Source organism: Sphaerochaeta sp. UBA5849 (assembly GCA_002432715.1).
GTDB lineage: Bacteria > Spirochaetota > Spirochaetia > Sphaerochaetales > Sphaerochaetaceae > Sphaerochaeta.
In genome coordinates this window covers 38330-96000 of record DJGJ01000055.1, presented here as the reverse complement: position 1 = coordinate 96000, position 57671 = coordinate 38330, and the positions used below count along the sequence as shown (strand labels likewise).

The following is a 57671-nucleotide window of genomic DNA, read 5'->3' as shown; positions in this document are numbered from 1 at the left end:
CGGCGGCAATGACGATAGTCACAACCATAACGATACAGGCAGCTTCACCCTCTTTAAGAACAGCCAGCCGATTCTTGTCGATGTAGGGGTGGAAACATATACCAAGCAGACCTTTTCCAAGGACCGGTATTCGATTTGGACAATGCGGTCGGTCTACCACAACATAACCAATTTCCCTCCGTATGAGCAGCTTGCAGGCAAGGAGTACCAAAGTAAAATACTCAAGCTCGAACAAGGGGAAACTTCAACCATCACCCTCGAGCTTGCAGCTGCCTATGACCGAAACTGTCCGCTTCAGTCCTATCAGCGAAGTGTGACCCACACCAAAGGAAAAGAGATCGTCCTCAGAGAATCGGTCGAGGGGGAGGTACAACCCGTCTTGACGTTGATGTGCATGGTGAGGCCGACAGTAACAGAGAACATCATAACCTTGGGAGAAGCAGCAACGCTCGAAATCCAAACGCCGTTCCTCTCAATTACAGTAGAAGAGATTCCCATCACCGATGCAAGGCTGAGAAGTGTCTGGCCTGAGACGCTGTATAGGATTTTGATTGACTATGAAACAAATTTGGCTATTCGAATACAATAATTTCCTAACGATTGTCTTTTATGATATCTTGGCTTATATATTTCTTTTCTTTATTTATAGTTATCAAATCAAACAAAAACTATTCCCATTTTTTGTTTGACAGCGGACATCCCGTGGGGTAAAGTGAACGTTAGATAAAATAAATTGGAGGCATTATGGCCACAGTACAACTCAAAAACGTTTGCAAAGTGTACGAAGGTGGAGTAAAGGCCGTCGACAATGTCAACATTGACATTCAGGACAGACAGTTTGTCGTCCTCGTCGGACCTTCCGGTTGTGGTAAGTCCACAACTCTCCGCATGGTAGCAGGTTTGGAAGACATCACCAGTGGTGAGATCTACATCGATGGGAATCTCGTCAACGATGTTCCCCCGAAAGACAGAGACATCGCCATGGTATTCCAGAACTACGCCCTGTATCCCCACATGACCGTGTATGACAACATGGCATTCGGTCTGAAAATCCGCAAGTTCCCCAAGGAAGAGATCGACCAGCGTGTTCGTGAAGCAGCCAAGATCCTCGAGATTGAAGAACTGCTTGATCGAAAGCCCAAGGCTCTTTCCGGTGGACAGAGACAGCGTGTTGCAGTAGGCCGCGCCATCGTCCGCAAGCCCAAGGTATTCCTCTTTGACGAACCGCTCTCAAACCTCGACGCAAAACTTCGTGTCCAGATGCGCGCAGAGATCTCCTCTTTGCACAACCGCCTCAAGGCAACGATGATTTACGTAACCCACGACCAGGTTGAAGCCCTGACCATGGCAGACGTAATCGTCGTCATGAAGTTCGGTGTCATCCAGCAGATCGGTGGACCGCTCGACCTGTACAACAATCCCCAGAACAAGTTTGTTGCCGGGTTCATCGGCTCCCCTCCCATGAACTTCCTCGAAGCTGCAGTTGAAGCTGATGGTTCCAACATTTATGTAAATGAAGGTTCCTTCCGTCTCAAGGTTACCGCCGAGCAGAAAAAGATGTTGACCCCGTATGTCGGCAAGTCTGTCACCTTCGGTATCCGCCCTGAGGACGTTACGTTCAGCAACACCCCCAAGGATGGTGAAACCATCGATGGTACCGTCAGCGTCGTAGAACCCCTCGGAAGCGAGACCCACGTGTTCGTGTCTACTTCCAGAAGCCAGGTTGTCGGCAAGATTGAACCCACCCTTGTTCCTGCTCCGGACACCAAGATTTCCTTGATTCCCGACATGGTCAAGGCAAAGTTCTTTGATCTTGAGACCGAACAGGTAATCAAATAAGCAATGCATTTTGAATCACCGGCTCATTTCTGAGCCGGTTTTTTAATGACCCCTGCGAATCACATAATTCACAGGGGTCATGCATTTTCAATGAAATAATCTTTTACGCTATCTTCGATGATTGTGATTTTGAATACAAGTCAAAGGCAACGGCTGCAAGCAGGACAAATCCCTTGATGGCCTGTTGCCAGTCCGTACTGATGCCGATGATGGACATACCGTTGTTCAGTACGCCGATGAACAGTCCACCGACAACCGCCCCGATTACCGTTCCGATACCGCCGGAGACTGCAGACCCACCGACATAACATGCGGCAATCGCATCCATCTCGAAGTTCTGCCCGGCCTTGGGGGTGGCGGAGTTCAGACGTGCTGTAAAGACCATCGCTGCCACTGCTGCCAGGACCGCCATATTGGTATAAATCCAAAACATCACCCATTTTACCTTGACACCTGACAGTTCCGCTGCTTTTCTATTTCCACCAAGAGCGTAAATATGACGACCTTGGACAGTCTTTGATGCAACGAACTGGTAGGCAACAACCAACACGCCCAGCAGGATAAGTATATTGGGAAAACCTTTGTAGAGTGCGAAAACAACAGTGAAAGCAACAAGGGCAGCAGCTATGAATATCACCTTTACAAGCCATATCCCCGATGGAAGGATATCAAAGTCATATTGCTTCTGCTTCTTTCGTTTTTTCACCTCGCCGAATATGATCAATGCGACGATGATCAAACCAATCAACAACGTGAAGAGATGCAATTGCGTATTTCCAATCGTCAGGCCTCCGAGCGGGTCAGGAATGTACCCTGATGATATCATCTGGAATTCCTTGGGGAACGGGGCTTTGGTCTGTCCTTTCATGATTACCTGCCCCAGACCACGGAACACAAGCATACCGGCCAAGGTGGCAATAAACGGTGGGACATTCACAAAGGCAATCCAGAATCCCTGCCACATGCCGATCAAGGCACCTACAAGAAGCGCAAGCAGCATTGCCATGTACGGATTCCACTGCAGATCCACCATCATGACGCCACACAGCGCACCAATGAAACAGACAATGGAACCCACGGAAAGGTCGACGTTCCCTGTCAGGGTGCACAGCAACATACCGACGGCAAGAATCAGAACATAACTGTTCTGAAGCACCAAGTTCGTCAGATTTACCGGTCTGAAAAAGATACCGTCCGTCAAGAATCCAAATGCGATCATCGCCACAACCAAGGCGATGACCATCATGTATTGCCTTACATTCTTTTTCAAAATCGTAATCAAAACACTCATCCCACACTCCTTATCGTATACCGGATTCTACGTCACAACATCGCCAAGCGATCAGTGTTACCTAATTGTTCAGGATATTTCGCATAATCTCTTCCTGGGTCGCCGTTTGTCCCGACAACTCAGCGGTAATCTTACCTTCGCTCATCACATATATTCTGTCACACATTCCGATAATCTCCGGCATTTCACTGGAAATCAACAAGCACGCCATCCCTTGGGCAGCGAGAGAATTGATAATCGTATAAATCTCATGCTTTGCCCCGACATCGATGCCGCGCGTGGGTTCATCAAGGAGCAGAACCCTTGGATCAGTGAACAACCATTTTGAGAGCACAACCTTCTGCTGATTGCCTCCCGAAAGGTTTCCCACCTTCTGAAGAATAGTTGGTGTTTTCGTATTGAGACGTTTGCAAAAATGTTCTGCCGCGACATTCTCTTCATGTTCGTTGATCACCGACATATTGGAAATTTTCTTCAACTTGGCAATCGTCGTATTTTCCTTGATGTTCTGAATCATCACCAAGCCAAGTTCCTTTCGGTCCTCGGGCACATAGGCAACACCTTGTTCAATTGCCTTGGGTATCGTACTGATATCGACTTCCTTGCCCCCGATAAATGTTTTGCCGGTGATATTCTCACCGTAAGCCCGGCCGAAAACGCTCATGGCAAGTTCCGTACGTCCGGCACCAACCAGACCAGCCAAACCGACGACCTCGCCAGCACGAACATTGATATTCACTCCATCAAGTTTCTTTCGCTCCGGATTATCAGGATTTTGAACCGTCCAATCCTTGATCTCGAACAAAACATCTCCGATGGGATTGTTTCGCTTGGGGAACATCTCGGTAATTTCCCGTCCCACCATCCCTTTGATAATTCTCTCTTCACCTATTGAAACAGCCCCTTGCTCAGATTGAACAACATCCAGCGTCTCAATCGTTTTGCCGTCCCGCAGAATCGTAATGGAATCGGCTACGGCAGCGACTTCGTTGAGCTTGTGGGAAATCAACACCGAAGAGATATTACTCTTGTCTCGGAGTTCCCTGAGGATCTCAAGCAGATGCTTGCTGTCCTTCTCATTGAGTGCGGAAGTGGGCTCGTCAAGAATCAGCAATTTGGCATGCTTCGCCAAAGCTTTTGCGATCTCAACCATTTGCTGCTTGCCCACCCCGAGCTTGTTCACAGGAAGATTGGGGTTCTCATGCAGCCCGACACGATGCATGTATTTCATTGCATCTTCACGGGTCTTGTCCCAGTTTATGATATTGAACCTTGCCCTCTCATCACCGATGAACATGTTCTCTGCAATGGAGAGATAGGGACTTAACGCCAACTCCTGATGAATGATGACGATTCCAGCCTGCTCGCTCTGCCTTATGCTGGAGAACGTGCAACGCTTGCCCTCGAAGAAAATGTCCCCATCATAGGTGCCATAAGGATATACACCCGACAGTACTTTCATCAGCGTAGATTTTCCGGCGCCGTTTTCTCCAACCAAGGCATGTATTTCACGTTCTTTGACATCAAAACTGACGTCATCAAGCGCTTTCACACCTGGAAAAATCTTGGTGATATGCTTCATCGACAGCAAAATAGAATTGTTAGGCATTCAGGTCCCCCGCTAGACAGACCGGAACCCGATTCCAATTCAGCCGCAGGCAGATGGCACCGGGTTCGCGATCATGCGATACAGTTCCGGCTTCATGGAAGAAGCCGGATACATACTCTTACAGACCAACTTCAGCAGCAGTGTGGTAGCCGGTATCGACTACTTCAGCCTTCAGGTTGTCCTTTGTGACGATGACAGACTTCAACAGAACGGAGGGAACGATATACGGCTTGCCGTTCTTGATGGAGTCGTTGTTGTAACTGGTGGTATCGAGTCCCTGGGGAACCTGTCCGCGCATGATGGTATCCACGAGCTCAACAGTGGCCTGACCAAGCACACGGGTATCCTTCAGGATGGTTGCATACTGCTCACCGGCGAGAATCGATTTGCAGGAAGCGACGATGCAGTCCTGTCCACCAACAATCGGAAGCGGCTTGCCGGCAGTGCCATATCCAACGGCCTTGCAAGCTTCAAGCGTTGAAAGACTGATCGGATCGTAGGGAGAGAGAATTCCATCGAGCGTCTGGTTGGTGTAATAGGCCGAGAGGAGGTTTTCCATTCTGGCCATTGCCAATTCATTGCTCCAGCGCAGCGTACCGACTGTATCCATGCCCTGCTGGCCTGAACCAATCTTGAGCGTACCGTTGTCAAAATAGGGCTTGAGCCTATCCATGGCACCGTCATAGAACTTATACGCGTTGTTGTCGTCAGGAGATCCACCGAAGAGTTCGATCAAAAGCGGCTTTTTCTTAGGATTGTCGAGGTTCATACCCTTGATGAGGATGTCACCCATCTGCTGGCCGACGGCGTAGTTGTCGAACGACAAATAGTAGTCGACGTTCGGGGACTTCATGATCAAGCGGTCATACGCGATTACTGGAATCTTGGCTTCTGCAGCTTTTGCCAGAACATCACTCAACGCCACTCCATCGATTGAAGCGATTACGAGCACTTTTGCATCCTTGGTAATCAAATCCTCAATCTGACGAACCTGGGTGGGAATATCGTCGTCAGAGAACTGCAGGTCAACCTTGTAACCAAGTTTTTCCAAACCGGACTTTACCGCCGCTCCGTCCTTATTCCAGCGCTCCTCGGACCTGGTCGGCATAACGACGCCGATCATCCCTTTTGAGGACGAACTCTCTGCAGCACCTGCAGCAAAAACCATGGTCATTGCGTATAACAGGACCATTCCCACTACTAGCAACTTTTTCATACACAGCCTCCTTAAAGCTTCATGCGTTAACGATAACGCATTCATGAAAACAAAACCATCCAAAAGATGTCTAACTAACTCTATCATCGGTGAAATGAGCCGTCAAGCTTTTTATAAAGGTGTTTGGCTGAGGATTATACGACGAGGCGTATGGATGGATGTTTGCGGTAACGTTACTTCTCTCATTGCATGCTTCAGCGAAGACAAGCATCAGTCAAAGGAAAAAATTGGGGCCGAAGCCCCATTGGTTGTTCACATCTCTTTTATAACAATGCGTTCTGCCGCCATCGAATATCCTCGAGGACGAGATAGCAGTTCTTATCAAACGTGCGTGCCGTCTGCAGTACTTTCTTGGCATCCCTGCGACGAACTTGCACAAACAGAAGAACGACTTGGCCATCCCGACCCCGTCCTTCGAACTCGGTTACGCGAAAACCAGCCTCCCTGAGCGCACAGGCAACTTCCTTCCCTTTGTTGGAAAAAACTTTAACCACCTGATCACCGATCTTCAAAAGGCCCTCGATGGTCATGCCTACAAAGGTCCCGGTTGCAAAGCCGAGGGCGAAAGCCAATGCCGTAATGGGTTCGGTCAGGTCGCTGAGCACTTTGGAAACCGCAAACACCCAAACCAAGGATTCGAGAAATGCAATACAAAACGTAATAAGGCGCTTTCCCCGTACTATCATTGCATGGCGGATGGTACCGAGGGAAACATCCACCACCCTGGCCGCAAAAATAACCAAGGCTAATGCAAGAGTTTCATTGGTAAACATAAGCCTACCCTCAATATGGAATGGAACTGGAACTGCCGTCCGCCCGCATACCATACGATAGAAAGAAGAAAGATGCAATGCCAATTCCTATGTAAATATACCATACCTTATTAGGAATGTTTTACATAGTATTCAAAAAGTTATCTTTGTACCAAAAGTATCCGAACCCTCCATGCAAAGGAGGGTTGTCCCAGGTGTCTCTCAGATTTTATTCAAACAATGCGTGATACAGGCATTTCACTGCATCCTGTGCCTGGGCAGCATTCACTCCCAACAAAATGGATGTATCAGAGGAGCCGTAATTGTAGAAGTTGAGCTTGATTGTGGCATCGGCCAGAGCGGTGGTGCTCTTCGCGATCAAATCCGTCTCCTGCATGACGCCTGCACCTACAATCCCAACCACAGCATGACCGTGGTCGACTTCGATGGAATCGAGGCTGAATTCGCTCTTGATGCGGATACACATTGCATTGAGTACGCTTTCGCTGGCTTGGATGGATTCAAAAAACCACACGATACTGTCAACACCGAACAGGGAGAAGGAAGGCCGGACTCCAAAGATATGCAACATGGTAAGCAAGGCATGCCGGATTCCTGTTCTCTTGAAAAGCATGAGCTTACGCAAGGTGATTCGGCTGTACCCGCTTTTTGCAGAAACACCAGCCAAAGGCCGGCCCTCAAGCTCTCGATGGTCAACAATCATTGTTCCATCGTCCAAGGGAGCATTGGTATTCTTGACATTGATGGGAATCTTTGCAGCAATCACCGGAGCGATTGCTTCTTCATGAAATACTCCAGCTCCAACCCCGGCAAGCTCGCGGACTTCACGATAGGTCATGGTCTTGATGACCTTTGCTTCCTTGACCAAACGGGGATCCACACTGAAGACACCGCTTACATCGGTCCAGTTTTCATATTTTGCAGCTTCTGAGGCACGGCTGAGGATTGCACCGGTGATATCCGAACCACCTCTGCTGAAAGTTTTCACTTTCCCTTCAGTGCTGCAGCCATAGAAACCGGGTACGATATACTTCTCTCCCTTTTTCAGGACTTTTTTCAGATTTTGATACGTATCTTCATGCACGGTGCCGTCGTCCTTGATGACGATCAGCGGATCGGTATCGAGAAACGTCCAGCCGAAATAGGTTGCAATCATCCGGGCGCACAGATATTCCCCGCGGCTTGCAGCATACTCAGCGCCATAGCCGGCATCAATCATCTGTCTCACTTCATCCAAAATCGGCAGAAAGGGTTTCTGGTCCATTCCCAATTCATTGAGGATGCTGGTATAGCGATTGGCAACTTTCTTGAAGAGTTCACGACAGGAGTGGCCTTGCTGCACCATGGAGTTGCAGTTGTAAAGCATGTCGGTAACTTTTTCATCATCCTTGTTTCGCTTGCCCGGCGCTGAAACGATTACTATCTGTCTGTCCGGGTCGGCATCAACAATTGATTTTACTTTCATTATTTGTTTGGCTTCAGCAACCGAGCTTCCGCCGAATTTACACACGATCATGGGGGTAACCTCCCACCTTGCTAGAGATGTCTAAGTGCGTATTGTATTGAAGGATAGCTTGTTGTGCAAGTGAACCCTGCCAAAGCGAAAATACATGACAGAAAGCCTGTTCACTGCTACTCTACGTACAAGAGGAAATCATGCAGGACTCAAAACGGTCGATTTTGGCTTGGGCTTGTTACGATTGGGCGAACAGCGCCTTCGCAACCACCGTCATGGCGGGCTTCTTTCCAGTCTTTTTCAGCGCATATTGGGCCGTGGGGTCCAGCAGTGAACAAGGCACCTTCTACCTGGGCGCAGCCAATTCCCTCGGCTCTCTCATCGTCGCCCTGCTGGCACCCTTTCTCGGTGCCATAGCAGATTGGGGAAGTTACAAGAAACGCTTGCTTGCATTTTTTGCACTCCTCGGTTCGGTGATGACGGCAAGCCTCTATGTCCTGCAGATGGGCAACTGGCCGATGGCGGTCCTCTTCTACTCCCTTGCCGTCGTAGGTTTCAGCGGTGCCAATACCTTCTACGATGCTCTGCTGCCCTTCGTAGCTTCCGAGAAGAAAGTCGACTATGTTTCCTCGCTTGGATACAGCCTTGGCTATATCGGAGGCGGCCTGCTCTTCTTGGTCAATGTGTTGATGTATCTCAACCCCTCTTGGTTTGGTTTCGCCAGTCAGGAAAGTGCGATAAAGGCATGCTTCGTCATAGTCGGCATCTGGTGGACGGTCTTCACCCTGCCCTTGCTTTTTTTCGTAAAGGAAGAGAAATCCAAACAGGTACTGGGGGCTCGGGAGGCGGTAAAGAAAGGACTGAACATTACCATCAATACTGTGAGAAGCTTCAGAAAATTGAAGACCATCGCACTCTTTTTGGTCGCATACTGGCTGTACATCGATGGAGTGGATACCATCATCAGGATGGCCGTCAACTATGGAACCAGCCTCAACTTCCCCAGTGAATCGCTGATCATCGCCCTCTTGATCACCCAGTTCGTCGCCTTTCCTTCCGCCCTGCTCTATTCTTCATTCGGCAACAAGATTGGCGTGAAGAAGGCCCTTCAGGTTGCAATCGGCGCCTATACCATCATTGCCATCCTCGGCTACTTCATGACCACCCCCCTTCACTTCTACCTGCTGGCAATAGTCATCGGACTTTTCCAGGGCGGCATCCAGGCCCTTTCCCGGTCGTATTACACCCGGCTCATCCCCAAGGAGCGCTCTGCAGAATTCTTCGGCTTTTTCAACATGCTCGGTAAATTTGCCGCAATCATCGGCCCGCTTCTTATGGGCATTGTCACCTTGGTCACCGGAAATGTCCGTTCAGGCATCATCAGCTTGGTTGCGCTTTTCGCACTCGGATTCATACTCCTCAAGCGGGTGGATGAGCGGAAAGGACAGGAAGAAATCAAGTCATTCATGGAAAACCAATAAGGTACAGGATACTTTACTCTATAAGGCGGCTGTGGTATTACTACACTCTCTGATACCTCGGAGCATAAGGAAAACCCATGCAAGCCTTGCAAGAAAATAAAATGGGGGTGAAACCAATCCCCTCACTCGTTCTGTCCATGTCCTTTCCCATCATGCTTTCCATGCTGGTCCAGGCGTTTTACAACATCGTGGACAGCATGTTTGTCTCACACTACAGCCAAACAGCTTTGACAGCAGTCACCCTGGCGTTTCCGCTTCAAAACCTCCTGATAGCAGTCAGCGTTGGAACCTCGATCGGGGTGAATTCACTCTTGTCCAGAAAACTCGGTGCCAAAGACTTGGCTGCAGCCAAGAAGGCTGCCGGCAACGGCCTGACTCTCTCGGCGATCAGCTGGATATTTTTTGCCATAGTCGGACTCTTTTTCACCAAATCCTTCATCAGCTTTTTCTCCAGCGATCCTGAACTGATTGCAATGGGCACCCAATACAGTTCGGTCTGTCTCTTCTTCTCCCTGGCACTTTTCATCGATATCACCTGCGAACGCATCCTGCAGGGAACCGGAGACACATTTCACCCGATGATCATCCAAGGCACCGGAGCGATAGTGAACATCATCCTCGACCCGATCCTCATCTTCGGCCTTTTCGGCTTTCCCCGCATGGGTGTGCCGGGAGCAGCGATTGCGACCGTATTCGCCCAACATGTTTCGGCCGTCCTGGCCATATATTATGTAAAGAGAAACAAGGAAATCATTCTTGACCGTCCTTCGTTCCGTCTTGAGAAAAAAACGGTAAAGGACATCTACGCTGTAGGCATCCCCTCTATCATCATGCAGGCGATTGGAACCATTCTGAACACCAGCCTGAACAAGATTCTTATTGGTTTCGGAACTTCCGCCGTTGCAGTCTTCGGCATCTACTTCAGACTGCAGTCATTCATCTTCATGCCGGTGTTCGGTCTCAACAGCGGGATGATTCCTGTCATCGGCTACAACTATGGGGCGAAACGGCCCAAGCGCATCATCAGTGCCGTCAAGGTGGGCCTTATTGTTTCGCTGTCAATCATGAGCGCCGGCTTTGCCGTCTTCACCTTCCTGCCCCACATCCTGCTCGGGCTTTTCAACGCCACCGATGAGATGATGGCCATCGGGGTGATTGCCATGCAGCGCATCAGCCTTTGCTTCATCTCTGCAGGTTTCTGCATTGTCCTCGGCGCCCTTTTCCAAGGAACCGGCGACGGATACATCTCCATGATCATCAGTGTCACCCGACAGCTCATATTCCTGCTGCCATCCGCCTATCTGCTTGGTCGTTTCGTCGGATTGGATGCTCTGTGGTACTCGTTCATCATCGCAGAAACATCTTCCCTTTTGCTGACCATCATCTTCTTCAGAAGGGTGTATGTGAGAAAGATCAAGACGCTGGCAGCGTAAAGCTGCAGACAGAAAAAAGCCCAACCAACCAATACGGCACGTTGGGCTTTTTCAGCTTACTCCCACTCAATCGTTCCGGGGGGTTTGCTGGTAATATCGTAGAGCACCCTGTTGACTTTGGCCACCTCGTTGCAGATTCTGCTTGCAGCACGCTGAAGCACATCCGGAGGGAACCGGAACCAGTCGGCTGTCATGGCATCCTCACTGGTCACCGCCCGAAGCGAGCAGACCTCCTCGTACGTACGCTCATCGCCCTGCACTCCCACGCTCTTGACAGGCAACAAGCATGCAAGAGCTTGCCAAATATCGTGATAGAGGCCGGCCTTGCGAATCTCGTCGATGAAGATGGCATCGACATCCCGAAGGGTATCAAGGCGCTCCTTGGTGACCTCGCCGACGCATCGGACACCCAAGCCCGGGCCCGGGAACGGATGCCTGGTGACCAACACCTCGGGCAGGCCAAGCTCGCGACCCAATGCCCGCACCTCATCCTTGAACAACTCTCGAAGCGGTTCAAGCAAATCCCACTTCAGGTCTTCAGGCAGGCCGCCGACATTGTGGTGGCTCTTGATGGTGGCAGAAGGCCCGCCGGAGGGGCTCTTGCTCTCAATCACATCCGGATAGAGCGTACCCTGGGCAAGGAAGGATATTTCTCCGGCCTTGCGGGCTTCACTATAGAAGGTATCGACAAAAACCTTGCCGATGATCTTGCGCTTGGCCTCCGGATCTGTCACTCCTTTCAATGCAGAGAGGAAAGCCTCTTGTGCATCTGCATACTGCAGCCTGATCTTGTAGTTGTCCCGAAAGAGCTTGAGAACCATCTCAGCCTCGCCCTTGCGAAGCAGGCCGTTGTTCACAAAGACGCACACCAATTGATCACCGATGGCCTTGTGGATCAAGACAGCAGCAACAGCGGAGTCGACTCCGCCGGAAAGACCGCACAGTACCTGCTTGTCCCCGACCTTGGCACGGATCTCCTCAATAGCACTAGTGATGAATGAACCCATGTCCCAATTGGGCTCTGCCTTGCAAATTCCAAGCACAAAGTTCTCCAAAAAGGTTTTTCCTTCAGCGGTATGCACCACCTCAGGGTGGAATTGAACGCCGTAGAACTGCTTCTCCTTGTTCTCAATGACCGTATACGAACAGTTCTCAGTGCTGCCGGTATGCTCGAATCCCGCAGGAAGGGTGCAAACGGCATCACCATGGCTCATCCAAAGCCTGGAATTCTGTCCAATGCCTTTCAGAAGAGCCGACTCATGGTTCAGAATCCTCAAATCGGCAAACCCGTATTCGCGTTTGTCCGGCCGTTCGACACTGCCGCCGTTTTGGATGCACATGACCTGAAGGCCGTAGCAAATACCCAGAATTGGAATACCCAGCGAGTAGATAGCCAGGTCGGGACGAGGCGATCCTTCGGTTCTCACCGAAGCCGGACCACCGGAAAATATGATGCCTTTGGGTTGCATGGCCCCAAGCTGTGCCGCGCTGATGGTATAGGGGACTATCTGGCTGTAGACGTGCATCTCCCTCACCCTGCGTGCTATCAACTGGCTGTATTGGGCACCAAAGTCGAGCACTACGATGGTGTCATGGGGGAATTGTTGCATGCTGTATTCCTTTTATCTGAGATTTGTTGCGAGTATAGCGAAAAAGGAGGCAAATTGCTACCAAGCAAGCGAACGTACCGGCGGATATGCGCGTTTTACAGCACTGGCTACACCCAAACCGAGCACAAACCCAACCGCACTCTGGGCAATATTGCCGGGAATCTCGGCTGCTGCAACACTGACGGTGCTGATAAACAGCGAAGAGAGTGCAAAATACCCAAGCGATACGGTTGCAATGCAAACCAGGCCGGCGAGAAGCTTGCGGATCAGGGAAGCTTCCTTGTCATTTTTTTGCCGCACGATAAGGGCGATCAAAAGCCCCTCCACCCCGTGCACTACAAAGGAGATGGGAGCCCATTGGGCGTAACCGCTGATCAAATCGGCAATTGCTGTTCCCAAACCGGCTGCAATGAAAGCAGACCAAGGGCCGAAAGTGAAAGCGATGAAGCAGATGGCCACGTCGCAAAGATTGAGATATCCCTTCGCCGTAGGGATACGAACGACCATGGTAAACACGACAACCACTGCAGTTAGGACGGCGACGACAGCTACCTTCAAGGCATTCCTGTTTTGTTGCATCCTGATTCCCTCCTCAAGCTTTGCAAAGCAACCAAAGCCCTATCGGGATAATAGCCGAAAGCAGAAAGTGGGTAAAGGGATGCCGGTAGGATTCCAGATTGTGATATTGGCTTCTCTTGTTCTGCAGACCCAATCCCCTCATCTCCAGGCTCATCGCCAAATTGGGAATGGAGCGAAGTGCAACCACCAAGGCGCTGGTCAAAGTCGGCACCAAATCCCTCAGCCGTTGCAGAAATTTCCTCCCCTGCTCGCGATCGGCTTCCCGAAGCCGGTGTGACTCTGCAATCTGATTGAAACTGTCGGCGATGAAGGGAATGTAGGTGAATGCAAGGGTCACCACCAAACCTGCCTTGTAGGGCAGCCGGTACCATCTGAGGGCGAGCATAACCTCGTTCATGATGGTAGTGGCGAAGAGCAGTGTACACACATACGAGATGCCGATGAACCTTCCTGCAAGCCTGGCAGCCTGCAACAGACCCTCCTCAGTGACAATCGTCAACGAACCAAGGGTGAAAAGCGGCCGGCCGGTTCGGACGTTGAACGGCATGAACAGCACCATGAACAACAACATCGGAAGAATTGAGCGAAACGTCTTGTAGACATGAGAGAAACCGGTATTCAATCCACCGGCAAGCATGACAAGTGCAACCACACAGTAGAGCCCGACAAGATGGACAGGAAGGAAGAACCATACACACAAGAGCACCATCAACAGGATTTTCGCCCTTGGATCAAAGCGGTACAACCATCCATTTCCAGCTACAAAGGTACTGGTTGTCATAGGCTTTCCATCCTTCCATCCACGATGGAATATCCGCGTTGGGCTATGCGCCCGGCAAAGTGACGGTCGTGGGTGATAATAAGCAAGCCGGCCCCTCGTTGGCGCAGGCGGGCAATAATGGAGAGAGCACTGTGGTAGGTAAGGGAACTGTCCAGCTCGTCCAGAATATAGAACGGGCGGTCAAGCAGGAAATACACAGCCGCCTGCAAAGCTTTCCTCAGTGGATAGCTCATGGTGGAGGGAGTATCGGACAGGGTAAGTCCGAACAAATCGGCACACTCGGCCACCCTGCTCTTCACCTGCTCGTACTCTAAGTCTTTACGACGTTTCAATGACCAGGAGAGTTCCTCCTCGACCGTGGGAAGAAATATCTGCAGATCAGGATTCTGGAAGAGGTAGCCTGCCTTTCTGGAAAGCTCCTTGGCTGAAAATGGTTGTCCATCGATGGTGACGGCCCCGCCCTTCGGTTCATCCAAGCCGCATAGAAGTCGTGAAAACGAACTCTTTCCACTGCCATTGGGGCCTACCAACGTGACCAGCTCGCCGCTCTCCAGGTGAAAATCCGGGACGTTCAGGGAAAAGGATCGGCCGAGCAACGTACTTTGACGTTTCCGTTCGGCCTGGAGATTTGTACAGCAGAGCTTGTGCTTTTCTGCAATCTCCAGTACCTGAGCCTCCAATGGATTGGGCTGGTCGTCACCGCAGAGCCGGGAAAACCGGGGAAGCAGCTCATCGAATGCAGGAGTATGGATCGTTTTTTGGTCGAGCAAGACCACCTGGTCGAACAGACCGGAAAACTCTTCCAAATATCGGCTGGCAAGCACCAGGATTGTTTTATCAGAAGTTTGTATGGTCTCCCTCAGCCGGTCCCGCCACTGTTGGTCAAGATCGTCGAACGCCTCGTCAAGAATCCAAAGGCGGGCCTGAAGCACCTCCTGGACTGCAAGCAGGACCCGCTTGCGCTCCCCTCCGCTGAGCTCCTGGAGGCTGGATGTTCTGAGATCCTGCAACCCCCAAAGGTTGAGTGCGCCGGTAATCCGCCGCACCATCTCCTCACGTTCTATTCCCATCGATTCCAACGGGAAGGCAAGCTCCTCCTCAACCGAGGCGGCGATGAACTGTTCCTGAGGATTTTGAGAGACAAATGAGCACAGGCCAAGCAAATCCCACGGTTCCAACGTACTGAGATCCATTCCGAACATGGTGATGCTCCCCTCCAGGCTTCCCGGGAAGTATTTGGGACACACTTTGCAAATAATCTTTGCCAACGTAGTCTTTCCCTTGTTGAAGGGTGCGAGCAACAATGTTTTACTCCCTTCCTGCAGATCCAGGCTGAGATCGGAAAACAAGCTGTCGCACACCTCCTCCTTCCAGGAGCGGTAGGTGAAACTTAAGCGGGAGAGCTGAAGTGCATGCTGCATGGTCAACCTAGACTTGGCCGGGAAGTTCGTCGAACCGTTTGGTGATGGCTCCATAGACCACCTCATGGAGATTTGCAATTTCCTCACTGCCCAAGGTGGCGGTAGGAATCGGTTTTCCAATGGAAAAATAGGCGTGCACCCTGCCAAAGCCTTTGAGATGCTCGAATCCAGAGCGCATTCCCTTGATGGTGATGGGGACGATGACGGCTTTTGACCGGGTTGCAAGCTTGAGGCTCCCATTCTTCAGCTCCCCGATGCGCCCGCTCTTGCTTCTTGTTCCTTCAGGAAATACCACCATGCTCTTGCCTTGCTTGAGGAGTTCCACTCCTTTCAGGATTGCCTTGATTGCATCGTGGGGACTTGAACGGTCGATGAAGATGCAGTCAAGGGCGTAACACCAGAGATTGATGATGGGAATCTTCTTAACCTCGGCCTTTGCCAAAATCGCCGCCCACAGATGAGCGGGGCCGACAAAGGCAACGATATCGAGCAGGCTCTGATGATTGGCCACGTAACAGATATTGGGAACATCGGGGATGTTCTCTCTGCCGTCGACATGTACGGTAATCCCCAGAAAGAACAGGATACTGTTTCCAATGAAATGGCCGCAACGCTGGAGGTGGCGTCTCTCTGCGCTCTTGAGCTTCAACAGACGCAGCAATACTGCAGGAAGGAAGGCGTATACCGGCGAAAGAATCAGGATAGGAAGAATAAACAGTGCTGCAAATGCAATGCGTAGTTTTCTCATGCAAGCGCCTCCGTTCTAGGAAAAGTCCTGCGTCTTGTACAGTTTCGCATACTGCCCGCTCTTCTGAAGCAGCTGGGTATGCGTACCCGACTCGACCAGTGTACCCTCATCAAGTACCAAGATGCAATCGGCATTCTTCACCGTAGTGAGACGGTGGGCGATCACAATGGCGGTCCTTCCGACCGAAAGGCGGGCGAACGCTTCGGTGATGAGCTCCTCGCTCTCGGTGTCCAGGCTGCTGGTTGCTTCATCAAAAATGAGAATCGAAGGATTCTTCAGAAATACCCGGGCGATGGAGATGCGCTGCTTCTGCCCTCCGCTGAGCAGGGTTCCCCGCTCTCCCACCTGGGTATCCAAGCCGTTGGGAAGCGAACGGACGAAATCGCCGAGGTTCGCAGCATCAAGGGCGGCCCAAAACTCTTCGTCGGTGGCATCCACCTTGCCGTATCGAAGATTCTCCCGGATCGTATCATCGAAAAGAAAGATGTTCTGCTGCACGAAACCGATATGCTGCCTCAAAGAATTCTGCTTGAGGTACTTCGTATCCTGACCATCAATGAGGATTCTTCCTTCGGTAGGTTCATAGAACCGAGGCAGCAGGGATGCAAAGGTGCTCTTTCCGGCACCCGACTCTCCCACCAAGGCAACGGTTGAGCCTCCACTGATGAGGACATTGATATCCTTGAGAATCATGTCGGGTGAGTTCTCGTAGGCGAATGAGACATGCTCGAATTGGATGGTACCCTCTTTGATTTTCAAATCCTTGGCATCCTTTGCATCGGTGATATCAGGATGCTCGTCCATAACCTGGGTGAACCGTTCAAAGCTTGCCATGCCCTGCTGCAGTTGTTCAGTGAAGTTGATCAGCCGATCAATGGGAGGAAGCACCACTCCTACATACAGGATAAAAGTCACCAGGTCGTAGGACTCGACCCTGCCCATGAAAATGAGCAGGGAGCCGCCTGCAACGGTGCAAAAGTAGTACATTTCACGAAACAATCCGATTACCGAGTGATAGCGGCCCATCACCTTGTACTGCTCCATCTTGCTGTCCCTCAGCACATCGTTGACCTGATTGAACTTCTCTTCCTGATAGGACTCCCTGCCAAAAGACTTCACTTCCCGGATTCCCATCAGCGAATTCTCGACATTGCTGTTCACATCGGCAACCGTGCTGCGGACCTTGCGGAAGGTTGCCTTCATTTTCATGCCGTAATACACCCCGTAGAACACCATGATCGGAAGCGGGATGAGGGAAATCAGGGCAAGAGGAACACTGTAGCTGAACATGAGTATGTACGAGCCGAGAATCGTTGCCACACTGATGATCAGATCCTCGGGGGCATGGTGGGCGGTCTCGGTGATCTGGAACAAGTCGTTCGTGATCCGGCTCATCATATGACCGGTCTTGGTCTTGTCAAAGTATCCAAAAGAGAGTTTTTGCAGATGGGAGAACAGCTCACTGCGCATATCCGTCTCCATTCGGACTCCCAGGATATGGCCCCACGTTACTCTGACATATTGGCAGACGGCCTGCAGGATGTAGATGAGCAGCATGAGAGCGAATATGACAAGCATATGCTCGAGATTCTTTTCAGGAATCTCGACACGCAGCAGCTGTCTGGTCAGCGACGGAAACAGGATGGAGAGCGCGCTGGCCAGGATGGCCACCCCGATGTCCAGAAAGAAAAGCCCCTTGTAGGGGCGGTAGTATGCAATGAAACGCTTAAGCACCCTACTTCTTCCTCCTGAACAATCGTGCAAAGAACCCGATTTTCATCTCGGGACTCTTGGCCTGATCCTGCTCCTTTGCCACAGGTGCGACAGCTGTTTTCTTCACTGGACTCTTGGAAACCTGAGCCGGATCTTGGCCGGGTGCAACCTGGCCGCCTTCACTCTGATACTGCTGCTTGTAGTAAGCCAATCTCTCTTCGAGCGAAAGATTCTGGATTTCTGCATAGCTCTTGGAGCCTGGTCGCCTGCGTCCAGGCTCAACAGGTCGTCCCTGCTGCGTCGGCCGTGGTGCTCTTCTTGGTCTGCTTTCCGCAGTCTGCGGCGTTCTCTTGGGAGTACGGCTCCGATCCTGGCTCTTGACCCTGGGAAGCGGTCCCTTCCTGCCCCTGGGGCCGCCGACACCGCCTCTGGTCCTTGAAGGCGAGGAGGCATACTCATCGTTGCTGACCAAATCGCGGAACGAATAGGAAGCGCTGGCGTCCTCCACCTGAGGAAGATCCCCCTCTTCGGGCCAGATCACCGGAATTTTCATCTGAATGTAATTTTCAATGGGCTCGAGGTTGAATACATACTCTTCGTCGGCCAGAGTGATGGACTTACCGCTCTTGCCCGCCCTTGCAGTACGGCCGATACGGTGTACATAGCTCTCAAAATCGTCAGGGATATCATAGTTGACAACCAGCTGCAGGTCATCAATCTGCAGGCCGCGGGCGGCAACATCGGTTGCAACAAGGAACTTGATCTTCCCTTCCTTCATCTGATCGATTGTCTGAAGCCGCTTTGTCTGGGGCATATCTCCCATCAGATACTTGGTTGGATATCCGTTGAGTGAAAGACGTTTGGAGAGCTCGATGCAACGGGCCTTGGTATTGGTGAAAATCAGGCAGTTCTCGGGATCCTCTTTCTTCATCAGCCTCAAAAACAAGCCGAACTTCTGATCCTTGGAAATGTGGTACAGCTCCTGGGTGATAGCCTTGACGGTAATCTCTTCGGGTTGCACCTCCAGCTCGACCGGATCATTCATGAACGACCATGCAAGATTGCGTACCTTGGTACCCAAGGTGGCCGAGAAGAGCATGGTCTGCCGTTCGGTACAGTCTCTGAGCAGACTGAACATCTTTTGGATGTCGGGATAGAACCCCATGTCGAACAGGCGGTCCGCCTCATCAACGACGAAGATGTCAAACTGACGAAAATCAATCTTGTGCATTTTCTGGTAGTCGAGGATACGACCCGGGGTACAGACAAAAATATCACAACCCTTTTCCAGGATCTCATCCTGCTTGCCGTAGCCTATGCCGCCAAAAAAACACCCCACCGTTACATCTTCCATGGCAGAGGCGAGTTTGAGGGTATCCTCCTCGATCTGCACGGCAAGTTCTCTGGTAGGGGCTACAATGAGGGCCTTCGGCTTGCTTTTGCCCTTTTGTTGGGCTTCTACGAATAACTGAAGAATGGTCAGCACATACACTGCGGTTTTCCCGCTTCCAGTCTTGGACTGGACCATGACATCACGATGGGAAAGACTGACCGGGAGCACCTTTTCTTGTACTTCCGTACAATCGGTGAAACCCGCAGCCTCAATGCCTTTGAGCACTTGCTCACTTAAGGGTAGTTCAATAAATTTCATTGGTACTATATATCGCCTTTACAAGAAATAGCTGTGTTACACAGAAAAGGGGGACCTCGAGGGAGGCCCCTTTCCTATAAAGATAGAGGAAATCATCACTATTGTCCACATCAGCGGATGGAGTTTATCAATCGTCGAGTTCCCAACTTCTGACAAGATGCATGATAGCCAAGGTTTTCTCAAACGGTCCGGAAAAACCAAGCTTGTCTATCCGCGAAAGCGGCATGGCCGCCATGCTGGTGGAGCTGATGAATGCTTCGTCGTAGATGCCTGCCCGAATATCTTGCAAAGCTGGTGCCTGAAAGACAATCCGGTACCCCAAAAGCCGTGCAGCTTTCAACACGCGGTCGCGGGTGATACCCAGCAGAACCTGTTCATCGGCGGCCGTATGGATATCCAAGCCCTTGAAAACAAAAAAATTGCTTCTGGTTCCTTCCAAGACCCTCTGATGCCGGTCGACCAGCAAAGCCTCAAAACAGCCTTGGCTGCGGGCCTCCTCGAGGGCGATATAGTTGAGCAGCAAGTTGCCGGTCTTGCACGAAGGATAGAGACGTTCTCCCTCGAACGTAATGGCTGCGACCCCTTGGGTGTAGTGGGTATCGGGATAGGTGAGCAATGCAGAGGCCAGAACGAAGAGCTGCGGATCCTTTCCGCCATAGAGCTGGATTCTCAGCGAAGCCTCATCGATTGCATCGACCTGTATCAAATCATGCACCCAACCGCTGATCTGCTGATTGGTAAAAGGATGGGTAAGCTTGATGCCCCGACACGAGTTCTCCAGACGTACCAGATGGTCGTCCAAATGCACAACATGGCCTTTTACAACCCGCAGTGCCTCATAGGTTGAGAAACCGAACTGGACCTCCCTGAGGCTCACCGGTACAACAGCATCCTTGGCAAGGATGACCTTGCCGTTATGTATGGCGTGAACACCTACCATGACTCTCTCCTCATCAGGGATACTTGATCAGTTCGCGGGGCTTGCTTCCATTCGGAGGCCCCACATATCCCATTTCCTCCATTTGCTCGACCAAGCGCGCAGCCCGGTTGTACCCTATCTTCAGCCTTCTCTGCAAGTAGGAGGCGGAAGCGCACTTTCGCTCGACAACGATCGTCAAGGCCCGCTGCATGAGCTCATCGTCGTCATTCACATCGACTCCATCCTCGCTCTCCGAATCCGAGGCTTTCTGTTCCTCGTCTTCGAAGAAGGACTCATCGATGAAGTCGGGCACTCCCTGGCTTGAGACGAATTTGACCACCTTCTCAACCTCATGGTCGCTGAGGAATGAGCCTTGGATGCGTTCGGTTGCCGGATTACTGCTGGACATATAGAGCATATCGCCCTTTCCCAGCAGCTTGTCGGCACCCTGCTCATCAAGAATGATGCGGCTGTCGGTTGCACTGGTGACGGCAAAAGCAATCCGGGTGGGGATGTTGTTCTTGATGACCCCGGTGATGACATCCACCGAAGGTCGCTGGGTCGCCAGCACCAAATGGATGCCCACAGCCCGGCTCATGGCTGCAAGACGGCTGACCTTGCTCTCCATGTCCTTGCCCACCAGGTGCATCAGGTCGGCAAACTCATCGATGACCACCAAAATATAGGGGAGTTTCTCCCGTGCCAGATGACTGGCCTCAATCTTTTCGTTGTACCCGATGATATTCCGGACACTGAGGCCCTGCAAGAGCTTATAGCGCCTATCCATCTCATAGAGACAGAAATCCAGGGCTTTGAGCGTCCGCTTGGCTTCGGTGATGACCGGAGTAAGCAGGTGTGGAATGCCATTGTAAACGTTCAACTCAACAATCTTCGGATCGACTAGAATCATGCGCACCTGCTTGGGACTGCATCGAAACAGGACCGAACAAATCAACGAATTGACACAGACGCTCTTTCCGCTGCCGGTGGAACCGGCGATCAAGAGGTGCGGAGCCTTGATCACATCGATGACAACAGGCTCTCCCATCAGGTTGCGCCCCAGCACCATCGGAATGCCAAAACTCGTTGGAAGCGAGCCGAGCATCTCCCGAAAACCGATGATGTCCCGCCTTAGATTGGGAATCTCAACCCCGACGGCCGACTTGCCGGGAATCGGGGCAACAATCCGGACCTGGGTGGCTGCCAAAGCGAGTGCGATGTTATCGGAAAGATTGACGATTGAGTTGACCCTCACCCCGGCAGCCGGCAGCAGCTCAAACATGGTGACCGTAGGACCGCGCACAATATTGACCAACTCGACGGTGACATTGAACTCTTGCAACGTGGAGACAAGCACCTCTCCACGTTTGAGCGTAGTCTCGTCAATGACATCAGAGACCTTGGGATAGGTGACCAGCATCGATTCGGAGGGAAATTGGTAGGTGATGCGGTTTGTATTGATCAAGGCGCTGCCGCTCAGGCCGCCGACTCCGCTCGAAGGCTCGAGCAGGTCGGTCTCATCCTCGCTGTCCTGCTCCACTTTCGGGACATCCTCGCTGAAGCCTCCATTGATCGGTCTTGCAGTGCTCTGACTTGCAAAAAGCTTTTCAGCAGGCTTGGCGGCCTCAACCTCTCTTTGCATCTCAGAAGCTAAAAGCGGATGTGAAGGGTTCTCCTCATAGCGTACCGAGAGCACCCGTTCCTTGATGGAGAGTGCTTCATCGTTCTGCTTGGGGGCTGCCGGAGCCGGTTCGTCCTGCCTGGTTTGCTGTTGTTCGACAGCCTCAGCCAGCATCCCCTTCGCCCTGCCTTTGGGCTGTTCAATCTTCTCATGTCTCTTATGGGGCGCCTTGCCTACCGCCTCCAACGCCCCTTGGAGAAAACCGGACAGCTGGACCGGCTCCTTCGGCTGCTCCGCCTGTTCACTCTTTGCCTGAGCAAGCTCAAGCTGTTTGCGCTCAAGATAGGATAGTCCGTTGTTTCGCTTGCGTTCTTCAGTAAGCGTATGCAAAGCACCGATGCTGACCTTGCCGTGCACTTGGATCTCATCAACCTGGATTACATCACGCTCGGAAGGCTTGGATATGGAATGACGCCGTTTGGAAAGACTGCCCAAGGGAGGCACTTCTGCGATGGGAGGAAAGTTGACCTGTTGTCGGCCGAGCTCGACACCTTCTTCCTCCTTCTGTTCTGCAACCGGCTTTTTTATCAGGGTGACCTGGTCTTGCTCATCTACCGGCTGTTCACGTTTTGAACGCTTTGCGGATGTAGAGTGCCTGCTCGCTTTCTTTTCTTCTTTCTGTTTCTGTTGCTCGATCTTCTGCTCCATCATCCGCCGGCTGCGCTCCTGTCGCTCAAGCTTGGCAGCACGATACCTATCCAAGGCATCGCCGAGCAAGGTGAAGAGGACGAACATGGCGGTTTCAGCAATAAAAAGCAACACCACCTTGAAAGAGGCGCTGCGTGGGTCGGCAGACGAGGAGAGCAGAAAATCGGAGAAAAAAGGCCTGCTGCTCTCCTGCAAGAGATGGGAAAGGGTGTACAGGGTGTATGTCATGATTGCAGTGAGGGGTATGAGGATATAGGAGAAACGTTTCTTGGAACGGAAACTGAAAATCATGATGCTCCATACAAACAGGAGCAGGGCCAGAGGGGCCAGACCGAAACGGGAAGGATCAACGGTGAAGGAGAAGATTCGACTCAGCGATGCATGCATTCGCTCCAGAAGAGGATTGGTGATACCAAACAACGGGAGAGCAACCAAAGCAGCCACCACAAGCGAGGCGACCAAACAGCCTGCTCCTGCAAGCAACGATATCCGACCTTTCCTTCCCTTCACAAGAAACTCCTCCCTGAATCCGGTAAACACCCCATATTTGAAATGGTATCAAATCTTTTGCAAGAGGCACAGCATGCGGCTCGCATCAAGTCGGGGCACATGAAGGGGTACAAAGCTCGCTTTCCACCTGCTTTTGCACGTTCGCTGTACCTGGACAAGCTCCTCTTCCACTTGGGCTTGCACCGCCTTGTAGGCGCATACATACCCCCCATCGACAAGCAGGTCGGCGACAAGATCGAGAATATCGGCCAAGGGGTGGAACGCCCGAAAAGTAATGAGGTCGAACCGGTCTTTTACTTCCTTCAAGTCCCTGTCGACAACTTGGACACGGTCTGAAAGCGAAGCGCGCAGCAAGGCATTGCGAAGAAAATCCACTCTCCTGCCCATCCGTTCGACCAGGGTAAAGGAGCAGGATGGCAGGGCGATGGCAAGAGGAATGCCGGGAAGCCCCGCACCCGAACCAAAGTCTGCAATCCTGCAGGACGGAAATTCCAGGGCCAGCGAGGCAATAGTCAAAGATCCGCTCAGGCTGTCCAGGATATGGCGAACCACCAACTCCTCACCCTCTGCAGCCACCAACTTATAGACAGGATTGAACAGCTCCAGTTCTGCTATGTAGGCATCCAACTGCTCCCTTTGTCCCTGATCCAGAGCCAGAGAGAGAGAAGAAAGACCTTCGTCAAGCAACGCTTGGTATTTACCTGCCATGTCTTCCTCCCCGGTCGAGATGCACGATCAGAACGGCAATATCGCTGTTTCTCACCCCGTTGATGCGACTGGCCTGCCCGATTGACAGGGGGCGTACCTTCTTCAGCTTCTCCTTGCCCTCTGCGCTGAGGCCCTCGATGGCATCATAGTCAAGACTCTCATCAATCAGCAGGCTCTCCAGTTTTTCGAATCTGCTGATCTGTCGCTCCTGACGGTTGATGTAGCCTTCATACTTCACATCGAGCTCGACCTGGTAGAGAATCGGCTCCTCAAACGCCTTCAATTCAGGCATGTGCTCCAAGAGATCGGCAATCGTCACTTCCGGCATTTTCAAGGCTTGCAGGGCGCTCTTCTCCTCGAGTCTTCGTGCTCGAAGCAGGTCCTTCACTGCGTCCATTTTTGCAAGCTTGTCCTTGAGACGATCGAGGGCCTCCTGCTTTTGCAGCCCGACGGATAAACCTTTTGCTGTGAGGCGCTGGTCGCAGCTGTCGTGACGCAGGTTCAAACGATACTCGGCACGGCTGGTGAACATGCGATACGGTTCCTGGGTTCCCATGGTGACCAGGTCGTCGATGAGAACACCGGTATACGCTTCATTGCGGCTGAGCACCAAGGGTTTCTCTCCCTTGAGCTTCTGGGATGCATTGATGCCGGCCATCAAGCCTTGGCATGCAGCCTCCTCGTACCCGCTGGTTCCATTGGTCTGTCCGGCTATGAAGAGGTTTTCCACCAACTTGCTCTCCAAGGAGGGGAAAAGCGCCTGAGGATCGATGAAGTCATACTCAACCGCATAGGCCGGACGCATGATCTGGGCATGCTCAAGGCCTGCAATGCTGTGGATGAAAGCATGTTGCACATCCTCGGGAAGCGAAGAGGAGATCCCGTTCAGATACATTTCCTCGGTTCCCACACCTTCGGGCTCCACAAATATCTGATGGCGCTCCCGATCGGGGAACCTGACCACCTTGTCCTCGATCGACGGGCAGTACCGCGGTCCCTTGCCGACAATCTTGCCTCCATACAGCGGGGACCGGTGGATGTTCTGCCTGATGATCTGGTGGGTGTTCTCATTGGTCCAGGTGATATGGCAGGGAAGCGCAGGGCGCTGGATGCTGTCATAGTCGAAGCTGAAAGGCATCATGGTCTCTTCGCCATCCTGGATCTCCATCTTGTCGAAATCCAGGCTGGAGCGCCTCACCCGTGCAGGGGTGCCGGTTTTCAGCCTGCCCACAGGAAAGCCTTTTTTCCGCAATGCACTGCCCAGCCCGATTGCAGCCGGCTCATCCAGCCGTCCGTTGGAAGCATCGTACTCACCGATGAAAATGCGGCCTTCCATGAAGGTGCCGGTGGTCAGGACCATCACCTTGCAGGCAATGGTATGGCGCCGCTCCGTCACCACTCCGACCAGGCGATTGTGATCATCGACCAGGATATCCACCACCGTATCCATGAACAAGGCCAGGTTGTGCTGCGCTTCCAGCGTCTCCTTTGCAAGGCGAGCATAGGTGAATTTGTCCGCCTGGGCTCGGGGAGCCTGCACGGCAGGACCACGGCGACGGTTGAGAATGCGGAACTGAATCATGCTGTGATCGATCAGATGAGCCATCTCCCCGCCAAGGGCGTCCACCTCGCGCACCAAATTGCCTTTGCTCAACCCCCCGATTGCAGGATTGCAGGAGAGTCTGCCGATGGTGTCGAGGTTCTGGGTGATCAGGAGCGTAGAAAATCCTATTCTGGAAAGGGCGAGGCTTGCCTCGATTCCGGCATGGCCGCCCCCTACAACTATTGCATCATAATCCATGTTATTTTCCTACACAAAAACCGCTGAAAATCTTTTGCAGAATGTCGGCTGGTGTTACTTCACCGGTCAGCTCCCCGAGATTCTGAAGCGCTTCGCCCAATTCAACGGCGGTGATGTCCAGAGGGATGTCCTGGTCGACCAGGACCAAGGACCGCTGGAGCGCTTGGGCGGCGTTCTCAAGCAAGGTATACTGCCGCTGCGATTCAATGACCACCTGTTCATCACCGGTGGAAACGCTGCCCTTCGCCAAGCGTTTTGCAATCTCAGCCAGCAAAGCGCCGACGCCTTCACCGGTCTGGGCGCTGATGGCCATCCTGCCTTTCGGAGGCTTGACCAAATCGCTCTTGTTGTAGACAACCAAGGTCCGCTCATCCTCTTCGGGGACATGGCCGAGCTCGGAGCTGTCCACCAGATAGACGACCAAGTCGGCCTGGCCGATCAGGCGCTCGGTCCTTCTGATGCCCTCGCTCTCGATGGCATCATCGCTTTCGCGCAATCCTGCTGTGTCATAGAGGCGAACCGGTATCCCGTGGACATCGAGGTCGGCTTCAATGTAGTCACGCGTTGTTCCGCGAACCGGACTGACGATGGAGCGCTCCTGCTTCAACAAGAGATTGAACAACGAACTCTTACCGGCATTGGTGGAACCAGCCAGTACGATGCGGGCACCACTGCGGTACAACCGCCCGATCCGGTAGGTATCCGACAAGTCCTTAATCTGTTTGATCAAATCAACCAGTTTCGAACGGGGAAAGACAAATTCATCCAGTTCATCCTCTGCATAATCAAGCTGGACTTCCACTGCAGCAACGATGCCGAGCAATTGTTCCTTCAAATCCGATATCAGGTTGCGCAGGCTTCCTTCCAACCTGCCCAAGGCAAGCGAGCGCGAGCGCTGGCTTTGGCTGGAGACCAGCTCCTGCACAGCCTCGGCCTGGGTCAAGTCCAATCTTCCATGCAAAAATGCACGGAACGTGAACTCCCCGCCTTCGGCACTACGCATGCCCAATTGATTGAAAAGTGCCAAAAGTTCCTTGATTACGGCAAGAGAACCATGACAGGTGAATTCCACCGACTCTTCTTTCGTGTAGCCGTGGCCCTCGGTATATACCGCAGCAACAACCTCATCGATGGCTTTGCCGCTCTCATCGCAAAGGTAGCCGTGCACCAATGTCGCATTATCAGCATCAAGCAGCGCTTTGGGCCTGGAAAACCGTGTAGAGAGCAGCTTTCTGCACCCCTCTCCACTGACCCGGATCACCGCAAGGGCGCTCTGCGCCCATGCCGTTGCAAGCGCATAGATGATGTCGTCAGTAACATATCGCTTCATACAGGCGAGTATACTCCAGCGACGCCGGCACTTGCAACACAACAGGAGCTTTGGCTATGATTCGGCCATGAAAGCAGCAGCACAATTTCGTTCGGCCATGTATCGAACCATCCGCACCTTCTTCGATGGACGCGATTACACCGAGGTCGACACCCCGATCCTCTCCACCTCCCTGATTCCCGAGTCCACCATCGAGAACTTCGCAACCCGGTTTCAGAACCCGTTCCTGCCCTCCACCGAGTTGTATTTGGTTCCATCCCCGGAGATATTCATGAAACAGCTCATTGCTCAGGGCTGGGGAAGCATCTATCAGATCAGTCACTGCTTTCGCAACAGCGAACAGCTGGGACACATTCACAATCCCGAATTCTCCATGCTTGAGTACTATACGGTGGGAGCCGATGAACAGGATTCAATCAAAATCACCGAAGAGCTGTTCTCCTCCCTGCTCACAAAAGATAGTCCGGATTACCTGCGTCCACCATTTGCCCGTCTCAGTGTCGTCGAGGCGATGAAAACCTATGCCGACGTGGATTTGGACAAGCATCAAAAACAGTCTTCGCTGGCTTCTAAAGCACGAAGGCTGGGCCTCACCGTCCCGGATGAGCCAGAGAGTTGGGAGGAGACCTTCAATCGCATATTTCTCACCTTTGTCGAGCCGAACCTCCCTCAGGACCGACCGCTGGTTCTCCAGCGGTACCCCAAGCAAATCGAGTGTCTTGCCAAGCAGGAAGGTGCATACAGACGGCGGTGGGAGCTCTATGTGAAAGGTGTGGAGGTCGCAAACTGTTATGATGAGGACCGCAACCTGCAAACAATCCAGACATACTATCGTGACGAGTACGCCCGCTTGGTGCAGAAACGGGAGGAAAGCGGATCGGTAATTCCTGATATAGACCCTCAATTAGCCGCCGTATTCTCTGCAATGCCCGCTTGTTCGGGAGTTGCGTTGGGGCTTGACCGCCTGCAGATGCTGTTGATGGGAAAAACAGACCTGCAGGGGGTGATTCTTTTTCCCCTTTCTGGTATGCTGAAGAGTGGTAATACGTGCAATTTGTAAATATACGAGGTAATGAGCATGATTAAAGCAGGTCAAATCGATAAGGGAACCGCCTTGTTGATCAAAGGACAACCGTTTGTTGTTGTCGACCGTGAATTCGTAAATCCAGGAAAAGGCTCCGCCTTCGTTCGCCTGAAGCTGAAGAGTCCTTCCACCGGTCAGACGCTCCAAGAGACGATGAAGAGCCAGGACAACGCCGAGGATATCACCGTAGTCGATAGGGACTGCCAGTATCTGTACAACGACGGGGAGAATTTCCACTTGATGTTGACCGACAACTTCGAGCAGATTGAGGTTCCGATGGGCAACTTCCCCGACTACCAGTACCTGATGAAGGACGGAGAGACCTATCGCTGCACCTTCTGGGAAACCCAGCTGTTGGAAATCCAGGTTCCGCCGAAGGTTGTTTTTTTGGTCGCCGAGGCCGAGGAAGCCGTCAAGGGTGACACCGTGCAGGGTGCAACCAAATACATCACCACCGAGACCGGCTTGAAGGTCCGCGTTCCCATCTTCATCAAGCAGGGTGAGAAAATCCGGGTAAACACCGAGACCAAGGAATACCTCGAAAGAGTGAACAACTGACAGGATTCCTCCCTGTATCCAGAAACCTCCGAACCTCGTGTTTGGAGGTTCTTTTTTTCCGCTATGGCACATCCACTTACCTATAGTTCCCTGTGACTATTTCCATCTATGACCACAAATAACGGTTGGTTTCAAACAAGTATTTACAAAGATAAGAGATAGATCCACATACTCCAACAAATATCAAGTATATGAAATCATCACAATGATGTATTCCAGAATTCTCTTCCCCCTGATCAAGCCTGCAGTCATCACCAGCACCATCTTCAGTTTCTACTGGCGCTGGGACGACTTTCTGGGCCCCCTTCTCTTCTTGAACAAGCCCAGGCTGTTCACCGTCTCCCTGGCACTTCGCATGTTCAGCGACCCCATGACATCCACCGACTGGTCGGCGATATTTGCCATGGGAACCCTCACCCTGCTTCCGGTCCTCATCATTTTCCTGATCTTCCAGAAGTATATCGTACAGGGCTTGGTGACCACCGGTCTGAAAGGCTAATCGAGCTTCATCCGCTCGCACAGTGCGAGCAGGATGATCCCGATTCCATGGGTATCATCCAAGCGGGGTAGCAACTGCTCTGCATAATAGTGCTTGGAACAGGAGAACTCGGACCCCCTGCACACTCCCCATACATGGCCGTCGCTATCGATGGCCATCTTTTTCAGACCTTCACACGCCTTGATGCACCCTTGCCTGTACGGCTCGCTCTCCTCATACCATCCATTGCGAACCCCCCGTGAAAAAGCACAGGCAAACATCGCTGTACAGCTGCTCTCCTGATAGCTCTCTTGCATATCCAGTACCTGATGGAACATCCCCATCTCGTCCTGAAGCCTCAGACAGCCGCTGCTCAGATTTCGGAACAAAGTCAAAAGGGCCTCTCGTTTCGGATGTGACTGGGCAAGGACCAGCAGGAGCTCCGAGAGACTGAAAAGCGCCCAGCCGTTCCCCCGACCCCAGGGGATTCCGGTTGCAATGTTTCGGTCGAAGTCGTAAACGTGGCTCATCAACTGCTGGTCCTGCATATACAGGTACTTGGCAAAACCGAAGAATTGACGGGCTGCATCCTCCAGTGGTTCATCACTACCAAGGTATGCGGCATACCGGCACAAGAACGGAACGGACATATACAAGTCATCGACCCACATGGTATTCTCATGGAATTCATGCATCAGGCCGGTGCGGAAGAACGTTCCGTCGGCAAGCCGAGGCTGGGTTTTGCTGATATGCACTCCCACCGCCTCAATAAGTGTTTCATAGCCGGTAAGGTCGTGGTCTTTGGCTATTTCAAGCAAGGTCGAGCCAAAACTGCCGCAATCGTCCAGACTGTCCAGGCTGGTCATCAGGTGATGGACGGCTGTTGCTCCACCGAGCGCATCCTTGTCCCACATGGCGTACTCATAGGTATCGATGCTTATCTGGAGATGGCGTTTCAGATATGCATGGATCTGTACCGCCAACTCCGGATCCAAATTCTTGAACATCCGTTCGGTTTCCACCAAGCCATAGAGGGTGACTCCCAAAGGGTAGTTCCAATGGCCGAACAGTGCATTGTCATTGTACATTCTCAGGTAGATGTCACCACCCTCCAGATGCCAGAAATCCAATCCATTCGAGGTGGAAAAGGGCTTGGTGAACTGGATGGTAAAACCCTCCGGCCTGACGACGAAGGGTCCTGCAATTGCAAACCGATATGCACAGTCAAGCCCCAAAAGGGGATGCGTCAAGGATAGGCAACCGCCTTGTTTTGCATCCGTAATCGACAGCTGGACAGTCTCGCCTATCCTGGCAAAGAGAGTCAAGCTATGGCTGCCGCTCTTCACTTCCACCGAACCGCTTACGCTTTGGCCGTCGAGTGCCAGCTCGGCATTGCTTCTAAGGTTGCACCACATAGGCTTCGGTGCAGTGAAGGACGTTGTTACAACCGCCCATTCGTCGTCCGATGCGCGGGGAAAGACCTCTGTCAGGTCTAGCTTGTCAGCGGAAAAATCGGGAAGGCGGGGAAGCCAAGACAGTGCTTTCAATGCATCAGCGTTCACACTATCAAGCAAGGACTCCTGCGGCTCGGAGTAGCAAACACCTTCCATGCAGGGATAGATCGGGGGCATGAGAAAGTAGTAATCAAGCTTACCCACCCAGGTGCCGAATTCACAACCGAACCCGCCGCTGGTGTTCTCGCACACCAAAACCAACTCATTGTTTCCCTTCTTCATGGGGAGGTCGAAGATTTGTTTGGAGCGGTACCGTTCACTGAAGATGTCGCTGCCCGCCTCAAGGACGCCGTTCACATGGATTTTCACCGGCCCGTAGGGAATGAGGGCGAAGCGGAGCGTCGTTGCATCGGCAGCCTCATAGGTTCCCCAGAGATAGGAGAAGGTCCCGAGCTTAGCAGAAGGCAGAAGCTGCTGCAAATCGGCATGATAGCGGTAATCGTGCCCGCGGTAGATGCCTTTCTTCATAAAAGGACGATAGGTATACGAACCGTCTGCATGCAGTGAGAGATAGCGCTCCACAATAGCCTTTGCACTCTGGAATTCACTGGCGTTTGCCATGCTTTTTGCTCTGTCCATACCTCTAGTATCCCTTGAAGCGCGCGGAGAGGCAAGGAATTTGATGGGAGAAACGTATGATTCCTCTTGCCTAAAGGAAAAAAATCCAGTACGTTAGTAACCGTTAACTTACAATAAGGAGAGGGACATGCAAACCCAGAGGCAGTTGGAATTCATTGAGGCAGCCATCAAACTCACCGCTACTGAGGGAATCCAGAAACTTACCATCAGGAATGTGGCATCGGCCATCGGCGTCAGCGAAGCGGCTGTGTATCGCCATTTTGAAAGCAAACACGAACTTCTCAAAGCCATTCTTGACCATCTCAATGCAATGCTCTCCCCTCACTTCACCACGTTGCTCAACAATGAGGTCCCTTCCTTTGAAGCTCTTCACACCTTTCTCTCAGAACTCTTCACACTATTGGAACACAACACAGCCTTCACACTCATGCTGTTTGCAGAAGAAACGTTCAATGTGGATCCCCAACTGCGAGGCGATTTACTCACCCTCATGGAGAGAAACCTGTCTCATTTGGTCCAGTTTTTCCAAAAACTGATCGAACAGGGTTTTTGTAGAGCGGATATCGACCCCCGCCAGCTAGCCGTCATCACCTTCGGCTCGATTCGCCTTACTGTTTCCAGGTGGCACCTGCAAGGCTCGCATACCAGTCTCACAAACCAAGCCGCCCCGATAGCAGATAGCCTTATCACGCTGTTCACCACACGCTGATGCATCGAGCGACAGATAGGATGCATGTTTTTGTCACATGGAAGTAAGTAAACGTTAACTATTTTGGAGGATATATGAAATTCATCATCTCTCTGGCAAAGCACCCTTTCGCTTTGCTGTTGTTGCTTCTTATGCTCTCAATCCTGTTTGCCGTCTCAATCTTCAACTCTGCAAGCCTGGAAACCGATCTTACCGAGTACATGCCGAAAACCCATCCAGCATTCATTGCAAGTGATGAAGCAGAGCACCTTTTCGGCATCGGTGATGCAATTCTGATCGTTCTTGAAGACCCGCAAGGAATCTACAATGCACCTACGATTGAGAAAATCGATGCGCTTACCACTGCCTTGGAAGAGGATTTCCAAGCAATAGAGCGGGTAATATCCTTGACCACCGCCGACAATATCCAAAGTTCGGATGGTTTTTTGGAAGTTGAACCGTTCTTTTCAGGAAACACAAGCGAACAGGCTCTGCTTGCACTCCAAGATGCTGTTGAGGCAAATCCCATGATATATGGCAGAAATGTAAGCAGGGATGGAACAGCTACGCTCATTATTGCCGAGTTGGTTGAGGATGCTGATACAAAAACCCTGCAAAGAGAGTTGCAGGAGTGGATAGGACAATGGGAAGGTCCGCAGAAGCTGAGAATTGCAGGCCGGCCGATTATCGAGGGATCCCTTGCCGAATTGGGGCCGAAAGACATGGCAATCATGTTTCCCTTGGTAATTCTTACCATGATCGCCCTCCTTTACTTCCTGCTTCGCTCTGTCAGGGACACGGTCCTGAATATGATCATTGTACTTTTTGGTACCTTGCTTGCCTTCGGCAGCATGACGCTTTTAGGTGTACCCATCTATGCGGTTGATACCATGATCCCGGTCATGTTGATCGCCATAGGTGTCGCCTACGGCATCCATATGCATAACACCATCCATCATCTGACAGTTGAGAATCCTGCAATCGGCAAGGACAATCTGGCCCGAAGTACGCTTCGGCAGATGATTAGGCCCATATTCATGACTGCTTTGACCACAGCAATAGGCTTTCTCGCACTGATGAGCAGCCAAGTGTTGCCTGTACGATATTTCGGCCTCTTTGCAGCCATCGGTGTCCTTGGGGAGATGGTTCTGGCATTGTTGTTGTTTCCCGCCTCCATCTACCTGCTGGGTATTCCTAAATACAAGCAAAAGATACAAAACCTGTCAAAACCTTCGGCTATGTCAAGGTTGAATACACTGATCATGGACCGACCGAAATTCTTGGTAATCCTTTCGATGATTATTCTTGCAGTCGGCATTTGGGGAACCAGTAAGGTCTGGATCGACACGAGCTTTTTGGCTAATTTCGAGAAAGACAGCGCCATCGTCGAGACGGATGAGTATGTAAATACCAAATTCGGCGGCACCTCCACCTTGAATGTCATACTCACCTCAGAGATCGAGGATATCTTCAAGAACCCGCAGGTGCTGCAAACCATGGACAGGATGCAGACCGAGCTGGAATCGAACCCCATCGTCGGCAACAGCCTTTCCCTCGCTACGTTCATCAAGCAGATAAATCAGGTTATGGAAGAACAAGCAGTGGGTAGTTACAGTATCCCGGACTCCCAGGAACTCATCAGCCAATACCTGCTGCTGTACGAATTCTCCGGCGACAGCGAAACCCTTGAACAGGTAATAGACTATACGTATGCAACAGCAAATATCACCATCCAGTTGAAGAGCGACAGCTCCGCTGTTCTCAAGGAGGTGCTTGCCACCGTTGATTCCTATCGACCAGCCTTCCGTGAATTCGACATCGAGGTGGGATATGCAGGAAGCGGGTACAAGACATTTGTCTTCAGCGAGCTACTGTTGGAGGGACAGATCATCAGCCTGATCATCTCCTTCGGCATCATCTTTGCCTTGTTGGCCTTGTTGTTCCACAATGTCCGAATCGGCATTGCAGGAACCGTTCCCATCGCCATTACCGCAATCGTCAACTTCGGGGTCATGGGACTTCTCAATATCCCGCTCAGCTCCGCCACGGCCTTGATAACCAGTATTGCAGTAGGAATCGGAGTCGATTATGCCATCCACTTCCTTGATCACTACACCCTTACCCGCCTCGAAGGGAAGAGCCTTGAAGAGGCGACCATGGAAACGTTGGTCTACACCGGACGAGCCATTGTCTTCAACGCCATCGCCGTCATGGGAGGCTTTGCAATCCTGCTATTCAGCGTATTCCCGCCCAACAGGCAGGTCGGAGCTTTGATCATCCTGAATATGGCTACCAGCGCCATCGCAACGCTTACCGTTCTTGTTGTCCTGATCCACCGCCTCGACCGCAGCAATCATCTCTTTTCCAAACATATCAATAAAAACCCTATGAGGAGTATTACATGAGAACACACAGATGTCATCAAACCGTTTTCCTGGTAATCGTACTAGTACTTGGAATGTCTGCCTTGTCTGCCGCCGACTATACCGGTGAGCAGGTAATGTGGGAAGTGTATAACCGCGACAGCGGCGATACCATGCGTGCAAACCTGGTCATGACCTTGACCAATGCCAAGGGCTCGGTTCGCGAACGCAGCATCGTCCAATATAGAATGGATAAAGAGGGAGTTGAGAGCAAACTGATGTTCTTCCTCTCCCCCAATGATGTTCGCAATACCAGCTTTTTAAGTCTCAGCTATGAGGACGGCCGCTCGGATGTACAGTACATCTATCTGCCTGCACTGAAGCGGGTCAAGCGAATTGCATCCGACAGCAAGAACGACTCGTTCATGGGCTCGGACTTCACCTATGACGATATGGGAAGCCGCCACCCGGATCTCGATACACATACTGTACTCAGAAAAGAACAAATACAGGGAACATCCACACTCGTAGTCGAAAGCATCGCAAAAGGGATTGAAGACTATCCCCGCACTCTTTCATGGGTGGTCGAGGGAGAGTGGTTCGGCCTCAAGAAAGAGTTTTACAAGCAAGATGGGTCGTTGGGCAAAACGTTGAGCATAGAAGCATTCGAGCAAATCGATGGCATCTATGTAATTACCGATATGACCATGAAAGACTGGGAGAAACAGACATCAACCCGCATCCAGATGAAGGATATCGCATTCAACCTCGACTTCGATGACAACTTTTTCACCGAACGTCAAATGAAAATGGGTCCAAGGGGGTAAGGTATGAGAATCAAACAGAAACTACTTTTCGTTTTCCTTATGCTGATAATGGCGGGCCTTCCCTCCCTAGCGGCAAACAGTACCTTCAGCGGGATGGTTCGCGACTATGCCGCAGTACGTACACAGACCATGGACATACCGGTCCATGAGCAAACGTTGGATGCATTCTATGAGCATACCACTGATAGGGGACAACTGACTTTTCACCCGGTTGTGTACAGCAATCCCAACAAAGCCTTGCAATTCGACCTTGCCGAAGCATACTTTGACTTCTATCTGGAGCGTGCGGATGTGAGAATCGGAAAGCAGAAGATCATATGGGGGGAAGCCGAAGGTGCATTCATCACCGATTTGGTGAGCCCAAGGGACATGCGGTCGTTCATTTTGGCCGACTTCAGCGAAATCCGCAAGGCTGTGCCCGCCTTCAAGGTGGACTATTATACAGGGCCGTACACACTGCAGGGCATTTGGGTTACTCATTTCATCCCGACCTCCCTGCCATCGCAGGATTCCATGTGGGCGCAATCGCCAACTCTTCCATTCCCCGCTACGGTCACTTCCGTCACATTCAAGGAACCGACCATGCCTGATGCAAGCCTTGAAAACAGTGAAGTCTTCCTCTCCCTAGGCCGCTTCGGCAACGCGATAAGCTGGAAGCTCAACGGCGGCTATGTGTTCACTGATGAGCCCTTGGCGAGCTCTGTAACAGCCCCCGATTCCGCCACAAGGGTGATTTCCCAAGCGTATGAGCGTTATACCTTCGTCGGAGGCAGCTTCAATACCGCCTTGGGGGGTGTGGTGCTTCGGGGAGAGGCGGCTTTGGCCCTGGATAAACCGATGAACAGTTTGGATACATCCATAAATCCTCCGATCACGATTGAAAAACACTCCCAAATACAAGCCTTGGTCGGACTTGATTGGAATATGGCAGGTGCCCAATGGTCGAGCCAGTACCTGATGATCTATACCCATGACCATACAGATACCCTGGTTTCCCAAATGAAACCAATCAGAGAATTTGCACATACATTCACCTTCCGTGTACAAGACACCTTTTTCGATGACCAATTGACTGCAAGGCTGTTCGCCTACCTTGAAGCGGAGCCGCTGAATGCACTCATCCGACCATCGGTCTCATACAACTTTGGAAATGGCGTGCTGTTGGAAGGAGGGTTCGATCTATTCTTGGGTGACGAGGATGGGACGTTCGGAACCTATGGTTCCAACTCCCTTGCCTGGGCTGCGTTACGGTGGTATTTCTAAAACGCACACTCCATCGTATGACGAAGAGAGCTCCCTCACGCTGGGAGCTCTCTTCAAAACCTAGACCGAACGATCAGCCGACCAAGACTTTCAGATCATCCTCAACAGAGCTGATTCCGCTCATGCCGAAGTTCTCAACCAACACATTCGCAACATTCGGAGAGAGGAATGCCGGCAATGTGGGCCCGAGATGGATGTTCTTCACCCCGAGGTAGAGCAGTGCAAGCAGGACGATGACGGCTTTCTGCTCATACCAGGCGATATTGTAAGCAATCGGCAGATCGTTGATGTCATCCACGCCGAAAATTTCCTTCAGTTTCAAGGCTATGAGAACCAGCGAGTAGGAGTCGTTGCACTGGCCTGCGTCCAGTACGCGGGGGATGCCGCCGATGTCACCGAGGTTGAGCTTGATGTACCTGTACTTGGCACAGCCTGCGGTCAGGATTACAGTATCCTTCGGCAGAGCCTTTGCAAACTCGGTGTAGTAATCCCTGCTCTTGGAACGACCGTCACAACCACCCATGACCACAAACTTCTTGATTGCACCGCTCTTCACGGCATCGACAACCTTGTCGGCCAGGGCGAACACCTGCTCATGGGCGAACCCGCCGACCAGCTCCCCGTCCTCAATCTGCGTCGGAGCCGCACAAGTCTTGGCAAGCGCGATGATCTCACTGAAATCCTTCTGCTCGCCGATTGAACCGCTGATGTGCTTGCAACCCGGAAAGCCCGTGGCACCGGTGGTGAACAGGCGTGCCTTGTATGACTCGGCTGGAGGAACGATGCAGTTGGTGGTCATCAAGATCGGGCCGTTGAAGGACTCGAATTCCTTCTTCTGCATCCACCAGGCGTTGCCGTAGTTGCCGTAGAAGTTGGGATACTTCTTGAATGCGGGATAGTAGTGGGCGGGAAGCATCTCGGAGTGGGTGTAGACATCGACTCCGGTGCCCTGTGTCTGCTCGAGCAGCATCTCCAGGTCGCGAAGGTCGTGGCCGCTGATCAGGATGCCGGGGTTCTTGCCAACTCCGAGCTTGACTTTGGTGATCTCGGGATGGCCATACGCGCTGGTGTTGGCGGTATCGAGCAGGGCCATGCCTGCAACACCCCACTTGCCGGTCTCCAAGGTGAGTGCCACCAACTCATCGACACTCTTCTTTTCAAGCAGGTCTGAGAGGGCCCTCTGGATGAAAGCATCCAGCTCTTCACTTTCATTGATCAGGTTGTTGGCGTGCTTTGTATACGCGCAGACACCTTTCAAACCGTAGGTGATCAGCTCCTTGAGACTGCGGACATCCTCATTGCTCTGTGCAAGGACACCGACGGTCTTGGAAAGCTCTGCATAGGTCGAAGTATCGACATTGTTGAACAGCGCGGCAGCACTGAGGTCCTTCCTATCTGCAAGATCAGCAAGCAATTGCTCCTTTGCCGCAATGGTAAGGAGAATGCGTTCCACCACCTTGTCGTCGTCAAAGTTGGCATTGGTGATGGTCTGAAAAAGGTTGTAGGTGACAAGGTGATTCACATCCTTGTCGATCTGCCTGCCCTCGGCGCGGAGTCTGGTGGTTATCTGGCTCAAGCCCTTGGTCACCCAGATCATCAGGTCCATGAGATTGGAGGTTTCGGGTTGCTTGCCGCAAACGCCGACTTGGGTGCATCCGAAATTTCGGGCGGTTTCCTGACACTGGAAACAGAACATCTTGGTATCCATTTGTATTCTCCTTACGAACGTAGTTTAAAAGCTGACTACCAGAAACATCTTGAATCGCTCTGGTGCATAGACTGCATGGGGGACGTTGCCGGGCAAGAGAATCGATTCTCCACTTCTTACAGTGAATTTCTTTTCATCGATTGTTACTTCCCCTACTCCGTCCAACGCAATGACCAGTGCATCCCCGCCGCTTGCGTGGGTACTGATCTCCCTTGATACTGGACCAGATCTGCAAAGACTTGGACTTCAGATGCTTTGCAATTCTTGAACATCGTTTCTTCTCCTCTTGCTTGCCTTCACTCGTACTGTAGAGCATTCCCAAAGAAGCGTATGTTGGTTTTCCAACAAACTTGGAAATTTTTGATTTCTTCCGGCAATCTTGTCCTAGCCTGCAAAACCTCCTATACTCTGCCCTATGAATTGAGGGGGAAATCTGGTTTGGGAATCCTAGAACTATTGTTGGTCGCCATCGGTCTAGCCATGGATTCGTTTACAGTATCCTTGTGCAAAGGATTGAGAATGAGGCGCATCAACTACGGGCAAGCCTTGGTAATCGCCCTTTTCTTCGGCTTCTTTCAAGCAATGATGCCCCTCCTTGGATGGATACTGGGCATTCAGTTCGAGCAGTACATAACTTCAGTCGACCATTGGATCGCATTCATCCTGTTGGCCGTCATCGGCTCAAAAATGCTGTATGACACCCTTGCCGAGGATTCATCCTGTCCTGTTCAAACGATCGATCGACTCGATCTGAAGGAACTGCTGCTGTTGTCCATCGCCACGAGCATCGATGCGCTCGCAGTAGGCATAACGTTGGCGTTCCTCAAGACCGATATTCTTCTATCCATATCCCTGATCGGAATTGTCACCTTCATCCTCTCTCTGGCTGCGGTGGCAATCGGAAACCGGTTCGGCAACCGCCTGCAAAGCAAAGCCGGTATTGCAGGCGGCGCGGTGCTCATACTCATTGGGCTGAAAATCCTGCTTGAGCACCTGGGTGTCATCACATTCTAATTCTGATTCCCATCATCCTCCGGCTCACCGCGGGTCACCCTGCCCATCAAGAGGAAGGCGATCAGCATGGAGACCGATCCATAGAGGAAAATTGCCCTGAACCCAAAGAAATCGATGAACGCTCCGGTAATCGGGGGGGAGATGATCGAAGCCAACTGGCTGAAAAAGTAGTAGAGGCCGGTATAGATGCCCACTGTCTGATAGCTCGACATCTGCCAAAGCATGGGAAAGCTGTTGGTCACCACCGACACCCAGAAAATGCCGAAGCAGAACAACATCGCCCAGAAGGTGTATTGGCGAATTGCAGCACCCAGGTGCGCAGTAAGCGGGTCGTGGAAGAAAATGGCCGCCAGCAGCACCACGAGAACAGAAAGGGAGATGCGGATGGTCTTCTTTCGCCCGATGCGATGGGCAACAATACCCGAGGGTATGGCAAAGATGGCATAGGCAATGCCGACCATGCCGGCAGCCAGGCTTGCCGTTCCACTGCTGGTCTTCAGGATGTCCTTCGAGTACAGCCCGACAAACGGCAGAATCCCCTGATAGCCGATAAACCAGAACAACAACGAAAACAGGATGAAGAGTGCGCTCTTGTCCTGTTCACTGAAAATGACTTTCAAAGAAGCCAAAATCGGCTCCTTCTTCTCGGCCTGCTCATGTACAACAGCCTTCTTCTCCTTCACAAAGAAGTACAGCAGGATGACTGCAAGCAAAACCAGGATCGAAGAAATCGGAAATGCCAGGATATCCTTGGTAGGGCCCCGTCCGGGCAGATTGATCGGAACATCCATCAACCGGGCAAGACCAACAGTCCCTACGATGGTCGCAATGCCACCCATGGTGTTGATCACCCCGTTTGCCTCACTGCGAAGATCACCGGGAATCATATCGGGCATGAGCGCCACAACGGGCCCTCTGACAGCCTGTTTGAACAGGTTGAGCACAAAAACCAGGACGATGAGCAACCAAACGCTGTACAGAGAGGCGATGGGAATCAGGCCGAAGGCAACAGCTGTCACCGGCAGGCAGATGATGATGAACGGCATCCTTCTGCCGATTCTCGTATGAGTTCGATCGCTAATGGCGCTGAACACAGGGATGAGGAAAATGGCCAACATGTTATCAAGGGTCATAATCGAGCCGATCAGCGCTTTGGACTCGACATAGCGGGCCAAGAAAATCGGAACATAGGTGTCATACAGGGGATCCATCAACCCCATGGTGAAGAATCCGAGCCCGATGAGGAAGGTGGTCAGATAGTACCCCTTCAGACCCCGTTTTTGTGCTTTGGCCATACAACAACTCCTTTGTGCGTGCAGTTGATTTCAGTGTACCATGAAATTATTACGATATGATGAGTATTATACCATGCTCTGGACGAAATTCTGACTTTACGGTACACCTTCGTCATGCACAAACACCGACAGTCAACCATCATTACATCCAAAGAAGCGTTAAGCACCCATCTAGCGCTCACCGAGGATGAATGGTTGTTCGACTCTGATGATCCTACCTCCCTGCCTCTGAAAATTCCCTGCTATTTTCTTGCTCTCATCGACAAGAACGACCCAGAGGATCCCATCCGCCGCCAGGTTGTTCCCACCAGGCGGGAACAACAGGTGCTTTTTGAAGAACACCTTGATCCGCTGGCAGAAGTCGACCACAGTGTCACCGACCGTCTCATCCACCGCTATCAGAGCCGGGTGGCATTCTTGACAACCGATGTCTGCCCCCTCCATTGCCGCTACTGCTTCCGTAGGCGTTTTACCGGCACCTTCCAAGGACCGGCCACCAAACAGCAGGTAGAGCAGGCAGCAGCCTACGTTCATGTTCATCCCGAAGTGAAAGAAATCCTCTTTACCGGCGGCGATGTCCTCACGCTTTCAAACAAAGCACTCGAAAAGATGATCAAAGCATTCAGGGACAAACGGCCCGACTTGGTCATCCGCCTCTGCAGCAGGATGCCTGCATCCTATCCGATGCGCATCAAAGCCGATTTGATCGCCATGCTCAAGCAGTTCGACAGCGCCCCGTTTTATCTGATGACACAGTTCAACCACCCTCGTGAGTTGACAGCCCGGGCGATCGAGGCGGTCAGGCTTTTTGTTGATGGGGGAATTCCTGCGATGAACCAGACGGTGCTGCTGAAGGGAGTGAATGACGAGGTCTCCACCCTGGAAGAGCTGTGCAACACCTTGGTTTTCAACCGCATCAAGCCTTACTACCTCTTCCAAGGAGACTTGGTATCGGGGACAGCTCATTTTCGGGTACCCCTCAAGGAGGGGCTGGCGATCGAGGCCGAGCTCAGGAAGCGCCTGAGCGGACTGGCCATGCCTTTGTATGCAATCGACCTTCCCCAAGGAGGAGGAAAGGTACCCTTGATGCAAGGATACCTCTCCGAACAATCCGGTTGCGGGCTCTGGTCCTTCAGGACCGTAGAGGGTGAAACAAGAACCTATCCCGACCCTATGGAGCAATCCTCTTCAGAACATCCTCGATAGCCTTGTTTCGTATCTCCTGACGCTGTCTCTCATACTCCTCGGGAGCAAGGAACACCACCTTCTCCTTTTCTTCAAAGACAGGAACCGTAATGATGGGCTGTCCTTGCTTGGGTACCGACGGGGCCTCGACTGTCACCGTGGTCTGCACTGTCTTGGGGATCGAAGGAGCCGCAGGTTGCACAAGAACCAGTGCTGGGACCGGAGCGCTCGGAATGGGCTCTGCAGGCTGGACGACAGCGGGTGCGACACTCGGAGCGCTGGGGACGGAAACGGGTTCAGCAATGGGCTCTGCAGGTTCTTCCTGGAGAATAATTGGAGCAGTCTCCATCTCGCTTGGCGACGTCACCACCTCTGGTGCAATTTCAACGACCGGGGCGACAGGCGCCGTTTCGCTTTGAGCCTGTACTTGTATTGAAGGACGTTTCACTGAAGGAGCTGCAGGGACCCTTACCAGGGGCATGGATGCAACATAGGCATTCACCTCTTCCCTCACAGTCGTCTCCATCTCGTCCAGCAAAGCAGGCACCAGGTCGAGCACAATCTGGTTGCGATAAGTGTCATACAAGGCAATCAAGTCCGACTCCTCCAAAGCAGGGGCAATGCTCTCTCGCAGGCTTGCAAGATAACTTTCCTTGTTTGCCTCCAATTGCGCGACCACCTGCTCCACCACCTGGGGAATCTTTGCATCAACAAGTTGCGGCAGGAGGCTCAACAACTCTGCCTTGTTGCTCGCAATCGCCTCCGACATGACCGACTGTATCTGATTTCCATTAGCAACCGCATCAGCCTGCAGGTTTTCCCTGAGGGCTTGAAGATTGGAAAGCATCGATTGCTCCATCTCCTGACGGAAATTCCCCAGTTGTGATTGCAGAGCTTCGGCCAACAAGGGCTGGACAGACTTGGACAACTCAAAGGCCAATGCCTGGTCGGCAAGCAACTGGGATCGGATGGACTGCGCAAGCGGCCCTTCCAACTCCTGTTTGAGTGTGGGAAGGAGTTCCTTGGCCAAGGCCAGGGTATTTGAGACGTCTTGGACAGAGGGCTTTTTGACTGGAGGCTGAACCTCCATCAGGGGTACGGACTGTCTCTGCCTTGCTTGCTCAAGGATTTCATTTGGTACACCAGGACGCATAAACCACAGTCCTGCGAATACAAACAATGTCACCACTATGGTGATGACCAGTACATTGATCCGAACCGCTTTATTCATATCAAACCCTCATATTGCCACGATTTCAAAACTGTGGAGAAATCGGTAATCCTATCGTAGCACAATAGGTTGCAACTTGTCGATGAATTAACGTTCTTGAGCGGGTATTGTGCAACACCTTCACCGGTTTTTTCCCTGCCAGGGAGGCGACATTGATGTCCTTCTGTGCACGCTCGCGGTCAAGAAAACGCTTCCAGGAAAGTCGCTCCCTGCCTTTCGCCCTCAGGTACCTGACCAAAAGCGGGGCTTGAATGAACACGATATGGTCACAGAGGTCGGCCAAACCCATTCGGCCGAGCAGCGCGGCATTGAGAATGATTGCCTCTTTGTTCTGCTGCCTCGCCTGGTCGATCATGTGCTTGCAAGCCTCAACCATCTCGGGATGGGAGATGCTTTCCAGCACTTTGAGCTTTCTTGGATCTGAGAACACCAGGGCCCCCAACTTCTTCCGGTCAATGGCCCCGCCGGTCAGGATGTCGCTTCCAAAGGCTTGGATAATCTTTTGTTCGCTTGTCTGCAACGCTGCGTGCCCCAAGGTATCGACATCCACGACGGGAAACCCAAACGATGCAAAAACCGAGGAGTATGCGTTCTTCCCTGCACAGGCTTTCCCCGTGATTCCAATCACCAGCATCAGTGGATATCCCCCCAGTTGGAACCTACCTCGATGCTCGTACGCAAGGGGACACTGAGCGCAACTGCATGTTCCAATGCTTCTTTGACGACAGCCTTGGTCTGTTCAATTTCGGCTTCCGGGACTTCAAAAATGAGTTCGTCATGAATCTGTAACAACAGGCGGGCACCCAGCTTATGCTCCTTGAGCATGGCATCGACTCGAAGCATGGCGAGCTTCATGATGTCGGCGGCGCTTCCCTGGATGACGGTATTGACGGATATACGCTCGGCTTTCGCCCGTTCCACGGCACTGCGGCTGTTGATCTCCGTGATGGTGCGCACATGGCCGAGCAACGTCGAGACCGATCCTGTTCTTTGGGAGGTTGCTTTGGTTTCTTCTACAAATGTGCGGACTGCACTATACCGTTCAAAGTATTGCTCGATGAACTGCTTCGCCTCGGAGTGGGGAATCTTCAGGTCCATTGCCAGGCTGTGGGTTCCCATGCCGTACATGACCCCGAAGTTGATCGTCTTGGCAATCCTTCGTTGTTCGGCTGTCACCTGCTCAAGCGGAACATCGAAAATCAGGCTGGCGGTGAACCTGTGTACGTCGATACCGGCTTCAAACGCCCCTTTCAGGCCGGGATCGTCGGCCATATGGGCCAGCACCACCAACTCTATCTGGGAGTAGTCGGCAGAGAGGAAGAGGTGGCCGGCTTTGGGTACAAAGGCTGAGCGGATTCTCCTGCCCTCCTCCGTCCTGACCGGTATGTTCTGCAGATTGGGGTCCTTGCAGGAGAGCCGGCCGGTTTCTGTTCCGGTCTGGGCAAATGAAGGATGAATCCTCTGTGTCTTCTCATTGATCTGCTGCGGCAGTTTGTCGATATAGGTTGTCTTGAGCTTGTTGAGCATCCGGTATTGAAGGATGAGCTCGACCTCAGGATAGCTGTCCCTCAACGGTTCCAGCACATCGGTGGAGGTGGAAAACCCGGAACGCGTTTTTGCCCCGGTTGGAATATTTCGTTCAACAAAGAGCACCTCTTGAAGCTGTTGAGGCGAATTCAGGTTGAACTCATGGCCGCACATGGAAAAAATCTGACTGCGTATAGCATCGATGCGCTGCTCGAATTCCGCTGAAAGCGGTTCGATGAGCTTGCGTTCGAGGTAGATGCCGGCAAGCTCCATCTCGGCGATGATCCGAAGCAGCGGCATTTCCAACTCATCCAGAAGCGTGCGAAGATTGCGTGCCGCAAGCAGCTCGGCAAAGAGTTTGTAGAGACGGAAGGTGATATCGGCATCCTCAGCGCCATAGAAGACCGCTTGGTCCAGGGGGATGTCCGAGAGCAGCTTGTCCTTGGGCACGATGTCGCTGTAGCGGACCGTTTTGTGATTCAAATACTTTTCAGCAAGGTAGTCCATGTTGAAGACGGATGTGCTGTCCAACAGCCAGGCAGCCACCATGGTGTCAAACACCATGCTCTTGACCTTGATGCCCCATTGGCTGAGAACCTTGTAGTCATATTTGATGTTCTGCCCCACCAACGACAGCTTGGCTGTGCTGAAGTAGGAATCGAGCAGGTCCCTGGCCTGCCGCCTGTCCACAAGCTCCCTGCCTTCATGTACAAGAGGCACGTAGTAGGAAGTGCCTTCAACCCAGCAGAACGAGAAGCCGATCACCTGGGCCGTCATCTCATCCAAGCCGGTCGTCTCAAGATCGAAAGCCATCACGCCACCGGCCTGTACGGCTTCATCAAACAGTCTTTTGACCTGGGCAAGATCGGTAACCGCCACATAGGAGGCTGTACCGGCCTGCGTCTTCACTTCAGCCTTGGGAGGAGCAGGCGCGGCGCCGTCTCCGTTCGAGGCCCTTCCCAGCTCCTTGATGATGCTTCGCATCCCGATTTCCTGAAACAGGGGAACGGCGGCATCGTAATCCACATCGCGTACCAAATACTGCTCGGTGTCGAAGGTCTCAACGGTGAAAAGGTCTCGTTTCAGTTCAACAAGGCGCTTGCTCAACTTGGCGTTCTCTTCACCCTCGACCAGTTTCTTCTGCAAACCGGGAGCAATGAGCTTGAGATTGGCATAAATGCCCTCCAAGGATTCGAACTGCTGCAAAAGTTTGGCAGCCCCCTTCTCCCCGATGCCCTTCACACCGGGAACATTGTCGGAGGAATCGCCCAGCAGGGAGAGGTAATCGACTACCTGCGACGGCTTTATCCCGTACTCTTCCTCTACTTCAGCACACCCCATGAGCCGGTAGAACTTCTCATTTTTCTTTGCCGGCCTGAGTGCAAAGGTATGTTCATCGACCAGCTGCAGAAGGTCCTTGTCGCCGGTAAACATGATGGTGTCGATCTGATGGCGGGTTGCCTCGTCGCTGAGCGTGGCGATGATGTCATCGGCCTCAAAGCCCTGCATCTCTATCGTGGGTATCTTCAAGGCTTTGAGGATGTTCTGGATGAGCGGAACCTGGGTGTGCAGCTCCTCGGGAGCCGCGTCACGGTTTGCTTTGTAGGGCTCGTACAAGCTGTGACGGAACGTCGGTCCGATGCTGTCCATCGCCACCACCAGATAGTCGGGATTATACTCGCGGATGAGCTTGAGCAAGGTGGAGAAGAATCCGTAGATTGCTGATACATTATTGCCTTGGGCGTCTCGGATCGGATTGGCAAAGAACCCGAAAAAGGAGCGGTAAATGAGGCTGTAGCCATCGATGATATAGAGTTTTTTCTGGTTACTGAGTGTGGTGGGGCTCACAGCCTTCGGCTCTTGCGGCTTAGGGGGCACTGACAATACCCGATCCTTGGCCTCCAAGGCAAGTTTCTCCTGATCGAAGTCCTGGTTTGTAAACAATTCGTCCATATTCAACTCCCTACTGCTATATGCAGCATATCATAGGCCACCTGAAACCCCTCAGGCAACTCAGCGGACAGCCCGGTATGGCTCAGTCCATGGCTCAAATGGGTAAGGAACACCCGTTTTGCACCAACTTTCCGGGCAAATGCCACCGCTTCAAAAACACTGTAGTGGGTGGGATGAGGCCAATAACGCAACGCACCCACCACCAAGGTATCGAGCCCCTCAAAGTACTCAATACTCTGCTCGGGTACTTCACTGCAGTCGGTCGCATAGGCAAACGAGCCGATGCGAAAGGCAAATATCTCCCGTTTCCCATGAAGGATGGGTATGGGCAGGACCTTGCAACCGCCGATTTGAACCGCTTCATACGGTTTGAGAATCCGCAAATCCAGATGAGGAATTCCCCCGGCGATATCATCGCCGTTGAGGACATAGCTGAAACGGCTTTGGATCGCCTGCGCCACATCCTCCTTGCAGTATACAGGCAGACTGCGGTCTTTGCAAAACACCCGCAAGTCATCGATGCCGTTGAAGTGATCGGCATGGTCATGTGTGTAGAGCACAGCATCGAGATGATGCAAGGCGGATCTGAGAGCCTGCAGCCTGAACTCCGGAGAAGTATCGACCAGGATGGTGCTTCCCGCCTGCTGAAGAAGAATACTTGCACGGTAGCGGGTGTCCCGGGGATCGGAGGAGGTGCAGACAGGGCAGGAACAGCCAATGACGGGAATGCCGTGACTGGTGCCGGTACCGAGAAATGTGACATCCAATTGACTCATTTCGCCATATCCGACAAGTTCTTCACTGCATCCTCAAGTGCTTGTTGTCCTTGCTTTGCCGCATCCTTGAGCTTCTGCTGTACCTCAGGACTGGAGAGCAGCGACTGAAGGCGCTCGAAGGACTCCTGGGAGAACTCAGGATTCACCCTCAATGCTTCCAAGGCAGTCTGGACCTGAGAGTTCACCGAACCCTCTCGTAAAGCGAAACTCACCCCGAGAAACTGCATGCTCATGCTCGGAATAAAGAAGTACATGATGAAGAATGAAAGAATTGCAACAATGATGGATGACAGGAATGCATGAAAAAAACCTTTCTTGGCCATGGCTGAACTCCTCTAGGCAAATGTACCATACTTGGACGTCGCAGAAAAGCAACTCAGGCCCGGATTTCTCCGGGCCTGAGGAAATGATCGAATAGCTACTAGAAAAGAGAGAAAAGCAGGGAAACACCGAACTTGCCATCATCCATGTCAGCTTCGAAAAGCTTGTTCACTTCCTGGGCATTCTTGAAAGTGTAATCAGTTTCCAATGTATAGTTCAAACCAAGCATCAAACCGCCAAGGTTGAAGTCAACTGTTGCACGATAGGCGACAGGAGAGTTGATAAATGTATCACCAAAATTCTCAAGAGGTACAGGTACATTAGGATTATTTTTTTCAAACATGACAAAATCACCGGTGTCATTGTTCATTTCAATAATCCAGTTCGGACCGAGTCCGAAGCCAAGGCGGGCGAATCCCAACAAATCCATGGAAATACCGGCAGTTGTCAACAACTCGATCTTGGTATAGTCGACTCCACTTTTCGTACTCTGGGAGAACATACCAACCAAGTCAACTTCAGCAATCAACAGCTTGACACGGACGTCTGCACCAAGTGCATAGTTCTCAAATTTTGAGAAACCAGTGAAATCGTCGGCATCTGCAGAATCCTTAATATCACCCAAAATCGGCTTGTACTGCGCTGTAGCACCAAGGCTCAAATCAACGATTGCAGCACTGAGAGCTGCAGGCAACAAGACACACACGACAAGCAATGTGACCAAGAATCTTCTCTTCATATCGTACCCCTTTTTGCCAGTTTTCCTGTCATATAAGCGATTATGTTCCATAATCTAGAACATTTTTAGAGCCAACGCAAGGGAAAGAGTCCCCTTTTCAATAGCAAAAGCGCCCCACCATGCATCAGAAGCAACTATTGACCCAACGGTCTCCTTGCTTTCCAGCAAATATCTCAGTTTCACGGTGATTGGACCAACTTCTGTCCCAAGTCCAGCCTGCAGGTATACAGGGCTTTTCCAAACCGCTTCCCCGAAGGTTACATCCTCGGCATCCGCCTTTGCACCTTGGGCAAGTGCATAATAGGATTTAGAAACTGTACTGTTTGTAGGTACATAGGTCACCCCTACTCCTGCACCTAATTCGAGAGAGAGCAAAGGACCAAGTATGGGCAAATTCAGCGACCCCATGCCGATCATCAAGATTCCTGTTTCTTCTTCGTTGCACTGAATCGGGAAAATCATTGCCTGGGCCTGAAGGAAAGCGAGCCTGGCACTGACCTCTCCACCAAACAACCAATTGTTCGGATCTTCCATGCCTAATGAGAATTCGGTTTCTTCATCAGGCGAGTAGGCAGCTCCGAAGCCAAGACTTACGTTCAACAAGCTCCTCGCTCCAACGGAGACAGGCAGCAACAAACACAGGATGACCAACACGGCCAGAGACTTGTTTCGCATGGGGTGTAATTACTCCTCATCTCTATAACAGCACTCGAATACCGATTACTACAAAAGAATGAGAAATTTTTTGTTGAATTCTTGTACTATTTTGCTATAACTTCACAAAGTCTCGAGTTCCCGCATCCAGATCGTGCAAGCAGCATCGCTGCTCATCCGCCAATCCCCGCGTGGAGAGAGTGCAAGCGAGCCGATCTTCGGGCCGTCGGGCAGGCAGGATCGTTTGAACTGTTGGCTGAAGAAACGGCGGTAGAACGTCTTGAGCCAAGCAAGGATGAAGGACTGCTCATACTCGCCGGCAAACGCGAGTACTGCCAAACGATGGACCTTGGCAGGGCTGAAGCCCCACCTGATGGCATAATAGAGGAAGAAATCGTGCAGCTCGTAGGGCCCGACAATGTCCTCCGTCACCTGCTTGATTGTTCCATCGCTGTTCGCCGGAAGCAGTTCAGGGCTGACCGGTGTTGCAACAATATCGAGCAGGACCTTCCCGAGGGCCGGTTCGCTCTGGGCGGCGACATGCTTGACGAGGTGGCGAACCAAGGTTTTGGGGACCGAAGCATTGACCCCATACATCGACATGTGGTCTCCGTTGTAGGTCGCCCATCCCAAGGCAAGCTCGGACAGGTCGCCTGTTCCCACCACCAAAGCATTCAGCTTGTTGGCCAAATCCATCAACACCTGGGTCCGTTCACGTGCCTGGCTGTTTTCGTAGGTGACGTCCAACACCTCAGGATCGTGATCGATATCCTTGAAATGCTGAGCGACGGCTTTTGCAATCGAGATGGTCCTCAGTTCAACACCCAAGGCCTTGGCAAGCTGTACGGCATTGCCTTTGGTGCGTTTGGTGGTACCAAAGCCCGGCATGGTTACCGCAACGATGCCGCTTCGGCCCAAACCCAGCATATCGAAAGCCCGTACACAGACCAACAGAACCAACGTTGAGTCCAGCCCGCCGGAGAGCCCCACCACCACCGATTTTGTTTGGGTGTGGGCAAGACGTTGCTTCAGTCCAAGGGCTTGGAGCATCAGGATCTTCTCACATCGTTCGCTGCGGTTAGTCTCATCGGAAGGAACAAAAGGAGCCTTGTCGATAAACCGGGTAAGCGTACAGGCTGCAACCTTCCAAGAGAAGGAAATTGCCTGATAGGCACTCCTATCCGATTTGAAGGTTTGCATCCTGATGCGCTCGAGTGCAAGTTTCTGTACATCGATTTCAGTAATGAGCAGGGCATCGGTGACTCCATACTGCTCGCCCAGTTGTACGCCGTTCTCGTAGATGAGGTTGTGGGGGGTGAAGACCAAATCGGTTGAGGATTCGCCTTGTCCTGCATCACTGTACAAGTATGCACATACGAGTTTGGCGCTTTGGCTGGCCACCAGGCTGCGCCGGTACTCCTGTTTGCCGACCAGCTCGTCGCTGGCAGAGCAGTTGGTAATAACGGTGGCCCCCGCCAATGCATATCCGATGCTGGGGGAATCGGGGACCCACAAGTCCTCACAGACCTCGCAGGCCATGACAAATTCGGGAACTTCACTGTTTTGGAAGAGCAGGCGTGTTCCAAACCATGTGGTTTGTCCCAGGAGCGTTATCTCACGATTTCCGTCCTCGGGGGTGCAAAACCACCGCTTCTCATAAAATTCCTGATAGTTGGGCAGATGTTGCTTGGGAACAACTCCAAGAATAGAGCCCTTGTGGACAACCACGGCACAGTTGTAGAGATTTCCCTCAACGACCAAGGCGGAGCCGAAAACCAACAGCAGCTCACACTCCTTGCTTGCTTCAACAATTGCCGCTACTGCCTCGAGGCAGCCTGTCTGCAACGTCTGTTGCAGGAACAAATCGGCACAGGTATAGGCGCTGGTGACCAGTTCGGGAAGCACAAGCAGGCGCACCTGCTCTTGTTCGGCTTGACGCATGAGAAGCAGTATCGTCTGGGTGTTGAACAGACTATCGGCAACCTTGACGTGGGCAGAGGCGACAGCACACTTGATAAACCCGTCTTTCATTCTCGATTCTCCCTGCGGTCAAGGACTGCCACCGCCTCATGGTGGAAGGTTTGGGGGTAGAGGTCGAACACCCTGACCACAGTTGTAGTGTAGCCCTCACAGGCAAACCGTTGCAAGTCTCGTGCAAGAGTGACACTGTTGCAGGACACATAGACAACCCGCTCGGGTTTGAAGGAAGCAATCAGGGATGGTACGCTCTCATCCAACCCGGTACGGGGTGGGTCGACAACCACCGTATCGACTTTGATGCACTGCCGCTTGGCCCACACTTCCACTGAATCGGTAAAGAACTCACATGCATCAAGGTGTTTTTTTGCCAGCTGAAGACATTGTCCCTGCCGTTCAACCGCGATAAGACGCCTTCCCTTTTTTGCAAGAAACACACTGAAGGTTCCCACCCCGCTGTACAGGTCCATGACGGTGTTGCCTATTGCCTGGCTTGCCACATACTCACCCAGAGAAGCGGTCAGATACTTGTTTGACTGGAAGAAGATTTCGCTGGTGACAAAAAAGTGTTTCCCTCCTACACGAAGGCTGATCTCCTTGTCCAGAAGGGAGACGTCTGCATCCGAGGCAATGGCGGGAACTTCCAAGTACCCTCCTTTCCTCGCTTTATTGGCGAACATCGCCTTTCTTGCTGCTTCAAACAGGGGTTTCGGGTCTGCAAGCAAAGCATTGAGCCCCTCGGTGAGGATGGGACAGGAATCGATGCGGACAAGACTTGATGATTTGCGCTGAAGAAAACCAACCTGCTTGTTGGGCAAGTCCACATGGAATCGTACACGGTTTCGATAGTTCCAGGCAGGCCCGGTCACTGTCGGCTCAAGGTGGAAAGAACCTAGTTCCAAACCACCCAACCGGCTGAGGTTGTCAAGGACAATTTCTTGTTTGCACACAGCCTGAAAAGCTGCATCGGCATACTGGAAGTCACAACCACCGCAGATGTCCCAGTAGGGACAGGCAGGCTGAATGCGATGCCCGCTTGCCTCAAGCAGTGCATCGACGGTGGCAAGGTTGTAGCCGCCCTTGATCTGATCGATGGTGACGTCGACCACCTCACCGGGCAGCGTCCGGGCGACAAAGACCTTCTTTCCATCCTCTCCGATGGCAAGTCCATCCCCTCCGCTTATCAGCTTCTCAATGAAGAGGCGCATCACACAGCTCCCCAATGTACGTTGCAATAACAGCCATCCCCTGCTCCCAAAAACTCCTATCAGCCAGGTCGATGTCGACCAAGGAAGCCACCTCGCGTGCACTGAGGCTTCCCGTTGCAGCGAGCAGTGTCTTGTACTGCGCCGGAAAGGAAGAACCGGAATGCCTGCTCTTTTCGTACAAACCCAAGGCAAACAGCTGGCCGAAGGCATACGGGTAGTTGTAGAAGGAGAAATCCGAGGAGTAGTAGTGGCCTTTCGCCGCCCACATATAGGGATGGTACTCGACCAAACCATCGCCGTAGGTCCGCTTCTGGGCCTCTTCCATGATCGAGCAAAGCTCGAGCGCTGACAGCTCTCCATCCGGTCTTCTGGCAAAAACCTCCGTTTCAAAATAGAAACGGCTGAGGATATCGATGCAGACCTGCGTGGCATCCTGTACAAACTGCTCGACCAAGGCCAATCTCTGTTCGCCCGAGCTTTCGGCTAACGAGCCTTGGAATACAAGGAACTCACTGAAGATTGAAGCGGTCTCAGCCAGCGTCATGGGATAGGTTCTCTGAAGATTGCTCTTGGGAAGGACCACCGAGTCATGCCACGCATGCCCAAGTTCATGGGCCAAGGTCGAAACCCCGCTGTAGGTATAGTCAAAATTCGATAGTATCCTGCTCTGTTTTGCCAAGGGGAAGGATGTATCATAGGCTCCCCCTACCTTCCCCTTCCTGCTTTCCGGGTCGATCCAACGAGCCTTGAAGGCATAATCGGCAAAGGCTCCCATCTCCTGTGAGAAGGTGGAGAACTGCTTTACGATGAAGCTATGGGCTTCTTCATAGGTGAAATGACTCGCCTCTTTTCCCACTGGAGCAAATAGGTCATAGAAGCTGAGACCGGGAAGTCCAAGCAGTTGGGCTTTCTTCTTCAGGTACCTGCGGAAAAGAGGAAGGCTCTCTTCCAAGGTACCGATCAAGGCATCGAGAATCGAGCGGTCGATACGCGACTCAAACAAGGAACGATCAAGAGGAGAAGCGAACCCTCTCATCTTGTCAAGTGTCAACGTCGTCCCTTTCACCCCGTTCAATGCTGCAGCGAACGGCACCTCATACGCCTTCCACAGCGCAAGCTCCTTTTCAAAAGCGACTTTGCGGACATTGCGGTCGGCATTGGTGGCATCACTGCGCAGCTGCACCACGGTCTTCACCGTCTCTGCATCCCACTGCGTATGGATGCTTGAGCCCATGGCTTCCTGCAACCGGGAGAACGCATCGGTTCCAGACCGGGCGAGGTCGCTGGCCAAGGCCTCCAATTCGGGGGCCATCTGGTGCTTCTGCTCTTCAAGCAGCTCTTGCAAGGGGAACCGGTACGCTTGGAGGTCTCCGCCTTGGCTCGTCCGTTTTTCAACCTCATCGCCCCTTTGGGCAAGGTAGTTGAGAAACAGCACCTCCAAATGCTGCACTACCAAGGAAGCCTCCTCCACCTGACTCACCGCCTTCAGGAAAAGCGGATTGGATGTATTGGTGGTCAGGCAGGCGGAACTGTACGCGTTGAGGTTCTCCAGATAATCGAGAACCAACTCATAGCGCTCGATACTCTGTTTCAGATCACATGACCCAGTCTCAAGATCTGCTTCCAAGGCCTTTGATTCCGTTACTACCGTGTGAAGGTCCTCTGAAAATTCCTTGCTGTCACAGCCAGGATAAATGGGAGTGAGATCCCATGCAGGCAACGTATTCATTGATGGCTCCTTCTACAGATGCAGATCGTACTCTGCAATTTTGTTGATGAGTGTGCGGCGGCTGATGCCCAACTCCTCGGCGGCACGGGTTCGGTTTCCCTCCCAACGGTGCAGTGCACGAATGATGGCATCGATTTCCACATCCTTGAGGCTTTTTGCCTCGGCATCGGACAGCTTGGGTTCCTCCTTGGACTGGGTGTGCAGGGAGACCGAACCCCTCAGGTCAAGGTCGTCACTCTGGATCTCATCCCCGCTGCTGAAAATGACAGCCCTTTCCAGAATGTTCTCCAACTCGCGGACGTTGCCGTAAAACTCATGGCTGCACAGCAGGGCCAAGGCATCAGCGGAAAAACCAGTGACTTTATGCCCCATCTGCCGATTGAGCCGCTTCAGGATTCCTGCCGCCAGCAACGGGATGTCTTCGTGCCGCTCACGCAGGGGTGGAATGACTATGCGCACGACGTTGAGACGGTAAAACAGGTCCTCGCGGAAGACACCATCGCGGACACGCTGTTCCAAATCCTTGTTGGTAGCGGCAATAATGCGGGCATTGATCGGCATGGCGGCGGTTCCGCCAAGCCTGGTGATTTTCCGGTCCTGCAGCACACGCAGGATCTTTACCTGCAGAGAGAGCGGCATATCGCCGATCTCATCGAGAAAAAGTGTGCCTCCGCTGGCCAATTCGAACATACCGGTCTTGCGCGAAACCGCACCGGTAAACGCTCCTTTCTCATACCCGAAAAGCTCGCTTTCCAGAAGGTTCTCGGGCACCCCGCCGATATTGATGGCCACAAAGGGGCCATCCTTCACAGGACTGGAAGCATGGATCTCACGGGCAACCACTTCTTTTCCGGTGCCGCTTTCACCGGTGATCAGGACGGTGGAGTTGGTATCAGAAATCTTGCCGATTACCTCCTTGATCCGCTTGATCGAGGAGCTCTCGCCGACAAAAATCTGTTTGTCCTCATCGGTGTTGTTCCTCGTCTCGCTCTCCACCAGGTTGCGCAGATGCTGGGCTTCCACCAATTTTTTGAGACGAATCACCAATTCTTCAGGGTCGAAGGGCTTTACGATATAGTCCTGGGCTCCTTCCTTGAGTGCTGAAACCGCATCACTGATCTCTCCGTGCGCACTGACCATGATGATCGGCATGCGAAAGCCTTCACTGCGGATCCAGCTGATCAAGGAAAGCCCGTCCATGCCGGGCATTTTCAAATCAACCAGGCAGGCATCATAGGCAACTTCTGAAAGCATGCGCTGGGCGGACAGTCCATTTTCTGCACAATCACTTTCAATGCCGTCCAGACTCAGGTAGCGATGCATCAAGTCGCGAATATTTGGTTCATCATCCACTATCAGTATCTTCATTTCACTTCCTCTTCGACCAGCTTCACCGGATGGAGCGACCGTGGAAGGATGACCTCTGCCACGGTACCGCCTCCTTCGCGGGCGTACAAGCGTATATTTCCGCCCCGGGCCTTTACAAATTGCCGACTGATGGATAGGCCTATGCCTGAACCATGAATCTTTGTGGTAAAGAAGGGATCGAATATTTTCTTTGCATCACCGAGACGGATTCCATCCCCCCGGTCCATGACAAAAACATGTACGAAATTTTTTTTATCAGTAGTGATGCGCACCTCTACCTGGGGATCGTGATCGTTGGAGCTCTCGACAGCGTTCTTGAGCAGATTCTCAAATATTGAACGAGCCCGGTCGCTGTCAATCACTATCTGAACCCGTTGTTCGCTGACAAACCGTATCGGCTTGTCAAAGCATTTGATCAGGGAGGTAAACAGCTCAGTCAAGTCTACAGAAACAGGCGTTCCTATCGGGTTGCGCAAGAAGTCACTGACTTTATTGGTCAACTGGGTGAGCCGCTGTACTTCCTGCTCGATCAGGAGCAAATCCCCGGCATGCTGCTTGGGAAGCGTCTTCTTCAGCAAAGCCAACTGAATGGTGATGGCGCTCAGTGGATTCTTTATCTCATGCGTCAAGGTACGGGCTGCCTGCCCGAGATTCACCAGACTCTCCTGCTTGGTCAAGGCATCCCGGTACCGGCGGTTGTTGCGATAGATGCTGAGTACCAACAGGAACAAGCTGATGAGCGTTAACGTGGAAATGATTCCGATCACCGTAATCACCACGAGGCGGTGATGATAGCTCTGCCCATCAAAATGGAGGTAGAGAACATCGGGAAAATCGATGGGTGTGGGCAGCAGTCCGCTCTCGGTCAGGGTGAGCTCCCCGGTATCGAGGAGGATGGTGAGCCGGCTGAAACGGATGTACTCGATCATCCCCGTCTCACGGTTGTAGGTGGCTATTCCTGTATTGGGATTACTCTTGTTCAAGGAATCATGCGAAGTGGAAAACCTATCAAGGGGGATGGTCATGGGCACGTTGCCGAGGCTGAGAACCTTGCGACCCATGGAACTGTACACGCCAATACCGGAGATATTCTCGTCCTGCATGGTTTTCAGTGCTTTGGAGGTACTATCCTGCAGAGCAAGAAACACCGAGTTGAAAGCCCGTTCAGCCTCGCTTTGCATGCGAAGCTGCTCTCGTTCCACAAGTGCAGTGGTGAGAAAAATTACGAGTGCAATGAGTACGACAAAAGCAAATGCAAGGCTGGTTATGACAATGAAAGGTTCCTTTGCATCCACAATCATCCATCGAGTTCGTTTAGCTTTCAACCGTACATCTCCCACCCATGTTATTCATAATTGAGGGCGTCGATCGGGTCGAGCCGGGAGGCCTTCATCGCAGGATACCACCCGAAAAAGACACCGACAAACATGGAAAAGCCCATTGCAAGTATGAACGAGGTGTAGGATAAATGCAACGACCAATCCATCAGGTTGGTCACCGCATAGCTGAGCAGCGAGCCCAACGCAACACCAAGCAGGCCGCCGAGAATCGTCAAGGTGAGAGCCTCTACGATGAACTGTCCGCGAATCACACTGGGACTTGCCCCGAGAGCCTTGCGGATGCCGATTTCCTTCGTGCGCTCTGCAACGGAGACAAGCATGATGTTCATGATTCCGATGCCTCCGACCAGCAGGCTGATCGCTGCTATGGCTGCAAGGAAGGCACTGAAGGTTCCCGTAATCTGGTCGGCCATTTCAGCAAGCGAAGCCGGGCTGAAAAGGTTGTATCCGTCGGTACCGACTATGCCGTCCAAATATTCGGTAACCCTGTCGGAAACCTCAATGGTGTCATACCCTTCCTGCACTTTTACCACATACGCTCCTACTCCGCTGGTTCTGAGAAATCTCTGACCATAGGTATTGTAGGGAATAAAGACAGTGTTGTCGTAGGAGAGGTTGAAGGTTGCGTCCTTCGATTCAAGCACCCCGACGACCAAATAACTTTTTGCCTGGTTGCGGAACAGACTCACATACTGACCCAAGGCTTGTTGGTCAGGGAACAACGTTTCTGCAACCGTCGAGCCCAGCACTACGACCTGTCGGCGGTTGATGTTGTCCATATCGCTGAAAAACGAACCTTCGGCGTATTCAAGATTCAATACCGATCCGTAGTCGGAAAGCACCCCGGCAACCGATGCGTTCATGGATTCCTTTCCGTACCGGACACGGGCACTGCTGTTGTTTTGCGGCAGAACGGTCTGCAGTCCTTCAACATCGCGGATGAGCATATCGGAGAACTCCTCGTTGAAAGTTCCTGTAGTACGTTGTCCGTAGGAGGGATAGATGGTAATCATGTCCAAGCCGCCGACGGCGATGCTCTCGGTAATGCTCTGCGAAGCACTCTGGCCGATGGTGAGGATGGCGACCACCGAGGC

At 52.2% G+C, this 57671-nt stretch carries 47 protein-coding genes (1 of these 47 cut by a window edge); 13 read left to right on the top strand and 34 right to left on the bottom strand.

The features are described 5' to 3' along the window. Together B3K89_RS09885 and B3K89_RS09880 are read left to right on the top strand one after the other, a co-directional pair. Window positions 1–589 carry the final stretch of a heparinase II/III domain-containing protein gene (locus B3K89_RS09885; RefSeq protein WP_293895534.1) on the top strand. 1205 nt of this gene lie to the left of the window's left edge, so 589 of the gene's 1794 nt are visible here — the last part of the coding sequence; its start codon lies off the left edge, out of view; it ends in the stop codon at window positions 587–589. Window positions 590–744: 155 nt separating this feature from the next. Then, window positions 745–1839 (top strand): ABC transporter ATP-binding protein, encoded by a 1095-nt coding sequence (locus B3K89_RS09880; RefSeq protein ID WP_293895537.1) that lies wholly within the window; start codon window positions 745–747, stop codon window positions 1837–1839. 103 nt (window positions 1840–1942) lie between these two features. Here the strand turns inward: B3K89_RS09880 and mmsB are convergent, their stop codons facing one another. From mmsB to B3K89_RS09855, 5 genes are all read right to left on the bottom strand, one after another. Beyond that, complete coding sequence (gene mmsB, locus B3K89_RS09875) at window positions 1943–3130, bottom strand: multiple monosaccharide ABC transporter permease (protein ID WP_293895540.1); 1188 nt, start codon at window positions 3128–3130, stop codon at window positions 1943–1945. 61 nt (window positions 3131–3191) lie between these two features. Further along, window positions 3192–4712, bottom strand: coding sequence for an ATP-binding cassette domain-containing protein (locus B3K89_RS09870; protein WP_293895543.1), 1521 nt, complete (start codon window positions 4710–4712; stop codon window positions 3192–3194). Window positions 4713–4857: 145 nt separating this feature from the next. Continuing rightward, the gene (locus B3K89_RS09865) at window positions 4858–5955 is read right to left on the bottom strand and encodes a sugar-binding protein (RefSeq protein ID WP_293895546.1); all 1098 of its coding nucleotides are present in this window, start codon (window positions 5953–5955) and stop codon (window positions 4858–4860) included. 263 nt (window positions 5956–6218) lie between these two features. Continuing rightward, on the bottom strand, window positions 6219–6728 hold the full coding sequence (locus B3K89_RS09860) for a DUF2179 domain-containing protein (RefSeq protein ID WP_293895549.1): 510 nt from the start codon (window positions 6726–6728) through the stop codon (window positions 6219–6221). Window positions 6729–6936: 208 nt separating this feature from the next. Next, the gene (locus tag B3K89_RS09855; RefSeq protein WP_293895552.1) at window positions 6937–8244 is read right to left on the bottom strand and encodes an aspartate kinase; all 1308 of its coding nucleotides are present in this window, start codon (window positions 8242–8244) and stop codon (window positions 6937–6939) included. A gap of 140 nt (window positions 8245–8384) precedes the next feature. Between B3K89_RS09855 and B3K89_RS09850 the strand changes: the two genes are divergently transcribed. Next, window positions 8385–9665, top strand: coding sequence for an MFS transporter (locus B3K89_RS09850; RefSeq protein WP_293895555.1), 1281 nt, complete (start codon window positions 8385–8387; stop codon window positions 9663–9665). A gap of 77 nt (window positions 9666–9742) precedes the next feature. After that, window positions 9743–11098 carry an MATE family efflux transporter gene (locus tag B3K89_RS09845; protein WP_293895558.1) on the top strand — a complete coding sequence of 452 codons (1356 nt, stop codon included), beginning with the start codon at window positions 9743–9745 and terminating at the stop codon, window positions 11096–11098. A gap of 56 nt (window positions 11099–11154) precedes the next feature. Here the strand turns inward: B3K89_RS09845 and guaA are convergent, their stop codons facing one another. From guaA to mnmE, 12 genes are all read right to left on the bottom strand, one after another. Beyond that, entirely contained in the window at window positions 11155–12708 is a 1554-nt protein-coding gene (gene guaA, locus B3K89_RS09840) for a glutamine-hydrolyzing GMP synthase (RefSeq protein ID WP_298502786.1), read from the bottom strand. A gap of 57 nt (window positions 12709–12765) precedes the next feature. After that, the gene (locus B3K89_RS09835; protein ID WP_293895561.1) at window positions 12766–13287 is read right to left on the bottom strand and encodes an ECF transporter S component; all 522 of its coding nucleotides are present in this window, start codon (window positions 13285–13287) and stop codon (window positions 12766–12768) included. 13 nt (window positions 13288–13300) lie between these two features. Next, window positions 13301–14068: an energy-coupling factor transporter transmembrane component T family protein gene (locus B3K89_RS09830; RefSeq protein ID WP_293895564.1), complete on the bottom strand. Its 768-nt coding sequence runs from the start codon at window positions 14066–14068 to the stop codon at window positions 13301–13303. After that, a complete protein-coding gene (locus B3K89_RS09825) occupies window positions 14065–15543 on the bottom strand; it encodes an ABC transporter ATP-binding protein (RefSeq protein ID WP_345907347.1) in 1479 nt (492 codons plus the stop codon). The genes B3K89_RS09830 and B3K89_RS09825 overlap by 4 nt, the downstream gene beginning before the upstream one ends. Beyond that, a complete protein-coding gene (locus B3K89_RS09820; RefSeq protein ID WP_293895570.1) occupies window positions 15497–16237 on the bottom strand; it encodes a lysophospholipid acyltransferase family protein in 741 nt (246 codons plus the stop codon). Before B3K89_RS09820 ends, B3K89_RS09825 begins: the two co-directional genes overlap by 47 nt. Window positions 16238–16252: 15 nt before the next feature. Beyond that, window positions 16253–17971, bottom strand: a complete 1719-nt coding sequence (locus B3K89_RS09815) for an ABC transporter ATP-binding protein (RefSeq protein WP_298502776.1) — start codon at window positions 17969–17971, stop codon at window positions 16253–16255. Between the two features lies 1 nt (window position 17972). Further along, complete coding sequence (locus B3K89_RS09810; RefSeq protein WP_345907346.1) at window positions 17973–19601, bottom strand: DEAD/DEAH box helicase; 1629 nt, start codon at window positions 19599–19601, stop codon at window positions 17973–17975. A gap of 127 nt (window positions 19602–19728) precedes the next feature. Next, window positions 19729–20541 (bottom strand): aminotransferase class IV, encoded by an 813-nt coding sequence (locus tag B3K89_RS09805; RefSeq protein WP_293895579.1) that lies wholly within the window; start codon window positions 20539–20541, stop codon window positions 19729–19731. Window positions 20542–20554: 13 nt separating this feature from the next. Continuing rightward, a complete protein-coding gene (locus tag B3K89_RS09800) occupies window positions 20555–23359 on the bottom strand; it encodes a DNA translocase FtsK (protein WP_345907345.1) in 2805 nt (934 codons plus the stop codon). Between the two features lie 48 nt (window positions 23360–23407). Beyond that, window positions 23408–24067: a 16S rRNA (guanine(527)-N(7))-methyltransferase RsmG gene (gene rsmG, locus B3K89_RS09795; RefSeq protein ID WP_293895585.1), complete on the bottom strand. Its 660-nt coding sequence runs from the start codon at window positions 24065–24067 to the stop codon at window positions 23408–23410. Then, window positions 24057–25868: a tRNA uridine-5-carboxymethylaminomethyl(34) synthesis enzyme MnmG gene (gene mnmG, locus B3K89_RS09790; protein ID WP_293895587.1), complete on the bottom strand. Its 1812-nt coding sequence runs from the start codon at window positions 25866–25868 to the stop codon at window positions 24057–24059. Before mnmG ends, rsmG begins: the two co-directional genes overlap by 11 nt. A gap of 1 nt (window position 25869) precedes the next feature. Continuing rightward, window positions 25870–27198, bottom strand: a complete 1329-nt coding sequence (gene mnmE, locus B3K89_RS09785) for a tRNA uridine-5-carboxymethylaminomethyl(34) synthesis GTPase MnmE (protein WP_293895590.1) — start codon at window positions 27196–27198, stop codon at window positions 25870–25872. Between the two features lie 67 nt (window positions 27199–27265). Here mnmE and B3K89_RS09780 point away from each other — a divergent pair, with 67 nt between their 5' ends. The 3 genes from B3K89_RS09780 (at window position 27266) to B3K89_RS09770 (ending at window position 29339) form a co-directional block, all read left to right on the top strand. Then, window positions 27266–28258 carry an amino acid--tRNA ligase-related protein gene (locus tag B3K89_RS09780; RefSeq protein WP_293895592.1) on the top strand — a complete coding sequence of 331 codons (993 nt, stop codon included), beginning with the start codon at window positions 27266–27268 and terminating at the stop codon, window positions 28256–28258. An 18-nt stretch (window positions 28259–28276) separates the two neighbouring features. Further along, complete coding sequence (gene efp, locus B3K89_RS09775; protein ID WP_293895595.1) at window positions 28277–28840, top strand: elongation factor P; 564 nt, start codon at window positions 28277–28279, stop codon at window positions 28838–28840. Between the two features lie 208 nt (window positions 28841–29048). Continuing rightward, entirely contained in the window at window positions 29049–29339 is a 291-nt protein-coding gene (locus B3K89_RS09770) for an ABC transporter permease subunit (protein ID WP_345907344.1), read from the top strand. On the opposite strand, the gene B3K89_RS09765 is transcribed toward B3K89_RS09770, so the two are convergent. Next, entirely contained in the window at window positions 29336–31411 is a 2076-nt protein-coding gene (locus B3K89_RS09765) for a glycoside hydrolase family 88/105 protein (protein ID WP_293895601.1), read from the bottom strand. The genes B3K89_RS09770 and B3K89_RS09765 overlap by 4 nt on opposite strands. A gap of 127 nt (window positions 31412–31538) precedes the next feature. Between B3K89_RS09765 and B3K89_RS09760 the strand changes: the two genes are divergently transcribed. From B3K89_RS09760 to B3K89_RS09745, 4 genes are all read left to right on the top strand, one after another. Then, window positions 31539–32120, top strand: a complete 582-nt coding sequence (locus tag B3K89_RS09760) for a TetR/AcrR family transcriptional regulator (RefSeq protein WP_293895604.1) — start codon at window positions 31539–31541, stop codon at window positions 32118–32120. A gap of 74 nt (window positions 32121–32194) precedes the next feature. After that, the gene (locus tag B3K89_RS09755) at window positions 32195–34504 is read left to right on the top strand and encodes an efflux RND transporter permease subunit (RefSeq protein ID WP_345907343.1); all 2310 of its coding nucleotides are present in this window, start codon (window positions 32195–32197) and stop codon (window positions 34502–34504) included. After that, window positions 34501–35289, top strand: a complete 789-nt coding sequence (locus B3K89_RS09750) for an outer membrane lipoprotein-sorting protein (RefSeq protein ID WP_345907342.1) — start codon at window positions 34501–34503, stop codon at window positions 35287–35289. Before B3K89_RS09755 ends, B3K89_RS09750 begins: the two co-directional genes overlap by 4 nt. Before the next feature lie 3 nt (window positions 35290–35292). After that, the gene (locus B3K89_RS09745) at window positions 35293–36552 is read left to right on the top strand and encodes a DUF1302 family protein (RefSeq protein ID WP_345907341.1); all 1260 of its coding nucleotides are present in this window, start codon (window positions 35293–35295) and stop codon (window positions 36550–36552) included. A gap of 73 nt (window positions 36553–36625) precedes the next feature. Here the strand turns inward: B3K89_RS09745 and hcp are convergent, their stop codons facing one another. Beyond that, window positions 36626–38260, bottom strand: a complete 1635-nt coding sequence (gene hcp, locus B3K89_RS09740) for a hydroxylamine reductase (protein ID WP_345907340.1) — start codon at window positions 38258–38260, stop codon at window positions 36626–36628. 24 nt (window positions 38261–38284) lie between these two features. Further along, on the bottom strand, window positions 38285–38425 hold the full coding sequence (locus B3K89_RS09735; RefSeq protein WP_345907339.1) for a cupin domain-containing protein: 141 nt from the start codon (window positions 38423–38425) through the stop codon (window positions 38285–38287). Between the two features lie 273 nt (window positions 38426–38698). On the opposite strand from B3K89_RS09735, the gene B3K89_RS09730 reads away from it, so the two are divergent. Next, window positions 38699–39274, top strand: coding sequence for a manganese efflux pump MntP family protein (locus tag B3K89_RS09730; RefSeq protein WP_293894429.1), 576 nt, complete (start codon window positions 38699–38701; stop codon window positions 39272–39274). On the opposite strand, the gene B3K89_RS09725 is transcribed toward B3K89_RS09730, so the two are convergent. Continuing rightward, complete coding sequence (locus B3K89_RS09725; RefSeq protein WP_345907338.1) at window positions 39271–40569, bottom strand: MFS transporter; 1299 nt, start codon at window positions 40567–40569, stop codon at window positions 39271–39273. The two genes, B3K89_RS09730 and B3K89_RS09725, sit on opposite strands and share 4 nt — an antisense overlap. A gap of 114 nt (window positions 40570–40683) precedes the next feature. On the opposite strand from B3K89_RS09725, the gene B3K89_RS09720 reads away from it, so the two are divergent. Next, complete coding sequence (locus B3K89_RS09720; protein WP_293894423.1) at window positions 40684–41775, top strand: KamA family radical SAM protein; 1092 nt, start codon at window positions 40684–40686, stop codon at window positions 41773–41775. On the opposite strand, the gene B3K89_RS09715 is transcribed toward B3K89_RS09720, so the two are convergent. From B3K89_RS09715 to B3K89_RS09655, 13 genes are all read right to left on the bottom strand, one after another. Further along, entirely contained in the window at window positions 41741–42985 is a 1245-nt protein-coding gene (locus tag B3K89_RS09715; RefSeq protein WP_293894420.1) for a hypothetical protein, read from the bottom strand. The genes B3K89_RS09720 and B3K89_RS09715 overlap by 35 nt on opposite strands. Before the next feature lie 25 nt (window positions 42986–43010). Then, a complete protein-coding gene (gene coaE, locus B3K89_RS09710; protein ID WP_293894417.1) occupies window positions 43011–43619 on the bottom strand; it encodes a dephospho-CoA kinase in 609 nt (202 codons plus the stop codon). Then, window positions 43619–46465 carry a DNA polymerase I gene (polA, locus tag B3K89_RS09705; RefSeq protein WP_293894414.1) on the bottom strand — a complete coding sequence of 949 codons (2847 nt, stop codon included), beginning with the start codon at window positions 46463–46465 and terminating at the stop codon, window positions 43619–43621. Before polA ends, coaE begins: the two co-directional genes overlap by 1 nt. 2 nt (window positions 46466–46467) lie before the next feature. Continuing rightward, entirely contained in the window at window positions 46468–47241 is a 774-nt protein-coding gene (locus B3K89_RS09700) for an MBL fold metallo-hydrolase (protein ID WP_293894411.1), read from the bottom strand. Next, complete coding sequence (locus B3K89_RS09695) at window positions 47238–47564, bottom strand: hypothetical protein (protein ID WP_293894408.1); 327 nt, start codon at window positions 47562–47564, stop codon at window positions 47238–47240. Before B3K89_RS09695 ends, B3K89_RS09700 begins: the two co-directional genes overlap by 4 nt. A 98-nt stretch (window positions 47565–47662) precedes the next feature. Further along, window positions 47663–48301, bottom strand: a complete 639-nt coding sequence (locus tag B3K89_RS09690) for a hypothetical protein (protein ID WP_293894405.1) — start codon at window positions 48299–48301, stop codon at window positions 47663–47665. Between the two features lie 54 nt (window positions 48302–48355). Then, entirely contained in the window at window positions 48356–48976 is a 621-nt protein-coding gene (locus B3K89_RS09685; protein WP_293894403.1) for a hypothetical protein, read from the bottom strand. 102 nt (window positions 48977–49078) lie between these two features. Continuing rightward, a complete protein-coding gene (locus B3K89_RS09680) occupies window positions 49079–50986 on the bottom strand; it encodes an NAD(+) synthase (protein WP_293894400.1) in 1908 nt (635 codons plus the stop codon). Beyond that, window positions 50983–52140, bottom strand: coding sequence for a class I SAM-dependent RNA methyltransferase (locus tag B3K89_RS09675; RefSeq protein WP_293894397.1), 1158 nt, complete (start codon window positions 52138–52140; stop codon window positions 50983–50985). Before B3K89_RS09675 ends, B3K89_RS09680 begins: the two co-directional genes overlap by 4 nt. Continuing rightward, entirely contained in the window at window positions 52124–53869 is a 1746-nt protein-coding gene (locus tag B3K89_RS09670; protein WP_293894394.1) for a M3 family oligoendopeptidase, read from the bottom strand. Before B3K89_RS09670 ends, B3K89_RS09675 begins: the two co-directional genes overlap by 17 nt. 12 nt (window positions 53870–53881) lie before the next feature. Continuing rightward, window positions 53882–55237, bottom strand: a complete 1356-nt coding sequence (locus tag B3K89_RS09665) for a sigma-54-dependent transcriptional regulator (RefSeq protein WP_293894392.1) — start codon at window positions 55235–55237, stop codon at window positions 53882–53884. Next, window positions 55234–56562, bottom strand: coding sequence for a sensor histidine kinase (locus tag B3K89_RS09660; protein ID WP_293894390.1), 1329 nt, complete (start codon window positions 56560–56562; stop codon window positions 55234–55236). The genes B3K89_RS09665 and B3K89_RS09660 overlap by 4 nt, the downstream gene beginning before the upstream one ends. Before the next feature lie 20 nt (window positions 56563–56582). Further along, window positions 56583–57671, bottom strand: a 1089-nt coding sequence (locus tag B3K89_RS09655; RefSeq protein WP_345907337.1) for an ABC transporter permease, incomplete at its 5' end; no start/stop codon positions are given.

Excerpts from the sequence above, each read along its gene's own strand:
- B3K89_RS09880 (WP_293895537.1), top strand. The coding sequence starts at position 745 with ATGGCCACAGTACAACTCAAAAACGTTTGCAAAGTGTACGAAGGTGGA.
- mmsB (WP_293895540.1), bottom strand. The coding sequence starts at position 3,130 with ATGAGTGTTTTGATTACGATTTTGAAAAAGAATGTAAGGCAATACATG.
- B3K89_RS09870 (WP_293895543.1), bottom strand. The coding sequence starts at position 4,712 with ATGAAGCATATCACCAAGATTTTTCCAGGTGTGAAAGCGCTTGATGAC.
- B3K89_RS09865 (WP_293895546.1), bottom strand. The coding sequence starts at position 5,955 with ATGAAAAAGTTGCTAGTAGTGGGAATGGTCCTGTTATACGCAATGACC.
- B3K89_RS09860 (WP_293895549.1), bottom strand. The coding sequence starts at position 6,728 with ATGTTTACCAATGAAACTCTTGCATTAGCCTTGGTTATTTTTGCGGCC.
- B3K89_RS09855 (WP_293895552.1), bottom strand. The coding sequence starts at position 8,244 with ATGATCGTGTGTAAATTCGGCGGAAGCTCGGTTGCTGAAGCCAAACAA.
- B3K89_RS09850 (WP_293895555.1), top strand. The coding sequence starts at position 8,385 with ATGCAGGACTCAAAACGGTCGATTTTGGCTTGGGCTTGTTACGATTGG.
- B3K89_RS09845 (WP_293895558.1), top strand. The coding sequence starts at position 9,743 with ATGCAAGCCTTGCAAGAAAATAAAATGGGGGTGAAACCAATCCCCTCA.
- guaA (WP_298502786.1), bottom strand. The coding sequence starts at position 12,708 with ATGCAACAATTCCCCCATGACACCATCGTAGTGCTCGACTTTGGTGCC.
- B3K89_RS09835 (WP_293895561.1), bottom strand. The coding sequence starts at position 13,287 with ATGCAACAAAACAGGAATGCCTTGAAGGTAGCTGTCGTCGCCGTCCTA.
- B3K89_RS09830 (WP_293895564.1), bottom strand. The coding sequence starts at position 14,068 with ATGACAACCAGTACCTTTGTAGCTGGAAATGGATGGTTGTACCGCTTT.
- B3K89_RS09825 (WP_345907347.1), bottom strand. The coding sequence starts at position 15,543 with ATGGAGCCATCACCAAACGGTTCGACGAACTTCCCGGCCAAGTCTAGG.
- B3K89_RS09820 (WP_293895570.1), bottom strand. The coding sequence starts at position 16,237 with ATGAGAAAACTACGCATTGCATTTGCAGCACTGTTTATTCTTCCTATC.
- B3K89_RS09810 (WP_345907346.1), bottom strand. The coding sequence starts at position 19,601 with ATGAAATTTATTGAACTACCCTTAAGTGAGCAAGTGCTCAAAGGCATT.
- B3K89_RS09805 (WP_293895579.1), bottom strand. The coding sequence starts at position 20,541 with ATGGTAGGTGTTCACGCCATACATAACGGCAAGGTCATCCTTGCCAAG.
- rsmG (WP_293895585.1), bottom strand. The coding sequence starts at position 24,067 with ATGGCAGGTAAATACCAAGCGTTGCTTGACGAAGGTCTTTCTTCTCTC.
- mnmG (WP_293895587.1), bottom strand. The coding sequence starts at position 25,868 with ATGGATTATGATGCAATAGTTGTAGGGGGCGGCCATGCCGGAATCGAG.
- mnmE (WP_293895590.1), bottom strand. The coding sequence starts at position 27,198 with ATGAAGCGATATGTTACTGACGACATCATCTATGCGCTTGCAACGGCA.
- B3K89_RS09780 (WP_293895592.1), top strand. The coding sequence starts at position 27,266 with ATGAAAGCAGCAGCACAATTTCGTTCGGCCATGTATCGAACCATCCGC.
- efp (WP_293895595.1), top strand. The coding sequence starts at position 28,277 with ATGATTAAAGCAGGTCAAATCGATAAGGGAACCGCCTTGTTGATCAAA.
- B3K89_RS09770 (WP_345907344.1), top strand. The coding sequence starts at position 29,049 with ATGTATTCCAGAATTCTCTTCCCCCTGATCAAGCCTGCAGTCATCACC.
- B3K89_RS09765 (WP_293895601.1), bottom strand. The coding sequence starts at position 31,411 with ATGGACAGAGCAAAAAGCATGGCAAACGCCAGTGAATTCCAGAGTGCA.
- B3K89_RS09760 (WP_293895604.1), top strand. The coding sequence starts at position 31,539 with ATGCAAACCCAGAGGCAGTTGGAATTCATTGAGGCAGCCATCAAACTC.
- B3K89_RS09755 (WP_345907343.1), top strand. The coding sequence starts at position 32,195 with ATGAAATTCATCATCTCTCTGGCAAAGCACCCTTTCGCTTTGCTGTTG.
- B3K89_RS09750 (WP_345907342.1), top strand. The coding sequence starts at position 34,501 with ATGAGAACACACAGATGTCATCAAACCGTTTTCCTGGTAATCGTACTA.
- B3K89_RS09745 (WP_345907341.1), top strand. The coding sequence starts at position 35,293 with ATGAGAATCAAACAGAAACTACTTTTCGTTTTCCTTATGCTGATAATG.
- hcp (WP_345907340.1), bottom strand. The coding sequence starts at position 38,260 with ATGGATACCAAGATGTTCTGTTTCCAGTGTCAGGAAACCGCCCGAAAT.
- B3K89_RS09725 (WP_345907338.1), bottom strand. The coding sequence starts at position 40,569 with ATGGCCAAAGCACAAAAACGGGGTCTGAAGGGGTACTATCTGACCACC.
- B3K89_RS09720 (WP_293894423.1), top strand. The coding sequence starts at position 40,684 with ATGCACAAACACCGACAGTCAACCATCATTACATCCAAAGAAGCGTTA.
- B3K89_RS09715 (WP_293894420.1), bottom strand. The coding sequence starts at position 42,985 with ATGAATAAAGCGGTTCGGATCAATGTACTGGTCATCACCATAGTGGTG.
- coaE (WP_293894417.1), bottom strand. The coding sequence starts at position 43,619 with ATGCTGGTGATTGGAATCACGGGGAAAGCCTGTGCAGGGAAGAACGCA.
- polA (WP_293894414.1), bottom strand. The coding sequence starts at position 46,465 with ATGGACGAATTGTTTACAAACCAGGACTTCGATCAGGAGAAACTTGCC.
- B3K89_RS09700 (WP_293894411.1), bottom strand. The coding sequence starts at position 47,241 with ATGAGTCAATTGGATGTCACATTTCTCGGTACCGGCACCAGTCACGGC.
- B3K89_RS09695 (WP_293894408.1), bottom strand. The coding sequence starts at position 47,564 with ATGGCCAAGAAAGGTTTTTTTCATGCATTCCTGTCATCCATCATTGTT.
- B3K89_RS09690 (WP_293894405.1), bottom strand. The coding sequence starts at position 48,301 with ATGAAGAGAAGATTCTTGGTCACATTGCTTGTCGTGTGTGTCTTGTTG.
- B3K89_RS09685 (WP_293894403.1), bottom strand. The coding sequence starts at position 48,976 with ATGCGAAACAAGTCTCTGGCCGTGTTGGTCATCCTGTGTTTGTTGCTG.
- B3K89_RS09680 (WP_293894400.1), bottom strand. The coding sequence starts at position 50,986 with ATGAAAGACGGGTTTATCAAGTGTGCTGTCGCCTCTGCCCACGTCAAG.
- B3K89_RS09675 (WP_293894397.1), bottom strand. The coding sequence starts at position 52,140 with ATGCGCCTCTTCATTGAGAAGCTGATAAGCGGAGGGGATGGACTTGCC.
- B3K89_RS09670 (WP_293894394.1), bottom strand. The coding sequence starts at position 53,869 with ATGAATACGTTGCCTGCATGGGATCTCACTCCCATTTATCCTGGCTGT.
- B3K89_RS09665 (WP_293894392.1), bottom strand. The coding sequence starts at position 55,237 with ATGAAGATACTGATAGTGGATGATGAACCAAATATTCGCGACTTGATG.